General features: G+C 68.3%; 54 protein-coding genes and 1 pseudogene (2 of these 55 cut by a window edge). 28 read left to right on the top strand and 27 right to left on the bottom strand.

Translation table 11 applies throughout. The annotated features are described in order from the left end of the window. The 3 genes in view from hisD to ABS73_RS03690 are tightly spaced (at most 4 nt apart) and all read left to right on the top strand, a layout consistent with a single transcriptional unit that may run on beyond the window. Positions 1–1,220: the 3' portion of a histidinol dehydrogenase gene (gene hisD, locus ABS73_RS03700; RefSeq protein WP_277023116.1), read on the top strand. 94 nt of this gene lie to the left of the window's left edge; the window shows 1,220 of its 1,314 coding nt (coding positions 95–1,314); its start codon lies off the left edge, out of view; it ends in the stop codon at positions 1,218–1,220. Further along, a complete protein-coding gene (locus tag ABS73_RS03695) occupies positions 1,217–1,696 on the top strand; it encodes a UPF0262 family protein (protein WP_277023120.1) in 480 nt (159 codons plus the stop codon). Before hisD ends, ABS73_RS03695 begins: the two co-directional genes overlap by 4 nt. Before the next feature lie 4 nt (positions 1,697–1,700). Continuing rightward, positions 1,701–2,168, top strand: a complete 468-nt coding sequence (locus ABS73_RS03690; RefSeq protein ID WP_277023123.1) for an arsenate-mycothiol transferase ArsC — start codon at positions 1,701–1,703, stop codon at positions 2,166–2,168. Here ABS73_RS03690 and ABS73_RS03685 read toward each other — a convergent pair. After that, the gene (locus ABS73_RS03685; RefSeq protein ID WP_136856903.1) at positions 2,165–2,392 is read right to left on the bottom strand and encodes a DUF1127 domain-containing protein; all 228 of its coding nucleotides are present in this window, start codon (positions 2,390–2,392) and stop codon (positions 2,165–2,167) included. The genes ABS73_RS03690 and ABS73_RS03685 overlap by 4 nt on opposite strands. A gap of 145 nt (positions 2,393–2,537) precedes the next feature. Here ABS73_RS03685 and ABS73_RS03680 point away from each other — a divergent pair, with 145 nt between their 5' ends. Continuing rightward, positions 2,538–3,401, top strand: a complete 864-nt coding sequence (locus ABS73_RS03680) for a LysR family transcriptional regulator (RefSeq protein WP_277023125.1) — start codon at positions 2,538–2,540, stop codon at positions 3,399–3,401. A 175-nt stretch (positions 3,402–3,576) separates the two neighbouring features. Then, positions 3,577–4,980, top strand: a complete 1,404-nt coding sequence (locus ABS73_RS03675) for a class I SAM-dependent methyltransferase (protein ID WP_277023127.1) — start codon at positions 3,577–3,579, stop codon at positions 4,978–4,980. 2 nt (positions 4,981–4,982) lie between these two features. On the opposite strand, the gene edd is transcribed toward ABS73_RS03675, so the two are convergent. Continuing rightward, positions 4,983–6,785, bottom strand: coding sequence for a phosphogluconate dehydratase (gene edd, locus ABS73_RS03670; protein ID WP_277023130.1), 1,803 nt, complete (start codon positions 6,783–6,785; stop codon positions 4,983–4,985). Between the two features lie 120 nt (positions 6,786–6,905). Between edd and ABS73_RS03665 the strand changes: the two genes are divergently transcribed. The 6 genes from ABS73_RS03665 to ftsY all read left to right on the top strand — a co-directional run bounded on the left by ABS73_RS03665 (position 6,906) and on the right by ftsY (position 13,628). Next, a complete protein-coding gene (locus ABS73_RS03665) occupies positions 6,906–8,150 on the top strand; it encodes an RSP_2647 family RNA methyltransferase (protein WP_277023132.1) in 1,245 nt (414 codons plus the stop codon). Beyond that, positions 8,150–8,689: an RSP_2648 family PIN domain-containing protein gene (locus ABS73_RS03660; protein ID WP_277023135.1), complete on the top strand. Its 540-nt coding sequence runs from the start codon at positions 8,150–8,152 to the stop codon at positions 8,687–8,689. Before ABS73_RS03665 ends, ABS73_RS03660 begins: the two co-directional genes overlap by 1 nt. Positions 8,690–8,749: 60 nt before the next feature. Continuing rightward, on the top strand, positions 8,750–10,195 hold the full coding sequence (gene zwf / locus ABS73_RS03655; protein WP_277023137.1) for a glucose-6-phosphate dehydrogenase: 1,446 nt from the start codon (positions 8,750–8,752) through the stop codon (positions 10,193–10,195). After that, the gene (gene pgl, locus ABS73_RS03650) at positions 10,195–10,866 is read left to right on the top strand and encodes a 6-phosphogluconolactonase (protein ID WP_277023203.1); all 672 of its coding nucleotides are present in this window, start codon (positions 10,195–10,197) and stop codon (positions 10,864–10,866) included. Before zwf ends, pgl begins: the two co-directional genes overlap by 1 nt. A gap of 10 nt (positions 10,867–10,876) precedes the next feature. Next, complete coding sequence (gene pgi, locus ABS73_RS03645; protein ID WP_277023140.1) at positions 10,877–12,475, top strand: glucose-6-phosphate isomerase; 1,599 nt, start codon at positions 10,877–10,879, stop codon at positions 12,473–12,475. 103 nt (positions 12,476–12,578) lie between these two features. Then, a complete protein-coding gene (gene ftsY / locus ABS73_RS03640) occupies positions 12,579–13,628 on the top strand; it encodes a signal recognition particle-docking protein FtsY (protein ID WP_136856911.1) in 1,050 nt (349 codons plus the stop codon). Here the strand turns inward: ftsY and ABS73_RS03635 are convergent. Continuing rightward, on the bottom strand, positions 13,595–14,581 hold the full coding sequence (locus ABS73_RS03635) for a GlxA family transcriptional regulator (protein WP_277023144.1): 987 nt from the start codon (positions 14,579–14,581) through the stop codon (positions 13,595–13,597). The genes ftsY and ABS73_RS03635 overlap by 34 nt on opposite strands. A gap of 147 nt (positions 14,582–14,728) precedes the next feature. On the opposite strand from ABS73_RS03635, the gene ABS73_RS03630 reads away from it, so the two are divergent. Continuing rightward, entirely contained in the window at positions 14,729–16,135 is a 1,407-nt protein-coding gene (locus ABS73_RS03630) for a class II 3-deoxy-7-phosphoheptulonate synthase (RefSeq protein WP_277023147.1), read from the top strand. A gap of 31 nt (positions 16,136–16,166) precedes the next feature. On the opposite strand, the gene ABS73_RS03625 is transcribed toward ABS73_RS03630, so the two are convergent. The 7 genes from ABS73_RS03625 to ABS73_RS03595 all read right to left on the bottom strand — a co-directional run bounded on the left by ABS73_RS03625 (position 16,167) and on the right by ABS73_RS03595 (position 24,041). Continuing rightward, entirely contained in the window at positions 16,167–17,036 is an 870-nt protein-coding gene (locus ABS73_RS03625) for a lysophospholipid acyltransferase family protein (RefSeq protein WP_277023149.1), read from the bottom strand. Then, the gene (locus tag ABS73_RS03620) at positions 17,012–17,956 is read right to left on the bottom strand and encodes a DMT family transporter (RefSeq protein ID WP_277023151.1); all 945 of its coding nucleotides are present in this window, start codon (positions 17,954–17,956) and stop codon (positions 17,012–17,014) included. The genes ABS73_RS03625 and ABS73_RS03620 overlap by 25 nt, the downstream gene beginning before the upstream one ends. A 64-nt stretch (positions 17,957–18,020) precedes the next feature. Then, entirely contained in the window at positions 18,021–20,039 is a 2,019-nt protein-coding gene (gene tkt, locus ABS73_RS03615; RefSeq protein WP_277023154.1) for a transketolase, read from the bottom strand. Positions 20,040–20,124: 85 nt separating this feature from the next. Further along, complete coding sequence (locus tag ABS73_RS03610) at positions 20,125–21,447, bottom strand: HlyC/CorC family transporter (RefSeq protein WP_423805185.1); 1,323 nt, start codon at positions 21,445–21,447, stop codon at positions 20,125–20,127. Further along, positions 21,435–22,424, bottom strand: a complete 990-nt coding sequence (locus ABS73_RS03605) for a site-specific tyrosine recombinase XerD (RefSeq protein ID WP_277023156.1) — start codon at positions 22,422–22,424, stop codon at positions 21,435–21,437. The genes ABS73_RS03610 and ABS73_RS03605 overlap by 13 nt, the downstream gene beginning before the upstream one ends. Then, a complete protein-coding gene (locus ABS73_RS03600) occupies positions 22,421–23,884 on the bottom strand; it encodes a hypothetical protein (RefSeq protein WP_277023159.1) in 1,464 nt (487 codons plus the stop codon). Before ABS73_RS03600 ends, ABS73_RS03605 begins: the two co-directional genes overlap by 4 nt. Then, positions 23,874–24,041: a hypothetical protein gene (locus ABS73_RS03595; RefSeq protein WP_169306285.1), complete on the bottom strand. Its 168-nt coding sequence runs from the start codon at positions 24,039–24,041 to the stop codon at positions 23,874–23,876. The genes ABS73_RS03600 and ABS73_RS03595 overlap by 11 nt, the downstream gene beginning before the upstream one ends. A 140-nt stretch (positions 24,042–24,181) precedes the next feature. On the opposite strand from ABS73_RS03595, the gene ABS73_RS03590 reads away from it, so the two are divergent. Then, a complete protein-coding gene (locus ABS73_RS03590; protein ID WP_277023162.1) occupies positions 24,182–24,733 on the top strand; it encodes a shikimate kinase in 552 nt (183 codons plus the stop codon). Beyond that, on the top strand, positions 24,730–25,836 hold the full coding sequence (gene aroB / locus ABS73_RS03585; RefSeq protein ID WP_277023164.1) for a 3-dehydroquinate synthase: 1,107 nt from the start codon (positions 24,730–24,732) through the stop codon (positions 25,834–25,836). Before ABS73_RS03590 ends, aroB begins: the two co-directional genes overlap by 4 nt. 81 nt (positions 25,837–25,917) lie before the next feature. Here aroB and ABS73_RS03580 read toward each other — a convergent pair whose 3' ends face one another. Both ABS73_RS03580 and ssb read right to left on the bottom strand, forming a co-directional pair. Beyond that, the gene (locus ABS73_RS03580; protein ID WP_277023166.1) at positions 25,918–26,964 is read right to left on the bottom strand and encodes a Leu/Phe/Val dehydrogenase; all 1,047 of its coding nucleotides are present in this window, start codon (positions 26,962–26,964) and stop codon (positions 25,918–25,920) included. 230 nt (positions 26,965–27,194) lie between these two features. After that, positions 27,195–27,713, bottom strand: coding sequence for a single-stranded DNA-binding protein (gene ssb, locus ABS73_RS03575; protein WP_277023169.1), 519 nt, complete (start codon positions 27,711–27,713; stop codon positions 27,195–27,197). 215 nt (positions 27,714–27,928) lie between these two features. On the opposite strand from ssb, the gene ABS73_RS03570 reads away from it, so the two are divergent. Beyond that, entirely contained in the window at positions 27,929–28,549 is a 621-nt protein-coding gene (locus tag ABS73_RS03570; RefSeq protein ID WP_277023171.1) for a lytic transglycosylase domain-containing protein, read from the top strand. A 20-nt stretch (positions 28,550–28,569) separates the two neighbouring features. Here the strand turns inward: ABS73_RS03570 and ABS73_RS03565 are convergent, their stop codons facing one another. The 11 genes from ABS73_RS03565 to mdh all read right to left on the bottom strand — a co-directional run bounded on the left by ABS73_RS03565 (position 28,570) and on the right by mdh (position 40,785). Next, the gene (locus ABS73_RS03565) at positions 28,570–28,977 is read right to left on the bottom strand and encodes a lytic transglycosylase domain-containing protein (RefSeq protein WP_277023206.1); all 408 of its coding nucleotides are present in this window, start codon (positions 28,975–28,977) and stop codon (positions 28,570–28,572) included. Between the two features lie 118 nt (positions 28,978–29,095). Then, on the bottom strand, positions 29,096–30,484 hold the full coding sequence (gene lpdA, locus ABS73_RS03560; protein WP_277023172.1) for a dihydrolipoyl dehydrogenase: 1,389 nt from the start codon (positions 30,482–30,484) through the stop codon (positions 29,096–29,098). 66 nt (positions 30,485–30,550) lie between these two features. After that, positions 30,551–30,952, bottom strand: coding sequence for an MAPEG family protein (locus tag ABS73_RS03555; protein WP_136856923.1), 402 nt, complete (start codon positions 30,950–30,952; stop codon positions 30,551–30,553). Further along, a complete protein-coding gene (locus tag ABS73_RS03550) occupies positions 30,952–31,206 on the bottom strand; it encodes a hypothetical protein (RefSeq protein WP_136856924.1) in 255 nt (84 codons plus the stop codon). The genes ABS73_RS03555 and ABS73_RS03550 overlap by 1 nt, the downstream gene beginning before the upstream one ends. Positions 31,207–31,289: 83 nt before the next feature. Further along, positions 31,290–32,798, bottom strand: coding sequence for a 2-oxoglutarate dehydrogenase complex dihydrolipoyllysine-residue succinyltransferase (odhB, locus tag ABS73_RS03545; protein WP_277023176.1), 1,509 nt, complete (start codon positions 32,796–32,798; stop codon positions 31,290–31,292). Positions 32,799–32,802: 4 nt separating this feature from the next. Next, positions 32,803–35,769: a 2-oxoglutarate dehydrogenase E1 component gene (locus tag ABS73_RS03540; protein ID WP_277023177.1), complete on the bottom strand. Its 2,967-nt coding sequence runs from the start codon at positions 35,767–35,769 to the stop codon at positions 32,803–32,805. 34 nt (positions 35,770–35,803) lie between these two features. Then, the gene (locus ABS73_RS03535) at positions 35,804–36,172 is read right to left on the bottom strand and encodes a hypothetical protein (RefSeq protein ID WP_286693401.1); all 369 of its coding nucleotides are present in this window, start codon (positions 36,170–36,172) and stop codon (positions 35,804–35,806) included. A gap of 68 nt (positions 36,173–36,240) precedes the next feature. Further along, a complete protein-coding gene (sucD, locus tag ABS73_RS03530) occupies positions 36,241–37,125 on the bottom strand; it encodes a succinate--CoA ligase subunit alpha (RefSeq protein WP_277023181.1) in 885 nt (294 codons plus the stop codon). 80 nt (positions 37,126–37,205) lie between these two features. Further along, positions 37,206–38,399 (bottom strand): ADP-forming succinate--CoA ligase subunit beta, encoded by a 1,194-nt coding sequence (gene sucC / locus ABS73_RS03525; protein WP_277023184.1) that lies wholly within the window; start codon positions 38,397–38,399, stop codon positions 37,206–37,208. A gap of 187 nt (positions 38,400–38,586) precedes the next feature. Beyond that, positions 38,587–39,756 carry a hypothetical protein gene (locus tag ABS73_RS03520; protein WP_277023187.1) on the bottom strand — a complete coding sequence of 390 codons (1,170 nt, stop codon included), beginning with the start codon at positions 39,754–39,756 and terminating at the stop codon, positions 38,587–38,589. 66 nt (positions 39,757–39,822) lie between these two features. After that, positions 39,823–40,785, bottom strand: a complete 963-nt coding sequence (gene mdh / locus ABS73_RS03515; protein ID WP_277023190.1) for a malate dehydrogenase — start codon at positions 40,783–40,785, stop codon at positions 39,823–39,825. A gap of 158 nt (positions 40,786–40,943) precedes the next feature. Here mdh and ABS73_RS03510 point away from each other — a divergent pair, with 158 nt between their 5' ends. The 12 genes and pseudogenes from ABS73_RS03510 to ABS73_RS03455 all read left to right on the top strand — a co-directional run. Further along, complete coding sequence (locus ABS73_RS03510; RefSeq protein WP_277023193.1) at positions 40,944–41,693, top strand: sulfite exporter TauE/SafE family protein; 750 nt, start codon at positions 40,944–40,946, stop codon at positions 41,691–41,693. A gap of 83 nt (positions 41,694–41,776) precedes the next feature. Continuing rightward, positions 41,777–42,619 (top strand): HpcH/HpaI aldolase/citrate lyase family protein, encoded by an 843-nt coding sequence (locus tag ABS73_RS03505; protein WP_277023195.1) that lies wholly within the window; start codon positions 41,777–41,779, stop codon positions 42,617–42,619. Positions 42,620–42,661: 42 nt separating this feature from the next. Beyond that, a complete protein-coding gene (locus ABS73_RS03500) occupies positions 42,662–43,213 on the top strand; it encodes an NnrU family protein (protein ID WP_277023197.1) in 552 nt (183 codons plus the stop codon). A 1-nt stretch (position 43,214) separates the two neighbouring features. Then, on the top strand, positions 43,215–43,421 hold the full coding sequence (locus tag ABS73_RS03495; RefSeq protein WP_136856934.1) for a DUF1737 domain-containing protein: 207 nt from the start codon (positions 43,215–43,217) through the stop codon (positions 43,419–43,421). Next, the gene (locus tag ABS73_RS03490; RefSeq protein WP_277023198.1) at positions 43,418–44,452 is read left to right on the top strand and encodes a MaoC family dehydratase; all 1,035 of its coding nucleotides are present in this window, start codon (positions 43,418–43,420) and stop codon (positions 44,450–44,452) included. Before ABS73_RS03495 ends, ABS73_RS03490 begins: the two co-directional genes overlap by 4 nt. 304 nt (positions 44,453–44,756) lie before the next feature. Next, positions 44,757–45,149 carry a succinate dehydrogenase, cytochrome b556 subunit gene (gene sdhC / locus ABS73_RS03485; protein ID WP_136856936.1) on the top strand — a complete coding sequence of 131 codons (393 nt, stop codon included), beginning with the start codon at positions 44,757–44,759 and terminating at the stop codon, positions 45,147–45,149. A 7-nt stretch (positions 45,150–45,156) separates the two neighbouring features. Then, on the top strand, positions 45,157–45,546 hold the full coding sequence (locus tag ABS73_RS03480) for a succinate dehydrogenase, hydrophobic membrane anchor protein (RefSeq protein WP_136856937.1): 390 nt from the start codon (positions 45,157–45,159) through the stop codon (positions 45,544–45,546). Between the two features lie 7 nt (positions 45,547–45,553). Next, positions 45,554–47,356, top strand: coding sequence for a succinate dehydrogenase flavoprotein subunit (gene sdhA / locus ABS73_RS03475; RefSeq protein ID WP_286693400.1), 1,803 nt, complete (start codon positions 45,554–45,556; stop codon positions 47,354–47,356). After that, on the top strand, positions 47,356–47,727 hold the full coding sequence (locus ABS73_RS03470; protein ID WP_136856939.1) for a hypothetical protein: 372 nt from the start codon (positions 47,356–47,358) through the stop codon (positions 47,725–47,727). The genes sdhA and ABS73_RS03470 overlap by 1 nt, the downstream gene beginning before the upstream one ends. A gap of 4 nt (positions 47,728–47,731) precedes the next feature. Continuing rightward, a complete protein-coding gene (locus ABS73_RS03465; protein WP_286693399.1) occupies positions 47,732–48,055 on the top strand; it encodes a hypothetical protein in 324 nt (107 codons plus the stop codon). Further along, complete coding sequence (locus ABS73_RS03460) at positions 48,052–48,876, top strand: hypothetical protein (RefSeq protein WP_277019839.1); 825 nt, start codon at positions 48,052–48,054, stop codon at positions 48,874–48,876. Before ABS73_RS03465 ends, ABS73_RS03460 begins: the two co-directional genes overlap by 4 nt. A 13-nt stretch (positions 48,877–48,889) precedes the next feature. Further along, positions 48,890–49,636, top strand: a pseudogene (locus ABS73_RS03455) (succinate dehydrogenase iron-sulfur subunit); the annotation flags it as partial. Between the two features lie 117 nt (positions 49,637–49,753). On the opposite strand, the gene glyS reads toward ABS73_RS03455, so the two are convergent. Genes glyS through ABS73_RS03440 form a run of 3 tightly spaced genes read right to left on the bottom strand, consistent with a single transcriptional unit; the run spans position 49,754 to position 53,480 of the window. Further along, a complete protein-coding gene (gene glyS / locus ABS73_RS03450) occupies positions 49,754–52,093 on the bottom strand; it encodes a glycine--tRNA ligase subunit beta (RefSeq protein ID WP_277019842.1) in 2,340 nt (779 codons plus the stop codon). Then, positions 52,093–52,563, bottom strand: a complete 471-nt coding sequence (locus ABS73_RS03445) for a DUF6446 family protein (RefSeq protein WP_277019844.1) — start codon at positions 52,561–52,563, stop codon at positions 52,093–52,095. Before ABS73_RS03445 ends, glyS begins: the two co-directional genes overlap by 1 nt. After that, a complete protein-coding gene (locus ABS73_RS03440) occupies positions 52,560–53,480 on the bottom strand; it encodes a glycine--tRNA ligase subunit alpha (RefSeq protein WP_277019845.1) in 921 nt (306 codons plus the stop codon). Before ABS73_RS03440 ends, ABS73_RS03445 begins: the two co-directional genes overlap by 4 nt. Before the next feature lie 119 nt (positions 53,481–53,599). Here ABS73_RS03440 and ABS73_RS03435 point away from each other — a divergent pair, with 119 nt between their 5' ends. Then, entirely contained in the window at positions 53,600–54,892 is a 1,293-nt protein-coding gene (locus ABS73_RS03435) for a peptidoglycan-binding protein (RefSeq protein WP_277019847.1), read from the top strand. Here the strand turns inward: ABS73_RS03435 and ABS73_RS03430 are convergent. Further along, positions 54,889–55,289, bottom strand: partial view of a TrkH family potassium uptake protein gene (locus tag ABS73_RS03430; protein WP_277019848.1) — the 3' portion only. The gene runs 1,051 nt beyond the window's last position; the window shows 401 of its 1,452 coding nt (coding positions 1,052–1,452); its start codon lies beyond the right edge, outside the window; it ends in the stop codon at positions 54,889–54,891. The two genes, ABS73_RS03435 and ABS73_RS03430, sit on opposite strands and share 4 nt — an antisense overlap.

The following is a 55,289-nucleotide window of genomic DNA, read 5'->3' as shown; positions in this document are numbered from 1 at the left end:
ACGCGGTCACCGCCATCATCCGCGATGTGCGCGATCGGGGCGACGCGGCCCTGTGCGACCTCACGGCGCGGTTCGACCGGTTGCAGCTGACCCCCGCGACCCTGCGCTTTTCCCCCGAGGAGATCGCCGAGCAGGTGGCCCGCGTCACGCCTGAGGACCGCGCGGCCCTGGCCCTGGCGGCCGAGCGCATCCGCGCCTATCACGCCCGCCAGATGCCCGAGGATGCCAGATGGACCGACCCCGAGGGCGCGACCCTGGGCTGGCGCTGGTCGGCGGTGTCGGCGGCGGGCCTGTACGTTCCGGGCGGGCAGGCGGCCTATCCCTCCAGCGTGCTGATGAACGCGATCCCGGCGCGGGTGGCGGGGGTCGAGCGGCTGGTCATCTGCGTGCCGACGCCGGATGGGGTGATCAACCCGCTGGTCCTGCTGGCGGCGCAGCTGTCCGGCGTGGACGAGATCTATCGCATCGGCGGCGCGCAGGCGGTGGCGGCGATGGCTTACGGCACCGATACCATCGCGCCGGTGGACAAGATCACCGGGCCGGGCAACGCCTATGTCGCGGCGGCCAAGCGGCAGGTCTTTGGCCGCGTGGGCATCGACATGATCGCAGGCCCGTCCGAGGTTCTGGTGATCGCGGACGGCGACCAGAACCCCGACTGGCTGGCTTGGGACCTGCTGGCGCAGGCCGAACATGACGCCGATGCGCAGTCGATCCTGATCACGACGGACCCGGCCATGGCCCGCGCCGTGGCAGAGGCGGTCGAGCGGATCATCCCGACGCTGGACCGGGCGGCCATCGCGGGCGCCAGCTGGCGCGACTATGGCACGGTGATCGTGGTGGACGACCTGGATCAGGCAGCAGCCCTGTCGAACCGCATCGCGCCCGAGCATCTGGAGCTGTGCGTGGCCGACCCCGAGGGGCTGGCCGCCAGATGCATCCACGCCGGCGCGATCTTTCTGGGCGCGCATACGCCCGAGGCGGTGGGCGATTATGTCAGCGGGCCGAATCACGTCCTGCCCACGGCCCGCTCGGCACGGTTCAGCAGCGGCCTCTCGGTGATGGATTTCCTGAAACGCACGACCATGGCGCGGCTGACGCCGGGCGCTTTGGCCGCCATCGGGCCCGCCGCGGTGCGTCTGGCCGCATCCGAGGGCTTGCAGGCGCATGGCGCTTCGGTTCAGGCTCGGCTTGGGACCTTGAACGAAAGGCTGCCGGAATGAGCCGCATCACCCGGATCGAGATCGACGACAGCGCCATCGCCCCCGCCACCCCCGAGATGGAGCAGGAGCGGCGCGTCGCGATCTTTGATCTGATCGAGGATAACAGCTTTGCCGTGCCCGGCCGCGACGGGGGGGCGGCGCCCGACGGCCCCTTCGTGCTGGAGCTGTGCATCCGCGAAGGGCGGCTGGTCTTTGACGTCACCACCGAGGCCCAGGACAAGGTGGCCGAGTTCCACCTGTCGCTTGGCCCCTTCCGGCAGGTGGTCAAGGATTACTTCCAGATCTGCCAGAGCTATTTCGACGCCGTCAAGCGCCTGCCCCCCGCCCAGATCGAGGCGATCGACATGGCCCGGCGCGGTATCCACAACGAGGGCGCGCGCACCCTGCAAGAGCGGTTGGAGGGCAAGGCCAGCCTGGACATCGACACCGCGCGCCGCCTGTTCACGCTGATCTGTGCGCTGATCCCGCAGGGCTGATCCGATGGCGCAGGACAAGATCCCCTCATCGGTCCTGTTCTGCTGCGATCACAATGCCATCCGCTCTCCCATGGCGGAAGGCATGATGAAGCGGTTCTATGGCCGCGCGGCCTATGTCCAGTCCGCCGGGGTCAAGAACGACCTGGAGGTGGACGGGTTTGCCATCGCCGTCTGCGACGAGATCGGCGTGCCCATCGCCAACCACCGCAGCCGCAGCTTTGAAGAAATGCAGGACTGGGGCGACGATCTGAGCCAATTCGACCTTATCGTCGCCCTGTCGCCCGCCAGCCAGCGCATGGCGCTGGAGATGACGCGCCACGCGCATCTGGAGGTCGAATACTGGCCCATCATGGACCCGACCGGCCTGGCCGAGGGTCGCGAGGCGAGCCTGGCCGCCTATCGCCAGACCCGCGACCAGATCGAGGCCCGGATGCGCGACCGCTTTGGCCCGCCCCACGCGGACACGGCCTAGCGGCGCCAGTGGCGCGGCACGTCCCACAGGGGGCGGGCGATCTCGGCCTCGACATCGTCGCGGGTCAGGCCGATGTCGCGCAGATGATCATCCGACAGGCGCGACAGGTCGATGCGGGTGCGGCGGACGTCCAGCATGGTCAGCAGACGCTCCAGCCAGGGCTTGCGCGGGATGATCCCGTGGCCGGTGACGACGCGCAGAAGGGCGGTGGATCGGGCAGACATGGTTCAACTCCGCTGATGGAACGTATCACGAAATCAGATGTATCGGTTCTCGTTCATCTGATATCTTGATTGGTATCGCCTGACGAGGTATTTGTGAAACGAATGGTTTTGATGTGACCCATCACCGGAACTGAAGGATCGACCCATGCGCAACCTGGATATCGGCACGCTGCGATCGCTGCAGGCGGTAGCCGAATACGGCGCCGTCACCCGCGCCGCCGAGGCGCTGAACATGACCCAGAGCGCGCTGTCCATGCAGATGCGGCGGCTAGAGGACCTGTTCGGCCGCCCCATGCTGGACAAGGCCGGGCGCGGCGTCGTGCTGTCGGATTTCGCCCAGGATCTGCTGGGGGAAAGCCGTAAGATGGTGGCGCTGAACGACGCGATCCTGTCGCGCTTTACCGGGGCGCGGCCGGACATGCGGCTGCGGGTGGGGCTGACCAGCGACTGGCTGTTTACCAAGGTGGCCCAGACCGTGCGCGCCTTTCGCCGCGACCATCCCCAGGTCGAGCTGGTGATCAACGACGCCCGCAGCAAGGACCTGCGCGCCCAGATGAAGCGCGGAGAACATGACGTGATTCTGACGACCGAATTCGACGCGCCTCCCGGCGCGATCCACCTGGCCAAGGTCGATCTGGCTTGGTTCGGGGCCACCGGCGGGCAGGCCTGGTCGGAACGCCCGCTGCCCATCGCGAATTCGCCGCATTGCGCCTATTACCCGGTCGGCATGGCAGCGCTGGATCAGGCGGGCATCGAATGGGTTCAGGTCGTCGGAGAGGGCGGCAGCGACACCTGGCGCGTGCTGGCCGCCGCCGATCTGGGGGTGACGCTGCTGCCGCGCGGCATCCAGCAACCGGGGCTGGAGGTGCTGGATCACGGCGGCGCGCTGCCGCCGCTGCCGCCGACCTGGCTGAACGTCTATGTCGCCGAAGGGCCGGCCCGCCAGGTGGCCTCCGATTTCGCGGGCTATCTGCGCCAGGTCGTCTGCGAGGTCGCCGCCGCCGCCTGACGCCGACAATTCGAACAATGAGGCGGCTTGACGCCGCGCCCTTCGATCTGCGACCCAGAGGTGTCTCAGAAGGATGCGGCGCGATGGACGACCTGACCCGACTGGCCATCCGGCATGACACCGACAAGTTCGGGTTGCATGACTATACGCCGGTCTATGACGCCCTGTTCGGCCCGTGGCGCGACAGGCCGGTGCGGGTGTTGGAAATCGGCGTCGGCGCTATGGGCATGTTGATCGCGGCGGCGGGTCGCTGGCGATGTGGCGCGACTATTTTCCCCAGGGCCGGATCGTCGGGCTGGATCTGGCGCCCAAGCGGCTGGATCTGGGCCCGCGCGTCAGCATCCGCCAGGGCGCGCAGGCCGACCCCACGGTCATCGCCGCCGTGATCGCGGAGGAGGGGCCCTTCGACATCATCATCGACGATGGCAGCCACCGTCCCGATGACGTGCTGGCCTCGTGGCGGCTGCTGGGGCAGGCGCTGGTGCCCGGCGGGATCTATGTTGTCGAGGATGTGCAGACCGCGTTCATGACGGCGTTCGGCGGCTCGGTCGATCTGTCCGCGCCGAACCATCTGGCGGCGCTGCGCGATCTGGCCATCGACCTGGGCGCGGGCCGTCCGGTCGAACCGGCACTGCAACGGATCGAACGCCACCACAACCTGATCGTCCTGGTCGCGGCGGATGGACCCGCACCCGATCTGATGCAGGCGCCCGATGCGTTGCGGGCCGCCGCCGGGGGCCAGGGGGCGCTGTGGCAGGGCGGTGGCGGGACGGGCGCGCCGATCGTCGCGCTGCCCGTCGATCGTCTGAGCAGCGACGCGGCCCTGACCCAGGCCCTGGAGGGGCGTGCCGATGGCGAGGCGCTGGTCTTTGCCTGCCCCGAGGACACGGATCTTCTGCGCCGTCTCTTTGTCCAGATCGACCATCACGAAATCGCGGCCATCACGCCCGGCAGCCCGGTCCTGGCTGCGGCGGCGCGGGTGCTGTCGCTGGTGATCGTGCCGGGCGGCGTGATGGTCGTGCAGGGCCCCAACGATTTTCCGTCGATCCGCGCCTATTACCTGGGATCGCGGCGTGCCGTCCTGGCGCAGCGTTGGGTCCAGACCGTCCTGCTGGACCCGGACACGCAGCCCAGCCAAGCGCAGTTGCTGGGCCTGCTGGACCGGGCACTGCTCTATGCCCGGCCGGGCAGCAGCGGACCGATTCAACGCCGCCTGGCGGAGATCGGCTCCGATGACGCCGGAGGGCTGCAGCTGCAGATTCTGGCGGCGGGACGTGGCGGCGATTGGGGGCCGGTCGCGACTGTGGCGCTGGCCTGCGCGGCGCGCAGCACGGAGGCCGTCATGTCCGACGGCTATCGTCTGGTTGCGGCATGGGCCTGGGCGCGGGCCGGGTCATGGTCCGATCTGGCGACCTATCTGGGCAACGATGCCACCCCCGAGGAGCTGACCCTGATCCTGACCGCGCGTGCCCACGCGACCCCGACGCCCGGGGACGGACCCGAGGCCGAGGCGCTGACCGGAATGGTCCGCGCGGCCCGGCGCGACCTGCGCGAGGCGCGCAAGCCGCAGCCGGCCTGAGGTCAGACGACCACGCCGGCCCCTTCGGTTGCGGGGCCTGCGACGGCACGGAAGGCCGCGAACAGCTCGCGGCCCATGCCCTCTTGGCTGTCCGAGGCGTCGTGGACAGCCGGGGTGCGGCTGTCGAAATCCGCCTCCAGGCATTCCAGCGTGCCGTGGCCCGCATCCAGGCGCACCATGTCGCCGTCGCGCAGCCGCGCCAGGGGGCCGCCCATCGCGGCCTCAGGGGACACATGGATCGCGGCGGGCACCTTGCCCGAGGCGCCCGACATGCGCCCGTCGGTCACCAATGCGACCTTGAGGCCCCGATCCTGCAGCACGGCCAGCGTGGGCGTCAGCGAATGCAGCTCTGGCATGCCATTGGCGCGCGGCCCCTGGAACCGCACGACGACGATCGTGTCCTCGGTGAACTCACCGGCGCGGAAGGCGGTCTTGACCGATTCCTGGTCCTGGAACACGCGGGCGCGGGCCTCGATCAGATGGCGTTCGGGGGCGACGGCGCTGATCTTGATGACGCCACGGCCCAGATTGCCCTGCAGCTGCTTCAGACCGCCCGATGCGGCGAACGGGTCGCTGGCGGGGCGCAGAATGCGGTCGTTCAGCGTGGTCCGCGCGCCATCCTCCCACCGGATGGCGGTGCCGTCCAGCTTGGGTTCGCGGACATAGCTGTCCAGCCCCGACCCGGTGATCGTCTTGACGTCCGGGTGCAGCAGGCCCGCCTCCAGCAGCTGCCCAATCATATAGCCCAGGCCCCCCGCCGCGTGGAAATGGTTCACGTCGGCCAGGCCGTTGGGATAGACCCGCGCCATCAGCGGCACGTTTTCCGACAGGTCGTGGAAGTCGGCGATGTCGATGATGACCCCCGCCGCCCGCGCCATCGCGGGCAGGTGCAGGACCAGATTCGTGGACCCGCCCGTGGCCATCAGGCCCACGATGCCGTTCACGAAGGCGCGTTCGTCCAGCACCTGTCCGGCGGGGGTGTATTCGTTGCCCAGGTTGGTGATTTTCGCGGCGCGCTGGACCGCGGCCACTGTCAGCGCCTCGCGCAGCGGCGTGTTCGGGTTCACGAAGCTGGAGCCGGGCAGGTGCAGGCCCATGAACTCCATCAGCATCTGGTTGGTGTTCGCGGTGCCATAGAAGGTGCAGGTGCCCGCCGAATGATAGCTGGCCATCTCGGCCCGCATCAGCTCGTCGCGCCCGACCTCGCCGGTGGCGAACTGCTGGCGGACCTTGGATTTTTCGTCATTGGGCAGCCCGGACGGCATCGGACCGGCGGGCACGAACACCGCCGGGATATGCCCGAACGTGGCGGCGGCGATGATCAGCCCTGGCACGATCTTGTCACAGACGCCCAGATACAGCGCCGAATCGAAACAGTCATGCGACAGCGCCACCCCTGCCGCCAGCGCGATCACGTCGCGGGAAAACAGCGACAGCTCCATCCCCGGGCGCCCTTGGGTGACGCCGTCGCACATCGCCGGCACGCCGCCCGCGACCTGCACCGTGGCCCCCGCCGCGCGACCGGCAGCGCGGATCACGTCCGGGTAACTTTCGAACGGCTGATGCGCCGACAGCATGTCGTTATAGGCCGTCACGATCCCGATATTGGGCTTTCGCGTCGTGGCCATGTCGGTCTTGTCGTCCATCGCGGCGTAGGCATGGGCCTGGTTGCCGCAGGACAGATGCGCGCGGGCCGGTCCGTCCTGCGCCGCGCGGGCGATCTTGGCCAGATAGGCGCTGCGGCTGTCATGGGACCGTTCGCGGATGCGGTCGGTGACGCGGTCGATCATGGCGTGAAGGGTCATGGGGGCCTCCTCTGGCTTTGCGACACTATACGCCGTTAGCGTTAACGGTTCAACCATTGCCGGCACAGGCTTGTGCGCGGGGGTGGGGCGTGTCAGATCGACCGCAAAAGGAGTTTTGCCATGAGCGAACTGCACCCCGCCAACGACCATGCCGACCAGCCGGTCACCCATCCGAACGACCGCGCCGTGATCCGGTTGCGCCCGAAATCCAAACCGCAGGCGATCCGCCACGGCTTCCCCTGGGTCTTTGCCGATGAGGCCGTGCTGGACCGCCGCACCAAGGCCCTGCCCCCCGGCGGCCTGGCCGTGCTGGAGGATGCCGAGCGTCAGCCCCTGGGCCTGGTCACGGTGAACCCGGTCAGCAAGATCATCGCCCGCGTGATGGACACCGATCCTGGCGCGGTGATCGACGGCGCCTGGCTGCGCGCCCGCCTGACCCGCGCGCTGCAGATGCGCGCGCGGATCTATGATCAGCCGTTCTACCGCCTGGCCCATGCCGAGGCCGACGGCCTGCCGGGTCTGGTCATCGACCGCTTTGGCGATGCGGCGGTGATCCAGCCCAACGCGGCCTGGGCCGATGGGATGGTCGAGGAGATCGCCGACGCGCTGATCGACGTGACCGGCGTTACGACCGTCGTCGTGAACGGGCAGGGCCGGTCGCGCGGCCTGGAGGGGCTGGCCGAGCGGCTGGAGGTCATCCGCGGCACCGCCCCCGACGCGCCCGTGCAGGTGCACATGAACGGCGCGACCTATCTGGCCGATCTGATGGGCGGGCAAAAGACCGGCCTTTTCTTCGACCAGCGCCCGAACCACGCATTCACGCAGACCCTGGTCGATGGCGGCGAGGTTCTGGACGTGTTCAGCCATGTCGGCGGTTTCGGTCTGGCCGCGCTGGCGGCAGGTGCGGACCGCGCGCTGTGCATCGACGGCAGCGCCCCGGCGCTGGAACTGGCGCGCGGCGGGGCGGCGGCCATGGGGGCCACCGACCGGCTGGAGACACGACAGTCCGACGCCTTTGACGCGCTGGAGGCGCTGGCCGCCGAAGGGCGGAGCTTTGACGTGGTGGTCTGCGACCCGCCGGCCTTTGCGCCGTCCAAGCCCGCGCTGGAAAAGGGCCTGCGCGCGTACGAACGTGTGGCCAAGATGGCCGCGCCTTTGGTCGCGCCGGGCGGCTATCTGGTGCTGTGCAGCTGTTCGCATGCGGCCGATCTGACCGCGTTCCGCAATGCCAGCGCACGCGGCATCGGGCGCGGCGGGCGTCGCTCGGTCCTGATCCATACCGGTCAGGCCGGGCCCGACCATCCGACCCTGCCGCAGCTTGCCGAGACGGGTTATCTCAAGGCGCTGTTCTTTCGGCTGGACTGATGCGCGCGGTGCTGGACGCCAACGTCCTGTTCCCCACCATCCTGCGCGAGATCCTGACGGATCTAGCGCAGGCGGGCCTCTATGACGCGCTGTGGTCCGACCGCATCCTGGAGGAATCGGAACGCGCCGCCGCCCGCATCGGCCCCGATGCGGGCAGCGTTGCCGGGGCTGAAATCGCGCTGCTGCGCCTGCGGTTTCCGCAGGCCGTACAGGCGGATGACGGCCAGCGGGCGATCGACCTGGACTTTCCCGACCCCGCCGACCGCCATGTGGTCGAGGCCGCGCTGGCCGGCCGCGCCTGCCTGATCGTCACCGCCAATCTGCGCGATTTTCCGCAGCGGATGATGGCGGCCTTAGGCCTGCGCGCCATCCATCCCGACGCCTTCCTGCTGGATCTGCACCGTACCGACCCGCAGGCGGTCCTGCGCGCGCTTCACGCTGCCCGCGACAGGGCAGAGGCCGCGGGCGGTGCCATGAGCATGGCCGAAATGCTGAAACGCTGCCGCCTTCCGCGCCTTGCGCGCGCAGTGAAAGGTTGAACGGCATTGCTGTTATCGCTAACAAGGGGTAAGGCGGACGCCACCCAACAGGAGGACAGCATGGTCTCTCGTGTCATTCCGGTCGATGACTTCGACCTCGTGATCTTTGGCGCCACGGGCGATCTGGCGCATCGCAAGATCCTGCCCGGTCTGTTCCGGCGCTTCAAGTCCGGGCAGATCCCGGCCAGCGCCCAGATCATCGGCGCCGCGCGCACCGAACAGGACGATGACGGCTTTCGCGCCGAGGCCGAAAAGGCCATCTGCGAATTCGGCGGCGCGACCAAGGGCGACGCCGATCTGGCCGAGTTCCTGGCGCTGCTGGGCTATGTGGCCATCGACGCGCGGGGCGAGGGCGGCTGGCAGGCGCTCAAGGATCGGATGCGCAAGGGTGCGGTCCATGCGTTCTATTTCTCGGTCGCGCCGGCGCTGTTCGGCGATATCGCGGAACGGCTGGCGGGCCACGGCATCGCCGATGATGACAGCCGCATCGTGGTGGAAAAGCCGTTCGGCCGCGATCTGGCCAGCGCGCGTGCGCTGAACGCCACGCTGGCGCAGCATTTCACCGAACAGCAGATCTATCGCATCGACCATTATCTGGGCAAGGAGACCGTCCAGAACCTGATGGCCGTGCGCTTCGCGAATGTCCTGTTCGAGCCGCTGTGGAACGCGCAATATGTCGACCACGTCCAGATCACCGTCGCGGAGACCGTGGGCGTGGCCGGGCGCGGCAGCTATTACGATAAATCCGGGGCGATCCGGGACATGGTCCAGAACCACATGATGCAGCTTCTGTGCCTGATCGCGATGGAGCCGCCCTATCACTTCGACCCCGATGCCGTGCGCGACGAAAAGCTCAAGGTGATCCGCGCGCTGGAGCCGCTGGAGCCTGCCGACATTGTCCGCGGCCAGTATCAGGGCGAGGGAAGCGACTATCTGACCGATGCCGAGGACCGCGATTCGCGCACCGAGAGCTATGTCGCGATGAAGGTGCGGATTTCCAACTGGCGCTGGCAGGGCACGCCCTTCTACCTGCGCACCGGGAAAAAGCTGCGCGCCCGCACCAGTGAGATCGCGATCACCTTCAAGGAACCGCCGCATTCGATCTTTGACGACAGCGGCGTGCCCAAGGCCAACGAGCTGGTCATCCGCCTGCAGCCGAACGAGGGCATGAACCTCAAGGTGATGATCAAGGAGCCGGGGCCGGGCGGCATGCGCCTGGTGCAGGTGCCGCTGGACATGTCCTTTGCCGATGCCCTGGGGCCGGAGGGCGCGGACATGCCCGACGCCTATGAACGGCTGATCATGGACGTGATCCGCGGCAACCAGACCCTGTTCATGCGCGGCGACGAGGTCGAGGCGGCCTGGGCCTGGACTGACCCGATCATCAAGTCCTGGGAGGAGGGCAAGCGCCGTCCCGAACCCTATGACAGCGGATCTTCGGGCCCCGAGGAGGCGTTGCGCCTGATGCACCGCGACAACCGCCGGTGGAGGGAGATCAGGGCATGATGGATTTCAAGGAATACCCCGACCGCGAGATGCTGGCCTTGTCGCTGGCCGACCGCATCGCGTCCCAGCTGGCGCAGCACCTGCGCGGCAATGACCGCGCGACGCTGTGCGTGCCGGGCGGCACGTCGCCCGCGCCGGTCTTCGAGACGCTGTCGGGCACGGACCTGGACTGGTCCCGCGTGACCGTGGTCCTGGGCGATGAGCGGTGGGTGGACGGCGATCACAAACGCTCGAACTCGCGGCTGTTGCGGCGGCATCTGCTCAAGGACAAGGCGGCGGCGGCGGATTACATCGACCTCTATACCGGCGATGCCTCGCCCGATCTGGCGACCGAGGGGCTGGCTGCGCGTCTGGCGCCGCATCTGCCGCTGACGGTGGTGCTGCTGGGCATGGGTAACGACATGCATACCGCCAGCCTGTTCCCCGGCGCCGACCATCTGGAGGCCGCGATGGCCCCGGACGCGGCCCCCGTCATGGCGATCCGCGCCGAGGGCGCCGAGGAAACGCGCATCACCCTGACGCGCCCCGTGCTGGCCGATGCGCTGAACATCCACGTCCTGATCATGGGCCCCGAAAAGCGCGAGGCGCTGGACCGCGCGCAGAAATCGGACCCGATGGACGCGCCGATCCGCGCCTTTCTTGACCAAGCCACCGTCCATTGGGCGGAATGAGGGACTGACCATGACCGAACTCTGGACCCGCCTTCAGGATCACCGCAAGGCCCAAGGGTCGGCCCGGATCGAGGATCTGTTCGACGCCGACCGCGCCACCGATTACCGGGTGCAGGCGGACGGCCTGACCTTTGATTACTCCAAGACGATGATCGACGCGAGCGCGCGCGATCTGCTGCTGCAGCTGGCCGCCCCCGTGGCCGCTCGTCGCGACGCCATGTTCGCGGGCGAGAGGATCAACGAGACCGAGGGCCGCGCCGTCCTGCACACCGCGCTGCGCAACCTGCAAGGCAGCGTGACCGTCGATGGCCAGGACGTGATGCCCGCCGTCCGCGACACCCATGCGCGCATGTCGGCCTTTGCCGCCAGCATCCGCGACGGCAGCATTGCGGGGCAGGGCGGTCGCTTTACCGATGTGGTCAATATCGGCATCGGCGGATCGGACCTGGGACCGGCGATGGCCGTGCTGGCGCTGGCGCCCTATCACAACGGGCCGCGCACGCATTTCGTCAGCAATGTCGACGGCGCGGATATCGCCGACACGCTGAAGGGGCTGGACCCGGCGACGACGCTGGTGATCGTCGCCTCCAAGACCTTCACCACCATCGAGACGATGACCAACGCCCAGACCGCCCGCGACTGGATGGCCAAGGCGGTCGCCGATCCGGGTGCGCAGTTCGTGGCCCTGTCCTCGGCCAAGGCCAAGGCCGGCGATTTCGGCATCGACGAGGCGCGCGTCTTTGGCTTTGAGGATTGGGTCGGCGGGCGCTATTCGGTCTGGGGCCCGATCGGGCTGTCGCTGATGCTGGCGGTCGGCCCGCAGGCCTTCGATCAGTTCCTGGCCGGGGCCGCCGCGATGGACGCGCATTTCCGCGATGCCCCTCCGGCGCAGAACCTGCCGGTGATGCTGGCCCTGACCGGAATCTGGCACCACCAGATCTGCGGCTATCCGACCCGCGCGGTGCTGCCCTATGACAATCGCCTGATGCGGCTGCCCGCCTATCTACAGCAGCTGGAGATGGAGTCGAACGGCAAGCGCGTCGCAATGGACGGCAGCGACCTGTCGGTCGTCTCGGGCCCCGTGGTCTGGGGCGAACCCGGCACGAACGGCCAGCACGCCTTCTATCAGCTGATCCACCAGGGCACGATGCCGGTGCCCTGCGAGTTCATCCTGGCCGCGCGCGGGCACGAGCCCGATCTGGCCCATCACCACATCCTGCTGGCCGCGAACTGCCTGGCGCAATCCGAGGCGCTGATGCGCGGCCGCAGCTTGGACGAGGCGCGCGCCCTGATGGCCGCCAAGGGGCTGGAGGGGGCCGAGCTGGACCGCCAGGCCCGCCACCGCGTGTTCCCCGGCAACCGCCCCTCCACCACGCTGTTGATGGAGCAGCTGACGCCCTTTGCCCTTGGCCAGATCGTGGCGCTGTACGAACACCGGGTGTTCGTGGAGGGCGTGATCCTGGGCATCAACAGCTTTGACCAATGGGGGGTCGAGCTGGGCAAGGAACTGGCGCTCAAGGTCGAGCCGCTGCTGAAGGGCGAGGACGCGCCGGGGCATGACGCCTCGACCGAGGCGCTGGCCGCGCTGATCCGGCAGATGCGCGGCTGAACCCGCCGCCGCGACACCCGAAGGCCGCCCCTGTGCATCGGGGCGGCTTTTCCTTTTCGCCCTGAGCGGCTAGGGTCCGCGCGGCACAGCGAAAGGTCGGATCATGGCGTTCTTTACCAAATTGCGAGAGCGGCTGACGCGGTCCTCCTCCAAGATCGGGGCGGGGCTGGACGATATCGTCGCAGAGAGCCCGGCCCCCGCCGGCGATCCTGTCGTGGCCCCGGCTGCCGCGCCCGAACCCTCGGGCCTGGTGGGTCGGCTGTTCGGTCGCGCCACGGCCCAGCCCGAAGAGCCGCGCCGCGCGCTGGACGACGCCATGCTGGAGGAGCTGGAGGACATGCTGGTCCAGGCCGATCTGGGGGTCGAGACCGCGCTGCGCGTCACCGCCAACATCGCCGAGGGTCGGATGGGGCGGCGCGTCTCCTCGACCGAGCTGAAGGAACTGCTTGCCGCCGAGATCGCGCGCATCATGGCCCCCGTGGCGCGTCCCCTGCCGATCTATCCGAAAAAGCCGCAGGTCGTGCTGGTCGTCGGCGTCAACGGCGCGGGCAAGACCACCACCATCGGCAAGCTGGCCAGCCAGTTCCGCGCCGCGGGCAAATCGGTGGTGATCGCCGCGGGTGACACCTTCCGCGCGGCCGCCGTGGAACAGCTGCAGGTCTGGGGCCAGCGGGCGGGCGTGCCGGTCATGGTCGCGCCGCAGGGCAGCGACCCGGCAAGCCTCGCCTATGACGCGATGGTGCGGGCCGAGGCCGAGGGCGCGGACCTTTTGATGATCGACACCGCCGGCCGGTTGCAGAACCGCCAGGACCTGATGGAGGAGCTGGCCAAGATCGTCCGCGTCATCCGCAAGAAGGACCCCGAGGCCCCGCACAACACCCTGCTGGTGCTGGACGCCACCACCGGCCAGAACGCCCTGAGCCAGGTCGAGACCTTCCGCAAGCTGGCCGATATCTCGGGGCTGGTGATGACCAAGCTGGACGGCACGGCGCGGGGCGGTGTGCTGGTGGCGCTGGCCGACCGGTTCGGCCTGCCCATCCACGCGATCGGCGTGGGCGAGCAGATCGACGATCTGGACGCCTTTGACGCCGAGGAATTCGCCCGCGCGCTTGTCGGCCTTCAGGCCCCCGACGAGGTGCCGCGCTCCCGATAGGGGGTGCTGCCATACTGCGCCCGATAGCATTTCGAGAAATGCGACGGGCTGGAAAACCCCGATGCCAGCGCGATCTCGATGATCGACATCTCGGTCTGCATCAACAGGTTGCGGGCCCGCGACAGCCGCGTCTCCATGTAATAACGTTTCGGGCTGCGGTTCAGATAGCGGCGGAACAGACGCTCCAGCTGGCGGGTGGACATGCCCGCGTCCAGGGCCAGCTGGGCGGGGCTGATCGGGTCCTCAAGGTTCGCCTCCATCCGCGCGATCACGGCGGCCAGGCGCGGGTGGCGCACGCCGATGCGCGTCGGGATGGACAGGCGCTGGCTGTCCTGATCGGTGCGGATCGCGGTGTGCAGCATCTGATCGGCCACGTCGGCGGCCAGCGCGTCGCCATGCGCCAGCGCGATCAGGTGCAGCATCAGATCGATCGAACTGGTGCCCCCCGCCGCCGTCAGCCGGTTGCCGTCATGGACAAAGACCGACCGGAACAGGTCGACCTCGGGGAAGGCCTCGGCCAGGCCGTCATGGTTCTCCCAGTGGATCGTGGCCTTGCGCCCGTCCAAGAGCCCCGCCTCGGCCAGGACCCAAGTGCCAGTGCAGACCGCGCCCATCGCCGCGCCGCCGCGCGCCTGTCGGCGCAGCCAGGCCAGCACGGGGCGCGTCGCCTCGCGCGCGATGTCGGTGCCGCCACAGACGATCACGACCTCGTCCCGGCCCGGCGGGGGGGCGTCGGGGTCCAGGCCCGCATCGACCATCACCCGCGTGCCGTTCGAACAGGTCGCGCCGTCGGGCCGTGTGCCCACCAGCCGCCAGTCGAACAACACCCGCCCCGAGGCCCGGTTGGCCAGGCGCAACGGCTCGATCGCCGCCGTGAAGGGCAGCATGGTGAAACGGTCCAGCAACAGGAAGGTGAAGCGGCGCGGTTTGTCTGCAGGCGTTTGCGATGGCATGGGGGCTGTCTTTGCGTGCGGTTCCGCCCGGCACCCAAACAGCCTTTTGACGCCACGGCAAGGGGCATGCGCCACGCGGTCCGGCAGGCCTTTTCCTGCCCGGTGTTAGCGTTTATACCGGCGCTGCATTTTCAAGGAGCGCAGGACATGACGCAGCAGATCCGCAAGACCGCCACCCAGACTTGGGACAAGGCCGGCTGGCGCGCCTATCCGCGCGTCCAGATGCCCGATTATACCGACGCGGCGGCGCTGAACGCGGTCGAGGATCAGTTGCGCCGCTATCCGCCTCTGGTCTTTGCCGGAGAGGCGCGGCGCCTCAAGGCGCAGCTAGCCGATGTGGCCGCGGGGCGCGGCTTCCTGCTGCAGGGCGGCGATTGCGCCGAGAGCTTTGGCGAATTCAGCGCCGACAACCTGCGCGACACGTTCAAGGTGCTGCTGCAGATGGCCGTGGTGCTGACCTGGGGCGCGCAGATGCCGGTGGTCAAGGTCGGCCGCATGGCAGGCCAGTTCGCCAAGCCGCGCAGCGCGCCCACCGAGGTCCTGGACGGGGTCGAGCTGCCCAGCTATCGCGGCGACATTATCAACGGCTTTGATTTCACGGCGCAATCGCGCATCCCCGATCCGCAGCGGATGCTGGCGGCCTATACGCAGGCGGCGGCCTCGCTGAACCTGCTGCGCGCGTTTTCCACGGGCGGTTTCGCCGACATGCACCGCGTCCAAAGCTGGATCGCCGATTTCGTCGACGGCCCCGAGGCCGCGAAATATCGCGACATCGCGGGGCGCATCGGGGATGCGATGGCCTTCATGCAGGCGGCAGGCGTCAATTCCGACACCGCGCATCAGCTGTCCAAGGTTGATTTCTACACCAGCCACGAGGCCCTGCTGCTGGAATACGAAGAGGCGCTGGCCCGCATCGATTCGACCACCGGCCTGCCGGTGGCGGGGTCGGGGCACATGCTGTGGATCGGCGACCGCACGCGTCAGCCCGACGGCGCCCATGTCGAATTCTGCCGCGGCGTGCAGAACCCCATCGGCCTGAAATGCGGCCCGACCACCACGGCGGACGACCTCAAGGTGCTGATGGCCAAGCTGAACCCCGAGAACGAGGCGGGCCGCCTGACGCTGATCGCACGGTTCGGCGCGGGCAAGGTGGGCGATCACCTGCCGCGCCTGATCGAGGCGGTCCGGGCCGAGGGCGCGAATGTCGTCTGGTCCTGCGATCCGATGCACGGCAACGTCATCAAGTCGTCGACCGGCTACAAGACGCGCGCCTTTGATTCGATCCTGCGCGAGGTCCGCGAGTTCTTCGCGATCCACAAGGCCGAGGGCACGATCCCCGGCGGCGTGCATTTCGAGATGACCGGCAAGGATGTGACCGAATGCACCGGCGGCGTCCGCGCCGTGACCGACGAGGATCTGTCCGACCGCTATCACACCGCCTGCGATCCGCGCCTGAACGCCAGCCAGTCGCTGGAATTGGCCTTTCTGGTGGCCGAGGAGCTGCGCGCCCGGCGCGAGGATGCGGCCCCGGCGCGCACCGCCGCCGCCGTCTGATACCGAAAGGCCCCGCATCGGCGGGGCCTTTTCATTTCCAGCGCCGATGGACCCAGAACCACTGGTCCATGTGCCGCCGGATCAGCATCTCCAGATCGTCGTTCAGCGCCTGCATCATCACCCGCGGCTCGTCCGGGGCGACGGGTGCTCCCACATGCACGCGAAACGACAGCCCGTCCGGCTGGCGGATGCCGCAGATCGGCACCAGCAGCGCGTCATAGCGGCGCGCCAGTTCGGCGGGCGTCAGCACGGTGCGCGTGGGCAGGTCGAAGAACCGCAGCTCGGCCCCCTCGCGGTCGAACTGGTCGAACCCCAGGGCCAGCCAGCCGCCGCCCTTGAGGAACCGCAGCATCGCCGACAGGCCCGACCGGCCGCGCGGGAACAGCGGCTCGGCGATGGCGGTGATGGCGGGGACATAATGGCGGTTGAACGCCTCGTTGTTCATGGGCCGGTAAAGCGCGCCCACCGGCCAGCCGCGCGCCGACAGCGCGGCGCGCATCGCGTCGTAATTGCCGAAATGCGCGCAGGCCAGGATGACGGGTCGGTGGCTGTCAAGCGCCGCCTCCAGTGCGGCAAGGCCCGGCCCCTCCAGCGGGTCGTCGCGGCGGATGCGGTCGGTGAATGCGTCGCCCGAATAGATCTCGGCCAGGGAGCGGCCCGCATTGTCGGGGACGGCGCGCACCAACGCCTCGACCTCGGCGGCTGGCAGGTCGGGGAGGGCCAGCGCAAGGTTGTCGCGGATGCGCCGCCGCCAGCCCGCGACCGGCGCGATCACATGCGCAAAGACCCAGCCCATCGCCGGGATGCGCCGATGATAGGGCAGCAGGCGGGCCAGCCCCATGATCGCCAGAAAGGCGCCGTTCGCCAGGCGATCGGTCAGCGTGGATCGGTCGTCGCGCATGATGCCTCCTTGGCGGCTCGGGCCTCTCGGGACCAGACATAAAGGCCCGCGGCCACGATGATCGCGGCCCCCGCGACGGTCCACAGATCGGGAAGCTGGCCAAAGAACACGTAGCCCCACAGCCCAGCCCAGATCAGCCCGGTATAGCCGAAGGGCGCCAAGGCGCCCGCCTCGGCCGCGCTGAAGGCCTTGACCAGCAGATACTGGCTGATGGTGCCAAAGATGGCCAGCGCCGCAAAGGCCCACAGATCGCCCACAGCCACCGGCTGCCAGAACATCGGCACCACCGCGCTGGAGGCGATGGAGCCCACCACCGCCGACCACAGGACCGATGTGGCCACCGAATCGGCCCGCACGATCCGCGTCAGCAGCGCGCCCGCCGCATAGGTGAAGGCCCCCGCCAGCGGCAGCAGGGCGGCGGGCTGGAATACGCCCAGGCCGGGGCGGATGATCAGCATCGCGCCGACCAGCGCGACTGCGATGCCCGCCAGACGGCGCACACCGATCCGTTCGCCCAGAAACAGCGCCGCACCCAGGGTGATCAGGACCGGGTTCAGGTCCATGATCGCCGTGGCCTCGGCCAGGCCGATATATTGCAGCGAGGTGAAGAACAGCGTGACCGACCCCAGCTGCATAATCGCGCGCGCGAATTGCGTGCCCGGCTGGCGGGTGCGCAGCAAGGGCAGCATCGCGCCGCGAAAGATCAGCGCAAAGATCAGCAGGTTGCCCACAAACCGCGCCCAGATGACCTGGGCGGGGTGATAGGTCTGGGTCAGGTGCTTGGCCGTGGCATCCATCAGCGTAAAGCCCAGGATCGCCGCCAGCAGCAGCGCGATGCCCCGCGCCTGGTCCGATCCGGGGCGGCGCAACCCGTCCCGTTCGCGGCCCATCAGGGCAAAGGCCCGCGCCAGCACCCGCATCAGCGCGCGGCCTGGCGATCACCGGGGCAGGCCGCCCCGGTCGCACCGCATGCGGCGGCTGGCGTCACAAAAGCGCCTTGGCGCGCTCCACCACGGCTTCGGCGGTGATGCCGAAATCCCTGTACAGCGCGGGGGCGGGGCCGGATGCGCCGAACCCCTCCATGCCGACAAAGGCCGAGCGGTCCTCGTTGCCACGCTCGCCCAGCAGCAGCCAGTCCCAGGGCTGGCGGATGGCAGCCTCGATGGCGATGCGGACCGTGTTTGCGGGCAGGACCGACTGGCGATAGTCGCGCGGCTGGTCGCGGAACAGCTCCATCGACGGGACCGACACGACGCGTGTTGCGATGCCCTGGGCCTCCAGCGCGTCGCGGGCGGCGACGGCGATCTCGACCTCAGAGCCGGTGGCCATCAGCACGACCTTGGCCTCCGCGCTGGCCTCGCGCAGGACATAGGCGCCCTTGGCGGTCAGGTTCTCGCCCGTCGCCTCTCGCAGCAGCCGCAGGTTCTGGCGCGACAGGGCCAGGACCGAGGGCGTGGCGTCCTGCGACAGGGCGATCTCCCAGGCCTCGGCGGTCTCGATCTGGTCGCAGGGGCGGAAGGTCAGCGTGTTGGGCGTCGCCCGGCAGATCGCCAGATGCTCGACCGGCTGGTGGGTCGGGCCGTCCTCGCCCAGGCCGATGCTGTCATGGGTCATGACATAGACGACCGGCAGCCCCATCAGCGACGACAGGCGCATCGCGCCGCGCGCATAGTCGGTAAAGGTCAGGAACGTCCCGCCATAGGGCCGGAAGCCGCCATGCAGCCAGATGCCGTTCATCGCCGCCGCCATGCCGTGTTCGCGGATGCCGTAATGGATGTAGCGGCCCATGCGGTTCTCGGGAGAGAACACACCCTGACCGCCGGTCTTGGTGTTGTTGGACCCGGTCAGGTCGGCCGATCCGCCGAAATTCTCGGGCATCTCGGCATTCAGCACCTCCAGCACGTTCTCACTGGCCTTGCGGGTGGCGACCTCGGGCTTGGCCTCCAGGGTCTGCACCTTGAAGGCGTCGATGATCGCGTTCAGGCGCGGGTTCGCCTCGGTGCCGATGCGGCGGGCAAAGTCGTTGCGGGCCGCGTCGTCCAGCGCGTCCACGCGGTCGTTCCAGGCGGCGCGGGCGGTGGCGCCGCGCTGGCCGATGGCGCGCCAGTCGGCGACCACCTGGTTCGGGATGTGGAACGGCTCGTGGCTCCAGCCATAGGCCTCGCGGGTGGCCGCGATCTCGTCCTTGCCCAGTGGCGATCCGTGGGCCTTGCTGCTGTCGGCCTTGTTGGGCGCGCCAAAGCCGATGATCGTCTTGCAATCGACCAGCGTCGGGCGGCCGTCATCCTGCGCGGCCTCGGACAGGGCGCGGTCGATGTCGGCGGCGTCATGGCCGTCGCAGGACAGCACGCGCCACCCGGCGGCGGCAAAGCGGGCGTGCTGGTCGGTGCGGTCCGACAGGCTGACGCGGCCGTCGATGGTGATGTCGTTGTTGTCCCATAGCACGATCAGGCGGCCCAGCTGCTGGTGGCCGGCCAGGGCGATGGCCTCGTGGCTGATGCCCTCCATCAGGCACCCGTCGCCGGCGATGACCCAGGTGCGGTGGTCGCACAGATCCGCGCCGAACTCCGCACGCATCGCCTCCTCGGCGATGGCAAAGCCCACGGCGGTGGCCAGGCCCTGGCCCAGGGGGCCGGTGGTGGTCTCGACCCCCTCGACATGGCCGTATTCCGGGTGGCCCGCGGTGATCGCGCCCAGCTGGCGGAAATTGCGGACCTGATCCAGGGTCATCTGCTCATAGCCGCTCAGGTGCAGCAGCGAATAAATCAGCATCGAGCCGTGGCCCGCCGACAGGATAAAGCGGTCGCGGTCGAACCAGTGCGGGGCGCTGGCGTCGAATTTCAGGTGGTTGCGGAACAGGACCGTGGCGACATCGGCCATGCCCATCGGCATGCCTGGATGGCCGGAATTGGCGGCCTCGACCGCGTCCATGGACAGCACGCGGATCGCGCTGGCCAGGGTCCAGTGGTCGGGGTCGGCGGAGCGGCGCGCGGCGATATCCATGGCGAAATCCTTGCGGGACTGGGGGACATGTGAATGCGGTTACGCGGCGTTGTTAGGGGCTTGGCCGCGCGGTTGCAAGACGCGCTCAGCCCTGGGGCTTGGGGGTCAGGGGGCGCACTCGCAGGCGACTGATGCGGTTCTCGCGCCGCGTCACCACCTCGAACCGATAGCCCGCGAAACTGAACACCTGCCCCTGTTCGGGGATCGACTGCGCCATGTGGATGACCAGACCCGCGATGGTGTTGGCCTCGTCATCGGGCAGGTCCCAGTCCAGCTGGCGGTTCAGGTCGCGGATCGTCATGCCGCCCTCGACCAGATAGTCGCCGCTTGCATTGGGCTTCAGCGTCTGGTCCTCTTCGGTGTCATGCTCGTCGGCGATCTCTCCGACGATCTCCTCCAGGATGTCCTCCAGCGTGATCAGACCGCGCAAGGACCCGTATTCGTCCACCACCAGTGCGAAATGCGTGCGCCGCTTCAGGAATTCGCGCATCTGTTCGTCCAGGGCGCTGGTTTCGGGCACGAAATAGGGCGGCATGACCACGGTCATCAGGTCGAACTGACGGGCGGCTGCGGCATCGTCGGCATTGCGCACGGCGCGGTTCACGGCGCGCAGCAGGTCCTTGGCATGGACCACGCCCACGATGTTCTCGCGCTCCTCGCGATAGACGGGCAGGCGGGTGTGGGGGCTGGCCAGGACCGTCTCCAGGATCTTGGCGGGGGGCAGGTCGGCGTCAATCATCTGGATCTCGGAGCGGTGGCGCATGATCTCCTCGACGGTGCGGTTGCCCAGATCCAGCGCGCCCAGCAGGCGGTCGCGATCCTCCTTGTTGACGGCGCCTTGCGCGTGACCCAGGGACAGCGCGCCCTCGATCTCCTCCTCAAGGGAGAACATGTGCTTGCCCGGATCGGTCTTGAGGCCCGCCACCGCCAGCATGACGTTCACGATGGCGCGCACCACGCTGACGATGGGGGCCAGCACGATGAGCAGGATGCGGATCGGGCGCGCCACGCGGCTGGCCACGGTCTCGGGCGCCGAGATGGCATAGGTCTTGGGCATCACCTCGGAAAAGATCAGCACCAGCACGGTCATGACCAGCGTGGCGATGGCCACGCCGCTGGCGCCCAACAGGCGCGTGAACAGCGCGGTGGCCAGGCTGGCGGCCAGGATGTTGACCACGTTGTTGCCCAGCAGGATCGCGCCGATCAGGCGCTCGCTGTCGGCGGTGACCCTGACGGCGGCCTCGGCCCCGGTATCGCCCTTGTCGGCGCGGGCGCGCAGCTTGGCCTTGCTGGCGGCGGTCAGCGCGGTCTCGGACCCCGAGAAAAAGGCCGACAGCAGCAGGCAGATCAGGATCGCCCCCGCCGTCATGAGGGTTGCGAAATCCAGCGTGGTCATCAGGTCGTCCATGGGGTCCTGTTCGGGTCAAGGGGGTGATCATCCACCGCCACGGGGCGCGCCAGCGGATGATGGTTCAGAACGAGATCGCGCATGCGGTGGTTCAATACATGCGTATAGATTTCAGTAGAGCCCAGATCGGCATGGCCCAGCAGCATCTGGATGCTGCGCAGATCGGCGCCGCCCTCCAGCAGATGCGTGGCAAAGGCGTGGCGGATCACGTGCGGCGTGACCTGGGCGGGGTCGATGCCAGCGGCCATCGCCATCTGTCCCAGCAGCCGCGAAAAGCTCTGCCGCGGCAGGTGGCCCGCGGCACCCGGCGCAGGGAACAGCCAGCGCGCGCCCTTTCCCGCCAGCAGGCGCGCCATCGCGCTGCCCTGCGGGGCCGCGTCGCGCACCGCCAGCCAGTCGCGCAGCGCGGCCCGCGCGGCCTGGCCCAGGGGGACCATGCGTTCCTTGCCGCCCTTGCCGCGGATCACCAGCACCGCCGGATCGCCCCGGCACCCCGAGACCGGCAGGCTGACCAGTTCGCTGACGCGCATGCCGGTGGCATACAGCATCTCGATCAGGCACAGGTTGCGGCTGCGGTCTGCGGGCGTGCGCCCGATGCCGGGGGCGGCGTCCAGCAGCGCCTGGATCTGGTCCTGCGTCAGCGTGCGCGGGATGCGCTGCGACCGGCCGGGGCCCGCGATGCGGATGGCGGGGTCGTCCTCGCGCCAGCCCTCCTCCAGGGCAAAGCGGGTGAACTGGCGGATGGCCGACAGGCGGCGCGCGCGGGTGGCCCGCGACAGGCCCTGCGCGTCGCAATGGGACAGGTAATCCTCGACCTGCTCGCGTGTCAACGTGGCCAGCGTCAGCCCGCGCGGCCCCAGCCAGTCCGACAGGTCGCGCAGGTCGCGACCGTAAGCCAGCAGCGTGTTGCGCGCGGCCCCGGCCTCGGCGGCCTGGGCATCCAGAAAAGCGCCGATGGCCTGATGATCGCGGCTCATTGCGGGGCCTGGATCTGGGGCAGCAGCGCGATCTGGGTCTGGGCGCGGTCGGCGTCATGGCCCAACCCAAGGGCGCGCAGCATGGCGATGCCGCGCCCGGCACGCGCCAGATCGCCCTCAAGCGCCGCATCGATATCGGCCATCGCGGTCAGCAGCGCCTCGCCGCGCTGTGCGGCGGGGGGCGTTGGGACGGGGGCCGACATCTCGGGGGCGGGGTCGGGCAGGGGTGCGTCGCGCAGGCCCGCCCAGGCCCGCAGCAGGTCGGCCACCTCGCGCGCGCGCGCGTCTGGAATGTCGGCGGGCAGATCGCCCGCGACCATCCCCGCCAGCAGATCGGCCATGCCCGCGCGGCGGAATTCGTCAAAGGCGCGGGGCAGGGCCTGCGCCAGATCGCCGCCGGTCAGCGCGGCCTCCAGCGTGCGCATGACGCCCGCGCGTTCCCAGACCCCGCCCGATGCGGCGGGGCGCTGTTCGCCATAGATTTGGCGCAGGGTCGGGGCAGGCAGGGCGCCGGTGCGGGCCAGACGCTCGGCCGCCTCCAGGCGGGCCTTGAAGCCGCTGTTCAGCCGCAGGTCCGATTGCGCAAAAGCCACCGGCAGCGACAGCGTCGGCAGCGGCTGGCCCACAGCCTCGTGGATGCGGAAATCCAGGGGGGTCATCCGCTCGGCCGGTTCCAGCAGCTCGGCCGTATCGACGAAGGCATCGTCCAGGAAATGCGTCAGCAGGATCGCCTGGCGTTCGTCGATCAGGCCAAGCGCCTCGGCGCCGTGCAGGCTGACCGCGGCGGCGGCCCAGTCCCCGGTCTGCGCCAGACAGAAGATGCGCGCCGCAAAGCTGGGCGCGATGCCGGGGGTGCCGTTCATGATGGCGCAGGCGCGGCCCTCATCGCCCTCCAGCAGGGCGATGTCGAACATCCGGCGAAAGATCTCGGGCTGGCCGGGGCCTGCGGCGACCAGCAGGGCCTGCGCCTCCTCCAGCGCGCCCATGTCCAGCAGGCGATCAGCGCGGGCCAGGAACAGCTGGCCGCGCGTCTCTCCGTTTCCGGTGGGCGGGGCCAGCTGCGCGGTCAGCAGGCGGCGCATCAGCGCCTGCATGGATTGCAGCCGCGCGGGCGTGGCCAGCACCATGCGCGACAGCACCTGCGGATCGCTGCCCGACCACAGATCGACGGGCAGGCCCGCGCGGCGCGGGCTTTGCGTGCCGGTCTGGTCGGGGTCGCCCTGATCCAGGCGCGTGACCTGCACGGGACCGACCGCGCCGCTGGTCGCGACCGCTTGCGGGCGCGCGCCGGGACGAGGGGGCGGGATATCGCCCGGACGCCAGGCCGAGCTTTCGCGCGCGGGGCCGCGCACGCTGCCCGACAGCCAGTCGCTGGCCGACAGCGGCTGCTGCTGCGCGCCGCCCAGGGCGGGCAGCAGCGCCAGTCCCAGGGCCAGAACGGGTCGGATGTCAGTTGCCATCGGTCGCGGGGGCCGGTTCTGCGGCGGTGGGGGCGTTCAGTTGCAGGGGGCTGCGCACTTCCTGACGGGTGGGGGCCATGTCGCCGAAATAGGCATAGCCCGCCAAGCCGATCAGGCCCGCCAGAATCAGCACCACCAGCAGTTTCAACATCCGCATTGCATTCGCCTTTTGCTCGACCGTGTTCGTTGGTTCATTGCCGGTCTTGGGCCGGCTGCTGGCGAATATATATGGCAATTTCCGAAAGATCACGTCATTCAGTCACCCGATTGACGGCGGTCGACCGCCGGGGAGGCCGAATGACCAGGGTGCTGACGCGCCATATCGTGCTGATCGGGATGATGGGGGCCGGAAAGACCGCCATCGGCCTGGACCTGGCCCGCCGCCTGCGCGTGCCGTTCAAGGATTCCGACGCCGAGATCGAGGCCGCCGCCGCGATGTCCATCACCGAGATCTTCGCCCGCGACGGCGAGGCGTTCTTTCGCGCCCGTGAATCCCAGGTCCTGGGCCGCCTCTTGGCCGGGCCGCCGGGCGTCATCTCGACGGGCGGGGGCGCCTGGATGCGCCCCGAGAACCGGCAGATCGTCGGGGCGCGCGGGCTCTCCGTCTGGCTGAACTGTTCGCCCGAGACGCTGTGGATGCGCGTCCGCCAGCGCCCCACCCGGCCGCTGCTGCAGACCGCCGACCCCAAGGGCACGCTGCTGCGCCTGCTGGAGGAGCGGGGCCCCGTCTATGCGCTGGCCGATGCGGAATTCGTGTCGCAGGCGGGCGACAGCATCGAGGCGACCTCGGGCGGGCTGCTGACGCAGCTGCGCGCCGCCCATCCCGACTTGATCCAGGAGATCCCATGACCGATCCCGTCACCGTCCATGTTCCCTTGGGCGCGCGCGCCTATGACGTGCGCATCGGCCAGGGCCTGCTGACCCGCGCGGGCGCCGAGATCGCGCCGCTGCTGGCGCGGCCGCGCGTGGCGATCGTGACGGATGCGACGGTGGCGGGGCTGCATCTGGCGGCTTTGCAGGCGGCGCTGCGGGACGCGGGGATCGCCAGCGAGGCGCTGGTCCTGCCTGCCGGAGAGGGCACCAAAAGCTGGCCGCATCTGACCGCCTGCGTCGAATGGCTGCTGGAGCAGCAGGTCGAGCGGCGCGACGTGGTGTTGGCCCTGGGCGGCGGCGTGATCGGCGATCTGGTGGGGTTCGCGGCGGCGATCCTGCGGCGCGGCGTGCGGTTCGTGCAGCTGCCCACCACGCTTTTGTCGCAGGTGGACAGCAGCGTGGGCGGCAAGACCGGCATCAACAGCCCGCGCGGCAAGAACCTGATCGGCGCGTTCCATCAGCCCTCGCTGGTGCTGGCCGATATCGACGTTCTGGACACACTGAGTGCCCGCGATTTCCTGTCGGGCTATGGCGAGGTGGCCAAATACGGGCTGCTGGGGGATGCGGATTTCTTTGCCTGGCTGGAGGCGCATGCGCCCGACCTGCGCGGCGATCCGGCGCTGCGCCAGCAGGCGGTGGCGCGGTCGGTCGCGATGAAGGCCGGCATCGTCACCCGCGACGAGACCGAGCAGGGCGAGCGCGCGCTGCTGAATCTGGGCCACACCTTCGGGCATGCGCTGGAGGCGGCGACGGGCTATTCCGACCGGCTGCTGCATGGCGAGGGGGTGGCGATCGGCTGTGCGCTGGCCTTTGATCTGTCGGCGCGGATGGGCCTGTGTTCGCAGGAGGCGCCGAGCCGCGTTCTGGCGCATCTGCGCGCGATGGGCATGCCCGCGCGGCTGTCCGAGATTGCGGGCGATCTGCCGGATGATGCGGGCCTGATCGCGCTGATGGGGCAGGACAAGAAGGTCGTGGACGGGCAGCTGCGGTTCGTTCTGGCGCGCGGGATCGGCGAGGCCTTTGTCAGCGACGCGGTCGAGGGCGGCGTCCTGGCCTCGGTGCTGCGCGATGCCCGCTGAGGGCGCATTCCGTCCCGGCCCGGAAAGCCGCGCAGGCCCCCATCGAGGGGGCCTGCGCGGCTGGCTGTCGCCGGAGCCTGCTCAGGCGGCGCGGCGGGGAGAGAGCATCGCCTCGACCATCTCATCGGCGACCTGCGCGGGCAGGCGGCCCGTGTCGCGGGCGCGGGCCAGCATCTGATCCACGCGGCCCGCGATGGCGGTCAGGCGGTCCAGCCGCCAGGCGTCCGGTTGGCCGTGGATCTCGCTGGCGACGCTGATGATGCCGCCTGCATTGACCACATAGTCGGGCAGGTAGGTGATGCCCCGCGCAGCCAGCGCATCGGCCACGCCGTCATGGGCCAGTTGGTTGTTCGCGGCCCCGCAGACCAGCCGCGCGGTCAGCGCCTGCGCGCTGTCATCGGTCAGCACGCCGCCCAGGGCGCAGGGGGCCAGGATGTCGATCTGCTGGTCGAACACCTGATCCGGGGCGCAGGTCTGGGCGCCGAGGCGCGTCGCGGCATCCTGCAGCGCGGGCTGGTTGATATCGGTCAGTATCAGCCGCGCGCCCGCCGCCGCCAGCTTTTCGGCCAGCGACAGGCCGACATGGCCCAGGCCCTGCACCAGCACCCGCCGCCCCGTCAGGTCGTCGCTGCCGAAAACGTGGCGCGCGCCCACGCGCAGGCAGCGGAACACGCCCTCGGCAGTCCAGGGCGATGGGTCGCCCGACGCGCCCGACAGGCCTACGGCAAAGCGCGTCGCTTCGGCCGCATGGGCCATGTCGGCGGGCGAGATGCCCACATCCTCGGCCGTCCAGTAGGTGCCGCCAAGCGCATCGACCGCCACCCCGAAGGCGCGCATCATCGCCGGCGTCTTGTCGGTGCGCGCATCGCCAATGATCACCGCCTTGCCGCCGCCCAGGCCAAGACCCGCCATCGCGTTCTTGTAGGTCATGCCGCGCGCCAGCCGCGTCACGTCATGGATCGCGGCCTCGTCATCGGGATAGGCCCACATTCGGCAGCCGCCGGCCGCCGGGCCAAGCGCGGTCGAATGCAGGCAGATCAGCGCCCGCAGCCCGGCCTGCGGGTCCTGCGCCAGCACCAGACGCTGGAACCCCTGCGGGGCGGTCAGATCGGTCAAAGTGAGTGCCATGTGCATGTCTTCCTGTGGCAAGGGGCGCGGGCGTGCCGCGCCTGGATCGCCTCAGAAAGCGCCCCGTGGGACGCATTGCAAGCGCAGGATCATTCGCAAAGTCCAACCGGTGCGGCGCGCAACTTGCGGCAAGACAAGGCGGGCGCGCGGCAAGATCGCATCGCGGCCGTGCGCATGAAAAAGGGGCGGNGGGGCGGCCACCGGCCGCCCCTTGGGTGATTCGCGTCGGATCAGAACGGGATCTCGTCGTCGTAATCGGCCCGTCCGCCACTGGGGGCACCGCCGCCGCTGCCGCCGCCGCGCGCGGGCGATCCGCCGCCCTGATTGTAATCCTCATAGCCGCCGCTGTCGCGACCGCCACCCGTGCCGCCACCGCCCATGCCGCCGCCACCGCCGCTGGCACCGTCCAGCATGGTCAGCGTGCCGCCGATGCCGCGCAACACGACCTCGGTGGAATAGCGGTCCTGGCCGGACTGGTCCTGCCACTTGCGGGTCTCCAGCGCGCCCTCGACATAGACCTTGCTGCCCTTTTTCAGATAGCGCTCGACCACGCCCACCAGGCCCTCGTTGAAGATGGCAACGGTGTGCCACTCGGTCCGCTCCTTGCGCTCGCCGGTGGTGCGGTCCTTCCAGGTTTCGGAGGTGGCGATGCGCAGGTTGGCGACCTTGCCGCCGTTCTGAAAGCTGCGGATTTCCGGATCGCGGCCCAGATTGCCGATCAGGATGACCTTGTTGACGCTGCCTGCCATGTGACGATTCCTTGGATCATGTGTGTTCGGGGGTTCATGTGCCTGCCCGGATCGAGCCGGTTTGCACGGGTCTAACCCGGTCCGACGGGGCGGGGCAAGGGCGCGCGCGGGTTCTTGCCCAGCCCGACGCCGTGGCTGGCAGCAGGTCCGATTTGATGTATAGTCCCTTCAAAAGCGGCGTCAGGCCGATGCGGACAAGGACGAGGGCGGACAAGATGCGGTTAGGCCAGACCCTGAAGGCGACGTTTTGCGTGGCGCTGATCTCGACGCTGGCGCTGCCGGTGGAGGCGCAGGGGCTGCGCCTGTCGGGCAGCTCGTCGAAATCGCGGGCTGAACAGTTCGCGCGCCAGACCCGACTGATGGATTCGCGTCTGTCGACGCAATACCAGTCCTCGGCCCGGCTGCAGCCCGGCACCCGCGAACGGGAGGTCGTGCTGGACACGGCCCCCAACATACCCCGCTATACCGGGCGGCGCAGCGAATACCTGCCCCATGCCCGTCAGGCCGCCCAACGCCACGGCATCCCGGAGGATCTGTTCCTGCGTCTGGTCCAGCAGGAATCGGGCTGGAACCCCAATGCACGCTCGCACAAGGGGGCGATGGGGCTGGCGCAGCTGATGCCGGGGACGGCGGCGAAACTGGGCGTGAACCCGACCGATCCGGTGCAGAACCTGAATGGCGGCGCGCGCTATCTGCGGATGATGTACAACCAGTTCGGCAACTGGACGCTGGCGCTGGCCGCCTATAACGCCGGGCCGGGCGCGGTTCAGAAATATGGCGGCATCCCCCCCTATCGCGAGACGCGGAACTATGTCCGCATCATCGCGGGGGGCTGATCGCCCGCGTTTGGCGTGGTTCAGCCCCGCAGGCCGGTGACACGCAGCAGGCCGCGACGGCGCGCCTCGTAGTAATAGCCCCGCGAATACCAGCTGATCGCACCGTCCGGGTCGCCGTCAGCGACGATCCACGCCCCGCGAAGGTATTTCACGCCATAGCGCAGGTTCGTGTCCGCATCCAGCAGCGCCGCGGGTGACCCGCGATGGCCCATCGTCCGCGCGGTCGTCGGATTGATCTGCATCAGCCCGTAATAGGACCCGTTGCGCGCCTCCGGCCGATGGCTGGATTCGCGCAGGATCACGCGCTGGACCAGGCTGCTGGGCACATCGTAATGGCGCGACCAGTAGTTGATGCGCTGGCGCAGTTCGGGCGTCTCGTTCGGATAGAGGCCGGAACCGCCGATCCGGCCGTTCCCGCCCGAGCGCATGGTGTTGCCGCCACACGCCGCAAGCGCCAGGACCGAGATCAGCAGCCCGCGCCGCCCGATCGTCCGTGCCGGACCGTGCTGGTGGTGCGGGGGCAGGGCCCCCGCCTCCGCGCGCATCTTACGCATGGATCGCCCCGCCGCCGCAGGCCAGCGCCGCCTCGCGCACGGCCTCGGACACGGTCGGATGCGCGTGGCAGGTCAGGGCCAGATCCTCGGCCGAGGCGCCGAACTCCATCGCCACGCAGACCTCGTGGATCAGGTCGCCCGCCGACGGGCCGATGATGTGGCAGCCCAGGATGCGGTCGGTCTCGGCATCCGCGATCAGCTTGACAAAGCCCTCGCCCTGGAACTGCGCCTTGGCACGGGCATTGCCCATGAAGGGGAACTTGCCGATCTTGACCTTGCGCCCGCCCTCCTTGGCCTGTTCCTCGGTCAGGCCGACATTGGCGACCTCGGGGGTGGTGTAGATGACGCCAGGGATGACGCCATAGTTCACATGACCATGCTTGCTCGCGATGACCTCGGCGACGGCCATGCCCTCATCCTCGGCCTTGTGGGCCAGCATCGGGCCGGGGACCGCGTCACCGATGGCATAGACGCCCTTGACGCTGGTGGCCCAGTGGTCGTCGACCTTGACGAAGCCGCGATCGGTCATGGCGACGCCCAGAGCGTCCAGGCCCAGCCCGTCCAGATGCGGACGGCGGCCGGTCGCCACCAGCACCACATCCGCTGTGATCTGATGTTCGCTGTCGTCCTTTTTCAGGGCATAGGTGACGGTGGCCTGGCCGTCCTGGGCCTCGGCCGATTTCACGGCGGCACCCATGACGAATTTCAGGCCCTGCTTGGCCAGCACCTTCTGGAACTGCTTTTGCACCTCGCCGTCCATGCCGGGGGTGATGACGTCCAGATATTCGACCACGGTCACCTCGGCGCCAAGGCGGGCATAGACCGAGCCCAGCTCCAGCCCGATGACGCCCGCGCCGATCACGACCATGGATTTCGGGATCTTGGGCAGGGCCAGGCCGCCGGTCGAATCGACGATGACGCCGGCATCGTTGTCCACGGTGACGCCCTTCAGCGCGGCAGGGGACGATCCGGTGGCGATGACGATGGTCTTGGTTTCGTGGACGGTGTCGCCGACCTGGACCTTGCCCGCGCCGGGGATCGAGGCCCAGCCCTTGATCCAGTCGATCTTGTTCTTCTTGAACAGGAACTCGATGCCCTTGGTGTTGCCCGCGACGGTGTCGGCCTTGTAGGCCTGCATCTTGTCCCAATCGACATCGACATGGGCGTTCATCAGGCCCATTTTTTCAAAGTTCTCATGCGCCTCGTGCAGCATGTGGCTGGCATGCAGAAGCGCCTTGGAGGGGATGCAGCCCACGTTCAGGCAGGTCCCGCCCAGGGTCTCGCGGCCCTCGACCACGCCGACCTTCAGGCCCAGCTGGGCCGCGCGGATGGCACAGACATAGCCGCCGGGGCCGGCGCCGATCACGATGAGATCATACATGGCAGTTCCTTTAGGTCAGGCCGCAGAGGCGGGGGCTTCGCGCCCCCGCACCCCCGCGGGATATTTTCATGAAGAAGAAATCAGGGCGGAAAGGATCATCAGCACCGTCGCGGCAAAGCCCGTGATCCAGATGATCGAGCGGCCCGGCACCCAGCCCAGCAGATAGGCCGGGATGTAGAGGATGCGCGCCGCGAGGTAGATCCAGGCACAGATGGCGGTCAGCGTGGACCCGGCCTGGCCAAGCGTGACCACGACCACCGCGAGGGTGAACATGATCAGACCCTCGAAATGGTTGTTGAAGGCGCGCTGCAGTCGGCCTGCCATGCCGGTCAGCTGGACCTGCCCGCCGTCGCGGGGGCTCATGGCCGCGCGGCGACCGACCTGGCGTTGGGCCATGATCGAATAGGCGGCGAACTGGCCGGTTTGCAACAGTCCCGCAAGGGCCAGGGCGGTCAGTTCGGGGGTCATCAGACAGTTTCCACGAAATGCGCGTCGGTCGCGCTGACGCCGGCCTGGGCGTGAAAGACCGCCGCGGCCCCGTCCAGATAGTCGCGGGCGGCGCGGGGGTTGCCGACCTGGAACAGCGCCCAGGAATGGCCGTCATCTTCGCGCCACAGCTGCAGCAGCGTCATGCCGTTGCGGCCCCGATCCTCGGCATCGGCGTCGAAGGCCGTGCGGAAGGTGGCGGGATCGGCATGGGTGTAGCGGATGATGAGCTGCATGGGAAACGGCCTTGGGGTGGGGGACCGGCTGCCCGGTCGGGTCCTGGCGCGGGGGATGGCGGCACCCCCCGCGCCCATGCGGATCAGAGATCCATCAGCAGGCGGCGCGGGTCTTCCAGCGCCTCCTTGACGCGGACCAGGAAGGTCACGGCGCCCTTGCCGTCCACGACGCGGTGGTCGTAGGACAGCGCCAGATACATCATCGGACGGATGACGATCTGGCCGCCGACGACGACGGGACGCTCCTGGATCTTGTGCATGCCCAGGATACCCGATTGCGGGGGGTTCAGGATCGGCGAGGACATCAGCGAGCCGTAGACGCCGCCGTTCGAGATGGTGAAGGTGCCGCCCTGCATCTCGGCCATGGACAGCTTGCCGTCGCGGCCCTTGATGCCCAGTGCGCCGATCTCCTTCTCGATCTCGGCAAAGCTCTTCTGGTCGGCGTCGCGCACGACGGGGACGACCAGGCCGGTGGGGGTGCCCACGGCGACGCCCATATGGACGAAGTTCTTGTAGACCACGTCGGTGCCGTCGATCTCGGCATTGACCTCGGGGACCTCTTTCAGCGCGTGGCAGCAGGCCTTCACGAAGAAGGACATGAAGCCCAGCTTGACCTTGTGCTTCTTCTCGAAGGCGTCCTTGTACTCGTTGCGCAGACCCATGACGCCGGACATGTCGGCCTCGTTATAGGTGGTCAGCATCGCGGCGGTGTTCTGGGCGTCCTTCAGGCGGCGCGCGATGGTCTGGCGCAGGCGGGTCATCTTGACCCGCTCCTCGCGGCCCGCATCGTCGGCGCTGGAGGGCGCGCGGGGGGCGGCGGGCTTCGGCGCGGGCGCCTGCGCCTTGGCGACGTCCTCCTTCATCACGCGGCCGTCGCGGCCCGACCCTTGGACGTCGTCGCGGCTGACGCCCTTTTCCGCCATGGCCTTCTTGGCCGAGGGCGCGTCCTCGACGTCGCGCAGGCGGGTCTCCTCGGGGCCTGCGTTCTTCAGCACGGTCTCCTGGGCATCCGACGCCTTGGGGGCCGCGGAACCGGCGGCGCCTTCGGTGATGATCGCCAGACGGGCCTTGGCATCGACGGTCGCGCCTTCCTCGGCCAGGATCTCGGCCAGGACGCCCGCGGCGGGGGCCGGGACCTCGACCGAGACCTTGTCGGTCTCCAGCTCGCACAGCATCTCGTCGGCCTCGACGCGGTCGCCGGGCTTCTTGAACCAGGTGGCCACGGTGGCCTCGGTCACGCTCTCGCCCAGGGACGGGACCATCACGTCCACGGAATTGCCGGTCATTGTCGTCTGTTCCTCGGTCTTTTCGGCCTTTTCCTCGGCCTTTGCGGGTTTCGGGGCGGCGGCTTCGCCACCCTCGCTGATCTGCGCCAGCAGCGCATCGGGGCCGACCGTCTCGCCTTCGGCGGCGACGATCTCGGCCAAGGTGCCGGCAACGGGGCTGGGCACCTCGACGGTGACCTTGTCGGTCTCCAGCTCGCACAGCATCTCGTCGACCTCGACGCGGTCCCCGGGCTTCTTGAACCAGGTGGCGATCGTGGCCTCGGTGACGGATTCGCCCAGGGCGGGCACGCGGACTTCGGTGGTCATCGGATCATCCTTCGAGGTTCAGAGCGGTGGCGACCAGCGCCTCTTGTTCGGCCTTGTGGCGCGAGGCCAGGCCCGTCGCGACCGAGGCCGCCGCGTTCCGGCCCGCATAGCGCGGCCGCGTGTGCTTGGCACCCAGCCGTTCCAGCACCCATTCCAGATAGGGCTCGACAAAGGTCCAGCCACCCTGGTTCTTGGGCTCCTCCTGGCACCAGACGATCTCGGCCTGCTTGAAGCGGCCCAGCTCCTTGACCATCGACTGTGCCGGGAAGGGATAGAACTGCTCCAGGCGCAGCAGATAGGTGTCGGTGATCCCGGCCTCGTCGCGGGCCTTCAGCAGGTCGTAATAGACCTTGCCCGAACAGACCACGACGCGCTTGATCTGGTCGTCCGCCACCAGCTTGGTGGCCGAGCGACCGCGCTGCGCATCGTCCCAAAGCACGCGGTGGAAGGTGCTGCCCGCCTGGAACTCCTCGGCATTGCTGATCGCCAGCGGGTGGCGCAGCAACGATTTCGGCGTCATCAGCACCAGCGGCTTGCGGAAGCCGCGATGGATCTGCCGGCGCAGGATGTGGAAATAGTTCGCGGGCGTGGTGCAGTTCGCGACGATCCAGTTGTCCTCGGCGCATTGCTGCAGGAACCGCTCCAGACGGGCCGAGCTGTGCTCGGGGCCCTGACCCTCGAAGCCGTGCGGCAGCAGCATCACCAGGCCGGACATGCGCAGCCATTTCTTCTCGCCGGACGAGATGAACTGGTCGAACATGATCTGCGCGCCGTTGGCAAAATCGCCGAACTGCGCCTCCCACAGGGTCAGCGTGTTGGGCTCGGCCAGCGAATAGCCGTATTCAAAGCCCAGCACCGCGTATTCCGACAGCATGCTGTCGATGACCTCATAGCGGGCCTGACCCTCGGCGATGTTGTTCAGCGGGTAATAGCGGTCCTCGGACTTCTGGTCGATGAAGGCCGAATGCCGCTGGCTGAACGTGCCGCGGGTGCTGTCCTGACCCGACAGACGCACGCCATGCCCCTCGGCCACCAGCGAACCAAAGGCCAGCGCCTCGGCGGTGGCCCAATCAAAGCCCTCGCCGGTCTCGAACATCTGCTTCTTCGCCTCCAGCAGACGTCCGACCGTCTTGTGCAGCGTCAAACCGTCGGGCGCCTGCGTCAGCGCGCGACCGACCTGGGTCATCACCTCGGGGGCGATGCCGGTCTCGCCGGCGACGTAGTCCGTGCCCTCGCGGTTCATGCCCGACCACTTGCCATCCAACCAGTCGGCCTTGTTCGGCTTGTAGTTCTTGCCGATCTCGAACTCTTCGTTCAGATGCGCCTGGAAGGCGGCCTTCATGTCCTCGATCTCGCCCTCGGGGATCAGCCCGTCGGCGACCAGACGCTCGGTATACAGCTGCAGCGTGGTCTTCTGCGCCTTGATCTTGGTGTACATGGCCGGGTTGGTGAACATCGGCTCGTCGCCTTCGTTGTGACCAAAGCGGCGATAGCAGATGATGTCCAGAACCACGTCCTTGCGGAACTTCTGGCGGAACTCGATCGCCACGCGGGCGGCATGGACGACTGCCTCGGGGTCATCGCCGTTCACGTGGAAGATCGGCGCCTCGACCATCAGCGCGATATCGGTCGGATAGGGCGAGGTGCGGCTGAAATGCGGCGCGGTGGTGAAACCGATCTGGTTGTTCACCACAATATGGATGCAACCGCCGGTGCGGTGACCGCGAATGCCCGACAGCTGCAGGCATTCGGCCACGACGCCCTGACCCGCAAAGGCCGCGTCGCCATGCAGCAGGATCGGCAGGACCGAGCTGCGGTCGGTGGTGTCGCCCAGTTGGTCGCTCTTGGCGCGCGCCTTGCCCAGCACGACCGGGTTGACGGCCTCCAGGTGGCTGGGGTTGGCGGTCAGCGACAGGTGGACGGTGTTGCCGTCGAACTCGCGGTCGGCACTGGCGCCCAGGTGATATTTCACGTCGCCCGACCCGTCGACATCCTCAGGCTTGAAGCTGCCACCCTGGAATTCGTGGAAGATGGCGCGATAAGGTTTCGACAGCACGTTGGCCAGCACCGACAGGCGACCGCGATGCGGCATGCCGAACACGATCTCCTTCACGCCAAGCGCGCCGCCGCGCTTGATGATCTGTTCCATCGCGGGGATCAGCGCCTCGCCGCCGTCCAGGCCGAAACGCTTGGTCCCCATGTATTTCACATGCAGGAACTTCTCAAAGCCCTCGGCCTCGACCAGCTTGTTCAGGATGGCGCGGCGCCCTTCGCGGGTGAACGCGATCTCCTTGCCATAGCCCTCGATCCGCTCCTTCAGCCAAGCGGCTTCCTCGGGGTTCGAGATATGCATGTATTGCAGCGCAAAGGTGCCGCAATAGGTGCGGGTCATCAGCTCGGTGATCTGGCGGATCGACGCGACCTCAAGGCCCAGCACGTTGTCGATGAAGATCGGGCGGTCCATGTCGGCGGGGCCGAACCCGTAGGTCGCGGGGTTCAGCTCTCCGTGATCGGGCACGTCGCGCAGGCCAAGCGGGTCCAGATTCGCGTGCAGGTGACCCCGGATGCGGAAGGCGCGGATCAGCATCAGCGCGCGGATGCTGTCCAGCACCGCCTGACGCATCTGGCCCTCGTTCAGGGGCACGCCCTTTTCCTCGGCCTTGGCGGCGATCTTCTTCATCGCGGCGGCGCCATCGCCCTTGGCGGCACTGGGCCATTCGCCGGTCAGCGCGGCGGTGGTGTCGTCGGTGGCCGCGGGCGGCCAGTCGGCGCGCTTCCAGCTGGCACCCTCGGCCGCGGCGGTCGCATCGGCGCTGTCATCGCCCAAGGCGCGGAAGAACGCGTCCCAGGCCTGATCGACCGCGCCTGCGTCCTTGGCCCACTGGCCATACAGCTGTTCGACATAGGCCGCGTTATGGCCCTGCAGGAACGAGGAATCGTGGAATTCGGTGTTTTTCGGCTGTTCGGTCATGGCTGGTCCCCGTTCAGGGCAAGGATGGGTTAAATCAGGCGCAGTAGATGTCGAAGATGCGGGCGCCGGGATCGGCGAAGGGGTCGAGGCGGGGCTGCTGCACGATGCGCAGGGGTGCGCGCCGCTCCAGCCCGCACAGGGCGACGGCGGCGCGGCTCTCGGCATGATAGATGCCCCGCCAGCCGAAATCCCGGCGCGCGACCGTGCGGACCGAGGCGGGCGGCAGCCCGCTGGCCTGATGCAGGTCGGTGCGGGCCGGGATGCCGCCGGGCAGGATGTCGTCCGTCATGCGGCTGCCGCATGCCGTCAGCGACAGAAGGGCCACCAGCGACAGCGGGACACCCCGCCGGGCCGCAAGGCGCGTCCGGCAAGGCTGCGGCTCGGGGGCGCGCTGAGCGGTCACTGTGGCTGGTCCTCCGTCACGGTATCGCATCCCCGATACATAAGCATCGGGGACGCGGGTTCAAATCATCAACCCTTGATCGCCTTCAGAACGGCCTCGCCCAGGCCCGCGGGGCTGTCCGCGACGATGATGCCGGCCTTCTTCATGGCCTCGATCTTGGATTCCGCATCGCCCTTGCCGCCCGACACGATCGCGCCGGCATGGCCCATGCGACGGCCCGGAGGTGCGGTGCGACCCGCGATGAAGCCAGCGGTGGGCTTCCAGATCCCCTTGCGCTTCTGCTCGGCCAGGAACTCGGCGGCCTCTTCCTCGGCGGAACCGCCGATCTCGCCGATCATGATGATCGATTCGGTCTCGGGGTCCTCCAGGAACAGGCGCAGCACGTCGATATGCTCCATCCCCTTGATCGGGTCGCCGCCGATGCCGACCGCGCTGGACTGGCCCAGACCCACATCGGACGTCTGCTTGACGGCCTCATAGGTCAGGGTGCCCGAACGCGACACGACGCCGACCGATCCGCGACGGAAGATGCTGCCCGGCATGATGCCGATCTTGCATTCGTCGGGGGTCATGATGCCGGGGCAGTTCGGCCCGATCAGGCGCGACTGCGACCCGGCCAGGGCGCGCTTGACGCGCATCATGTCCAGCACCGGGATGCCCTCGGTGATGCAGACGATCAGCGGAACCTCGGCGTCGATGGCCTCCAGGATCGAATCCGCCGCGAACGGGGGCGGAACATAGATCACGGACGCATTCGCGCCGGTCACGGCCACGGCCTCGTGGACCGAGTTGAAGACGGGCATGCCCAGGTGATCCGTGCCACCCTTGCCCGGCGTCACGCCACCGACCATCCGCGTGCCATAGGCGATCGCCTGTTCGGTGTGGAAGGTGCCCTGGGATCCGGTGATCCCCTGGCAGATGACTTTGGTATTCTTGTCAACGAGAACGGCCATCATGGCCTCCTTGCGTAAGCGGCGCCCATGCACCGCGATGTTCCAGAGGAGGGCGCGCGTGTCCCGCGCGCCCGGATGGATCAGCCCTTGACCGCTTTCACGATCTTCTCGGCGCCGTCCTTGAGGTCGTCGGCCGCGATCACATTCAGGCCGCTGTTGGCGATGATCTCTTTGCCCAGCTCGACGTTGGTGCCTTCCAGTCGCACGACCAGTGGGACCTGCAGGCCGACCTCTTTCACGGCGGCGATGATGCCTTCCGCGATGATGTCGCAGCGCATGATGCCGCCGAAGATGTTGACCAGGATGCCTTTGACGTTCGGGTCGCTGGTGATGATCTTGAACGCCTCGGTGACCTTCTCGGTCGTGGCGCCGCCGCCGACATCCAGGAAGTTGGCGGGCTCGGCGCCGAACAGCTTGATGATGTCCATCGTGGCCATCGCCAGACCGGCGCCGTTGACCATGCAGCCGATCTCGCCGTCCAGCGCGATGTAGTTCAGGTCGAACTTGGAGGCGGCCAGCTCCTTGCTGTCCTCCTCGGTTTCGTCGCGCAGGGCCATGATGTCGGGCTGGCGATACAGCGCGTTGTTGTCAAAGCCCATCTTGGCGTCCAGGCACTTGATTTGGCCTTCGGGCGTGACGATCAGCGGGTTGATCTCCAGCATCTCCATGTCTTTGTCGATGAACATGCGATACAGGTTCTTGACCAGGGCCACGCATTGCTTGACCTGCGCGCCTTCCAGGCCCAGGGCAAAGGCCACGCGGCGGCCGTGGAAGTCCGACAGGCCGGACGCCGGATCGACGCTGAAGCTGACGATCTTTTCGGGGGTGTGCTCGGCCACTTCCTCGATGTCCATGCCGCCCTCGGTCGAGGCGACAAAGCTGACGCGCGAGGTCTGGCGGTCGACCAGCAGCGCCAGGTACAGCTCGCGCGCGATGTCGCTGCCATCCTCGATATAGATGCGATTGACCTGCTTGCCGGCCGGTCCGGTCTGGTGCGTGACCAGCGTGCGGCCCAGCATCTGGCGGGTCAGCTCCTCGGCCTCTTCGACGGACTTGGCCAGGCGGACGCCGCCCTTCTCGCCGGCCGCAGCCTCGGTGAAGTGGCCCTTGCCACGGCCACCGGCATGGATCTGCGCCTTGACGACCCACAGCGGGCCGTCCATCTCGCTGGCGCAGGTCTTGGCCTCGTCGGCCTTCATCACGATGCGGCCCTCGCTGACCGGTGCGCCGTATTGACGCAGCAGCGCCTTGGCCTGGTATTCGTGAATGTTCATCGCGACCCCCTCGTTCGGTTCGACAGATTTGGGGGCCTTGTGACATGATGCAGCAGCACACAGAAACGAAATCCCTTTAAAATGCCCAAAACCGGCGGGAAGACGCCGAATGTGATCACGCCCTGATTTCCTGTGATCACAAACCCCGCGGGCGATAGCGCAAGCAGGTTGATTCGCCGCCCCGACCCTAGTTCAACAGCAGCATGTAAAGCCCCGCGCGCCCGCCAAGGCTGTCCACGAACCGGTCCCAATTGTCGCGCCCGACCGTGAGGCCAGGGCGTGCATAGGGCAGGGCGGCGCTGCCCTGCAGCCAGTCGATCACATCGACCGGACGCGGATCGTCCAGCCACATCGCCAGATCGACGCCATGCCCGGGCGCCATGCGCCAATGCGGGATCAGCATGCGCCCCTCCAGCGCCTGATCGACCTCCTCCAGGATCGACAGCCACAGCGGCCCGGTGCCGGGCGGCAGATCGAACCCCAGGGCCGCGTCCTGGGCCTCGTTCGGGATCCATTCGCGGTCGTTGTCGGTCTCCTGCGCGACCTCGGCCCAGAACAGGCGGTTGGCGGCGACCATCGCGCGCAGGTGATCGCCCGCCGCCCGCGTCAGGGCGGGGTCGGGCTGCTGGCGCAGGGTCTGCAGGACCACGGCGATGCGGTCCAGCACCGGGCCAAAGGCCTGCGCCTGACTGTCGAAAGTCGGCGCACGGGCCATCTGGCCGGGCGGTTGGGCGAATTGGTCGGCCAGCGCTGCGTCCAACGCGATGCGCCCCGCCAGTGCCGGTTCGGGATCAAAGGCCAGGATCAGCGTCGCGACCCCCTCGATCAGGTGGGTATAGGCGCGCAGCCAGTGGATGTCGGCGCCGTCAAAGCGGATCTGGGCGCCGCCCTCGGGCGGGGGCAGGGCGGCCAGCGCGATCAGATCCTCGCCCGCGCCGCGCGTGCCGTCGCCATCCACGTCCAGCCACAGGTCGCGCAGGTCCAGGATCAGCGTGGCGGGCGCGTCGGGCAGGGCGTCGCGCGTGTCCTGCATGGCGACCGACAGATCGCGCATCATCGCGGTGATGAAATCGGCAGTCATCGGCTGCGGGTCGGGGTTCGGCGGCAGGCTTGCCCCCAGCAGCGGCAGCGGCACCAGCGGATCGGTCGCGCCGATGCGGTGGCGGGCATGGAACGCGGCCTCGATTCCGCCCAGAAACCGCGTGGTGGCCAGCGCCAGGTCGCGATCCGGGGCAGGGACCTGCGCCTCCAGCGCGGCGCGGGCGCCCGACAGGCCGTCACGGGCGATCAGATCTGACACCTCCTGCGCCCCGGCGGGGCAGGCGGTCAGCAGCAGGGCGGCAAGCAGGCGACGCATGGGAACCCCGAAATGGAAACGGCGCGCCGATCATGGCGCGCCGTCCCCGGCTTCGGCAAGCGGCGATCAGGCCAGCGAGGGGTCGATGCCCTTGCACGCCTCGACCAGGCCCTTCACGGCCTCGACCGATTTGTCCATCATCGCCTGTTCGGCGTTGTCCAGCTTGATGTCGATGATCTTTTCCACGCCACCGGCGCCGATCACGGTCGGCACGCCGACATACATCCCCTTGAGGCCATAGGCGCCGTCCACATGCGCCGCGCAGGGCAGGACGCGCTTCTGGTCCTTCAGATAGGCCTCGGCCATCTCGATCGCGCTGGTCGCGGGGGCGTAGAAGGCCGACCCGGTCTTCAGCAGGCCGACGATCTCGGCGCCGCCGTCGCGGGTGCGCTGAACGATGGCGTCCAGCTTCTCCTGCGTGGTCCAGCCCATCTTGACCAGGTCGGGCAGCGGGATGCCCGCCACGGTCGAATAGCGGGTCAGCGGCACCATGGTGTCGCCATGCCCGCCCAGCACAAAGGCCGTCACGTCGCGCATCGACACGTTGAACTCCAGCGACAGGAAATGGCGGAAGCGTGCCGAATCCAGCACGCCGGCCATGCCGCAGACCTTGTTGTGGGGCAGGCCGCTGAACTCGCGCAGTGCCCAGACCATCGCGTCCAGCGGGTTGGTGATGCAGATCACGAAGGCATCGGGGGCGTGCTTGGCAATGCCCTCGCCCACGGATTTCATGACCTTGAGGTTGATGCCCAGCAGGTCGTCGCGGCTCATCCCCGGCTTGCGCGGGACGCCTGCGGTGACGATGCAGACATCGGCGCCGGCGATGTCGGCGTAATCGTTGGCGCCCTTCATGCGGGCGTCGAACCCTTCGGACGGGCCCGATTGCGCGATGTCCAGCGCCTTGCCCTGCGGCGTGCCTTCCGAGATGTCGAACAGGACGACGTCGCCCAGTTCCTTCATCGCGGCCAGATGCGCCAGCGTGCCGCCGATCTGCCCCGCACCGATCAGTGCGATTTTGGGTCGGGCCATGGATAACCTCCGATTGGGTGGTGAAAAGTTGCGGCAGGGGTAAGCGGTCGCGCAAGGAATCGCAAGATGGTCCCACAGCCGCAGAGGCATGGTTGTGCTAACACTTGTCTTCATCGCCCGCCCGCGCCACAGATTGCACGTCGTGCAGGGAGGGGCCCATGCTGGAATTGTCGCAGGCGGGATGGGCGCTGGCCGTGCTGTCGGCCTTTGCGGTGGGCCTGTCCAAGGGCGGTCTGGCGATGGTGGGCATCATCAGCGTGCCGCTGATGTCGCTGGTCATGTCGCCGGTGCAGGCGGCGGGGCTGCTGCTGCCGATCTATGTGGTCTCGGACATGGGCGGGCTGATGGCGTTCCGACGCAATCTGGACCGGCGCGTGCTGATGCTGGCGCTGCCCGGTGCGATGGCGGGGATCGCGGTGGGCTGGGCCACGGCCAGCATCGTGCCGGTCTGGGGCGTCACGCTGATCGTGGGGGTGATCGGGCTGGGATTCGCGCTGAACGCGCTGATCCGCCCGGCGCTGGATGCGGCACCCCGCCCGCCGCGGGGCAGGGCCGCGACGATCTGGGGCGGGCTTGCGGGCTATACCAGTTTCGTCAGCCATTCCGGCGCGCCCTTGTGGCAGGTCTATGCCCAACCCTTGCGCCTGTCGCCGCTGGTCTATGCGGGCACGACGACCTGGTTCTTTGCCATCGGCAACCTGGTCAAGCTGGTGCCCTATGCAGCGCTTGGCCAGCTGTCGCCGGCCAATCTGGCGACGGCGGCGGTGCTGATGCCGGTCTCGCTGGCCGCGGTCTGGATCGGGCTGCGGCTGGTGCGGATCATCCCCGCTGCACTGTTCTATCGGCTGATCACCTGGGGGCTGCTGGCAGTGTCGCTGCGCCTGATCTGGCAGGGGCTGCGCGGCTGATTTCTGCGGCGCGGCATTTTGCACTTGCCATATGTGGCGCGGCGCGGCACCAAGGCGCAAGATTGTTGCCCGGAGGTTTCCCCATGGCCCGCCCCTACCGCTCGGTCCTGTATATTCCCGCCGCCAATGCCCGCGCGATGGACAAGGCGCGCGGCCTGCCCGCCGACGCGATCATCTTTGATCTGGAGGATGCCGTGGCCCCCGACGCCAAGGCCGCCGCGCGCGACGCGCTGGCCCAGGCCCTGACGCAGGATTACGGCCCGCGCGCCCGGATCGTGCGCATCAACGCGCTGTCCACGGAATGGGGCGCCGATGACGCCCGCGCCTGCGCCGGGCTGGACATCGACGCGGTGCTGATCCCCAAGGTGGACGGCCCCGGCGACCTGGGCCGTGTGGCCGCGCTGATCCCCGACACGCCGCTCTGGGCGATGATGGAGACGCCCCTGGGCATGCTGAACGCCGCCGCCATTGCCGCCCATCCGCGGCTGGCGGGGATGGTAATGGGCACCAACGACCTGGCCAAGGATCTGGGCAGCCGCTTTCGCGCGGATCGCCTGCCGATGATGGCCGGGTTGGGGCTGTGCCTGCTGGCGGCCAAGGCGCATGGGGTGGTGATCGTGGACGGCGTCTTCAACGCGTTCAAGGATGAGGACGGTCTGCGCGCCGAATGCGGACAGGGCCGCGACATGGGGTTCGACGGCAAGACCCTGATCCATCCTGCCCAGCTGGAGATCACCAACGCCGCCTTTGCGCCCACCGAGGAGGAGGTCGCCCTGGCCCGCCGGCAGATCGAGGCCTTTGACGCCGCCACCGCCGAGGGAAAGGGCGTGGCCGTGGTCGACGGCCGCATCGTCGAGAACCTGCATGTCGCCACCGCGCGCCAGACGCTGGACCGCGCGCAGGCGATTGCGGCCATGGCGCAATAAGGGCAGTCTGCGCGCCACAAGCTCCAGCGAGAGGAAAGCCAGATGCTGATCCTGATCCTAGGCGTGGCCCTGTGGTGGGCTGCGCATCTCTACAAGCGGATGGCCCCGGCCAGCCGCGCCTCGATGGGCGAACGCGGCAAGGGGATGGTCACCGGCCTGCTGGTCTTGTCGATCATCCTGATGGTCATCGGCTATCGCGGCGCAGAGGGCGCGTTCTTCTGGGGGCCCAACGCGGCCCTGGTGGGCATCAACAACCTGTTGGTCCTGGTCGGCATCTACCTGTTCGCGGCCAGCGGCATGAAGACCCGCGTGACCGCCCATACCCGCCACCCGATGCTGTGGGGCTTTGCCCTGTGGGCGGGCGCGCATCTGCTGGTCAATGGCGACACGCCGTCGATCATCCTGTTCGGCGGCCTGTTGGCCTGGGCCTTTGTCGAGATGGTGGCGATCAATCGCGCCAGCCCCTGGGTCCGCCCGACCGGGCCTTTTCCCGCCCGCAAGGAGGCGATGGCCGTCTTTGGCGCCATCATCGTCATGGGCGTCATCGGCCTGATCCACGGCTGGATCGGCCCCTGGCCCTTTGGAGGAGCCTGACATGCCCCTGATCTATCGCTGCATCACCGATGACGACACGTCGCAGTTCTGCCACCGCGTCAGCGAGGCCCTGTCCAAGGGCTGGTCGCTGCATGGCAGCCCGTCCATGGCCCATGACCCGGCCAAGGGCGTCATGCGCATGGCCCAGGCCGTTACCAAGGAAATCGAGGCCGATTATCACCCCGACATGAAGCTGGGACAGCAATGACCAAGACGAACCCCGGACGGTTCTTTGAGGATTACACGGTCGGCCAGACCATCCGTCACGCGGTGCCGCGCACCGTCGCGGAGGGGGAACGCGCGCTGTATCACGCGCTGTACCCCGCACGGCATGCGCTGTATTCGTCGGATGATTTCGCGATCTCCTGCGGGCTGGACGGATCGCCGCTGGACGATCTGCTGGCCTTTCACACCGTCTTTGGAAAGACCGTCCCCGATGTCAGCCTGAACGCGGTGGCCAATCTGGGCTATGCGCAGGGACGCTGGCTGCGCCCGGTCTGGCCGGGCGACACGCTGCGCGCCGAAAGCCAGGTGATCGGCCTGCGCCAGAATTCTAACGGCCAGTCGGGCGTGGTCTGGGTGCGCACCCAAGGGTTGAACCAGTCGGATGAGGTCGTGCTGGACTATGTCCGGTGGGTGATGGTCAGGAAGCGCGACGCGGCCTCGGCGGCGCCCGAGCCTGTGGTGCCGGACGTGGCATCAGTGGTCGATCCGGCCGACCTGATCGTGCCCGAGGGGTTGAATTTTGTCGACTATGACTTTGATTTGGCAGGGGAACCGCATCGGTGGGGCGATTATGCCGCGGGCGAGATCATCGACCATGTCGACGCCGTCACCATCGAGGAGGCCGAGCATATGCTGGCCACCCGCCTGTGGCAGAACACCGCCAAGGTGCATTTCGACGCCACCCATCGTCCCGACGGGCGGCGGCTGATCTATGGCGGTCATGTCATCAGCCTGGCCCGCGCGCTGTCCTTCAACGGACTGGCCAATGCGCAGATGATCGTGGCGCTGAACGGCGGCGCGCATGCCAATCCGTGCTTTGCGGGCGACACCGTCCGCGCCTGGTCCGAGGTTCTGGACCGCGCACCGACCAGCGCACCGGGCATCGGCGCGATCCGCCTGCGGCTGGTCGCCATGCGCGACGGCGGCACGGCGGGCACCCTGCGCAGCGCCGACGGCAAATACAGCCCCGAGGTGCTGCTGGATCTGGATTACTGGGCGCTGATGCCGGTCTGACCGCCCTGTGATCGCGGCCCCGAGTCGCGGCGCGGGCCTGCCTTGTCCGGCGCATGACGGGCTTTTGCGCTAACAGGTCAAGGGCATGCGGGACGGGAATGGTTACTTGTGATCACAGCTGCGGCAAGTGTGATCACAAAGCGCCAATTCCGCGGCATTTCGGCGCGCGGGGTGGTATCTGCGGATGACAGATGGCATCTAACGGGTCAAGAACGGCACCAATCGCCAGCCCTCGCGGCAAGCCCGGCCTTCGGTCCAGGGAACCTGCGACGGGACACTGAGAACCGACAAAGGAGGGCCGCCGATGGCCGACGTGAACCGGGGTAACCGGCCCCTTTCCCCCCATCTTCAGGTCTATCGCCTGCCGCTGCCGGCGATCACCTCGATCCTGACGCGCATCACCGGACATGCGCTGTCCGCGGGCATCCTGCTGCTGGTCTGGTGGCTGGTCGCCGCCGTCACCAGCCCCGGCGCCTTCGCGACCGCCGATTGGGTGCTGCGGTCGTGGCTGGGCTTCCTGATCATGACCGCCTCGACCTGGGCACTGTGGTTCCATGCGCTGTCCGGCGTGCGCCACCTGTTCTACGACAACGGCATGGGCCTGGAGATCGAGGACGCCAAGCGCGCCTCCTGGGGCATCATCATCGGTTCGGTCGCGCTGACCGTGCTGAGCCTGATCATCTTCTTCATCGGCTGAGGGCATCATGCGTTACATCACCCCCCGCAAGGCCGCCCAAGGGCTGGGCTCGGCCCGCGCCGGCACCGCGCATCACTGGAACATCACGATGAGCAGCTATGCGCTGATCGTGCTGACGCCGCTGTTCCTGATCGCCGTGGGCGGCGCCATCGGCCTACCCCAGGATCAGGTCGTGGCCCATTTCGGCAGGCCCTTTCCCGGCATCATCACCGCGCTGTTCATCATCGTGGGCATGATCCATTTCATCAAGGGATCGCAGGGCGGCGCGATTGCCGACTATGTTCACGGCACCGCCCAGCAGCTGACCATGGTCGCCATCGCGATCTTTGGCTGGGGCGTGATCGCGGCCGCCGTCTTTGCGCTGGCCAAGATGGCCTTCACCCTTCCCGCGATCTGAGGACGACATGGCAGCTTACCAAACAACCGTTCATGACTATGATGTGGTCGTTGTCGGGGCCGGTGGCGCAGGTCTGCGCGCGACGCTCGGCATGGCCGAACAGGGGCTGCGCACCGCCTGCGTGACCAAGGTGTTCCCGACCCGCTCGCACACCGTCGCAGCCCAGGGTGGCATCGCCGCTTCGCTGTCCAACATGGGCCCCGACAGCTGGCAGTGGCACATGTACGACACCGTCAAGGGGTCGGACTGGCTGGGCGACACCGACGCCATGGAATACCTGGCGCGCGAGGCCCCCAAGGCCGTCTATGAGCTGGAGCATTACGGCGTGCCGTTCTCGCGCACCGAGGATGGCCGCATCTATCAGCGCCCCTTCGGCGGCCACACCACCGAATATGGCGAAGGTCCCCCGGTCCAGCGCACCTGCGCCGCGGCCGACCGCACCGGCCACGCCATCCTGCACACGCTGTATGGGCAGTCGCTGAAGAACAACGCGGAGTTCTTCATTGAATATTTCGCGCTGGACCTGATCATCACCGATGGCCGCTGCACCGGCGTCGTCTGCTGGAAGCTGGACGACGGCACGATGCACGTCTTCAACGCCAAGATGGTGGTGCTGGCGACGGGCGGCTATGGCCGCGCCTATTTCAGCGCGACCAGCGCCCATACCTGCACCGGCGACGGCGGCGGCATGGTCGCCCGCGCGGGCCTGCCCCTGCAGGACATGGAGTTCGTGCAGTTCCACCCGACCGGCATCTATGGCTCGGGCTGCCTGATCACCGAAGGTGCGCGGGGCGAGGGCGGTTATCTGACCAACTCCGAGGGCGAGCGCTTCATGGAGCGGTACGCGCCGACCTACAAGGATCTGGCCAGCCGCGACGTGGTTTCGCGCTGCATGACGCTGGAGATCCGTGAGGGTCGCGGCGTGGGCGGTGACAAGGACCACATCTTCCTGAACCTGATGCACCTGCCGCCCGAAACGCTGCATGAGCGCCTGCCAGGCATCTCCGAATCCGCCAAGATCTTTGCGGGCGTCGACGTGACCCGTGCGCCCATCCCGGTCATCCCGACCGTGCATTACAACATGGGTGGAATTCCGACGAACTATTGGGGCGAAGTGCTTGCTCCGACGCCGGAAAACCCCGATGCGATCTTCCCGGGCCTGATGGCCGTGGGCGAGGCGGGCTGCGCCTCGGTGCATGGCGCGAACCGTCTGGGGTCGAACAGCCTGATCGACCTGGTGGTCTTTGGCCGCGCCGCTGCGATCCGCGCCGGCGAGGTCGTGGACCGTGCGGGTGCCGTGCCCTCGACCAACCAGGCCGAGGTGGACCGCGCGCTGGACCGGTTCGACGGTCTGCGCCACGCCAACGGCACCACCGGCACGGCCGAGCTGCGCAACGAGATGCAGCGCACCATGCAGCTGGACGCCGCGGTCTTCCGCACCGACAAGACCTTGGCCGAGGGCATGGCCAAGATGGAGTCCATTGCCGGCAAGATGGACGACATAAAAGTGACCGATCGTGGTTTGATCTGGAACACCGACCTGATGGAAACGTTGGAGCTGACGAACCTGATGCCCAACGCCCTGACCACCATCGTGGCGGCCGAAGCGCGCAAGGAAAGCCGCGGCGCGCATGCGCACGAGGATTACCCTGAGCGGGATGACGCCAACTGGCGCAAGCATTCGCTTGCCTGGGTCGACGGGAACAAGGTTAAACTGGCCTATCGCCCCGTCCACCTGGAGCCCCTTACCACGGCCGAGGAAGGCGGGATCGACCTGCAAAAGATCGCTCCGAAGAAAAGGGTTTATTGATGCGCTTCAACCTCATCGCCGCTTTCGGCCTGTCCGCCGTCACCCTGGCGGGCTGCGTGGCCCCGGTCCCCATGACCGGGCCTGCCGTGCCCTCCGCCCCCGTGGCCACCGCGCCCACACCGACCATCCTTGACGCCGCCTCGCGTCAGGTCGCGCGCAATGTCGTCGACGGAGAGATGAGCCGCCGCCTGCCGGGCGTCAACGTGTCGCCCTATACCGACTGCGTGGTCAACAACGCCACGACGGCCGAGCTGATCGACATCGCCCAGATGTCGCGGTCGGGCGCGTCGGGCACCGCCGACAGCGTGGCGGCCATCGTCTCGCGGCCGGCCACGACGCAGTGCATCGCCGCTGCGGCGCGCACGGCCTGACGCCATGATCGCGCGGATGCTTCGCATGGGCCTGCTGCCGCTGATTGCGGTGCTGGCGGCCTGCGGTCCGGTCCCGGTGGACCAGGCCGAGCGGAGCTGTCTGCGTGACGCCGAACTGGCCGAGCGCCCGCGCGGCAGCGTCGCGATGGGCATCGGCTCTGGCTCGGGGGGGACGCGCGGCTATGGCAGCGTCAACCTCGAGATCGGCGGCGATTATCTGCGCGGGCGCGACCCGTCTGACGTGTTCAGCAGCTGTGTCCAGCGCCGGTCCGGTCAGGCCCCGACCCGCGTCCTGGCCGAACAGCCCGGCTGGCGGGGCACCCGATGAGCCGCCCGCTGCTTTTGCATGTCGGCGTCCAGAAGACCGGGACGACCAGCCTGCAACGCTTTCTGCGCCGGTCGGAACGGGATCTGTCCGACCTGCTGGTGGTCCGCACGCCCGAGGAGGGCACGCCGATGCGGCCCCTGGGACGCGCGGCCATCGCCTTCAGCCTGACGCCGGATGACGCGCATCGCGACCGCCTGTTCGCAGCGTTTGACGCCGTTCTGGACACGCTGCCCGACGACGGGCGGGGCGTGATCATCAGCCACGAGAACCTGGCCGGCGCCATGCCCGGCAATGGCGGCGAGACGCGGCTGTTTCCGGCGCTGCCGCAGATGCTGTCGCTGATCGTCGCGCGGGCCGAGGCGCGGGGTTACGCCCCCCATGTCGCGGTCTATACGCGGCGGATGACGGCCTGGCTGCCCTCGGTCTGGGCGCAGGCGGTCCGCACCGACGGCTATGCCGAGACGCTGGCGCAGTTTCGCGACAGCACCGCCGCGCTGCCGGGCTGGGGCGACCTGATGCGCCGCCTGTCGGCGGAGCTGGGCGCGGCCCGGGTAAGCCGCCTGCGTCTGGAGGACGAATCCGATGCGGATCGGCCCGGACGCCAGCTGCTGGCCCTGGCCGGTGTGCCCAAGGCGCGTCTTGACGCATTGCCTTTGCTGGACAGCCGCGCGATGGAGCGTCTGAGCCCCGGCGCGACCGAATTTCTGCGCCGCCTGAACGGGCTGGCGCTGAACCCGCATGCCCGCGACCGGGTGGCCGATTTGGTGGCCCGCTCGCAACCCCTGTTCACGGCGCATTTGCCGTCCGAAGGCACTCTCTGAAAGGAGCTACCCCATGGTCCAGTTCACCCTGCCCAAGAACAGCCAGATCCGGGTCGGCAAGACCTGGCCCAAGCCCGAGGGCGCAACCAACGTCAAGAAGTTCAAGATCTATCGGTGGGACCCCGAGACCGGAGAGAACCCGCGTCTGGACACCTATTTCGTCGATCTGGACAAATGCGGCCCGATGATGCTGGACGCGCTGATCAAGATCAAGTCCGAGATTGACCCGACCCTGGCCTTCCGCCGGTCCTGCCGCGAGGGGATCTGCGGGTCCTGCGCGATGGTGATCGACGGCGGCAACAAGCTGGCCTGCATCTTCGGCATCGACGAGGTCAAGGGCGACGTGTCGATCTATCCGCTGCCGCATATGCCGGTGGTAAAGGATCTGGTGCCGGACCTGACGCATTTCTATGCGCAGCACGCGTCCGTTAACCCCTATCTGCAGACCAAGTCGCCGACCCCCGGCAAGGAGTGGAAGCAGTCGATCGAGGATCGCAAGAAGCTGGACGGTTTGTATGAATGCATCCTGTGCGCGTCGTGTTCGACCTCTTGCCCGAGCTACTGGTGGAACGGCGACCGCTATCTGGGGCCGGCCGCACTGCTGCACGCCTATCGTTGGATCATCGACAGCCGCGACGAGGCCACGGGTGAGCGTCTGGACGAGCTGGAGGACCCCTTCAAGCTGTATCGCTGCCACACGATCATGAACTGCACCAACACCTGCCCCAAGGGGTTGAACCCCGCCAAGGCGATCGCGTCGACCCCCCGCACCCCCCGCCGAGGGGACGTATCGTCCCCTCGGGCTCCCCTGAGGGCGGCGATCATGGAAAAGGGCCCGGAGAGTGTTCTCCGGGCCCTTTTCCGTCGGTTCGGGTGCTCAGCCCTCGATGCGGGTGAAGTCGGCGATCTGGCGGCCGGCCTCGCGGATGCGCGACAGCAGGTTCAGGCGGTTGCGCCGGACGATCTGATGGTCGGTGTTGACCTGGACCGCGTCGAAGAAGGCGTCGATGGGGGTGCGCAGGGCAGCGATGGCGGTCATGGCGGCCGGGAAGTCCTGCGCGGCCATGGCGCGCTTGATCGCGGGTTCGGCGGTATCCAGCGCGGAGAAGAGGGCGCGTTCCTGGTCCGTCTCGGCAAACTTGACGTCGGCGCCGAAGCTGTATTCGACGCCGTCCTGCGCCTCGGCCTGGGCCAGGATATTGCCGGCGCGCTTTAGGCCCTGCGTCAGGTTGCGGCCGTCCTCGGTCGCCAGCATCGCGTTTAGCGCGGTGGCGCGGCTGACCACCTGCACGAGGTCGTCATTCCCGTCCTGCGCCAGAACGGCGTCGATGATGTCGTGGCGGATGCCCTGGTCGCGCAGGTAGACCTTGAGGCGGTCGTGGATGAAGGAGAGGAGATCGGAACGGAGCGGGTCGAGTCGCGCCTCTGCGGTCAGCACCCGTTCGTCGCCAAGCTGAGGATCAGCATCCACGTCCTCAAACCAGACTTCCGCGGCCTCGGTGGTGCGGTGGTTCAACAGAGCCTGAGTAAACGTAGTGCGGTCTATATTATAGCTAACGCTCTCCGACTCCGGATGGATATGACAAACGCCGACCCAATTCTTTGCCTCAGGCGAGTATCCTTCCGGCAGTATGTAGATGCTACTCGCGGTCGCTGGTTCATACCAAACGCCAGCCGCGGCGTGAGCCAGCGTATTACTAAGAGCCAATCGTAGGTTGTTCGTGATAATCAGCCTTATCACCCCTAACGCCGCCCGACGCAGCGCGAACGGGTCCTTGGACCCCGTTGGCTTTTCATCAATCGCCCAGAACCCCGTCAACGTGTCGATCTTGTCGGCCAGCGCCACGGCGACCGAGACCGGCGCTGTGGGAACCTCGTCCGAGGGGCCGAGGGGTTTGTAATGGTCGCGGGCGGCGTCGGCAATTGCGGACGCATGCTCCTCCTCAATGTCTTCGCTTTTCAGCATCTCCAGCGCGTAGTAGCGGCCCATCGTGCCCTGCAGTTCGGGGAACTCTCCGACCATGGCGGAGCGCAGGTCCAGCTTGGCCAGGCGGGCGGCGCGTTCGGCCTGAGCCTCGTCTGCGCCGACCAGCGGCGCGATTTCGCGGGCCAGGGCGGCGATGCGTTCGACCCGGTCGGCCTGGGAGCCGAGCTTGTTGTGGAAGGTGACCGCAGACAGCCCTTCGGCCCAGGCTGTCATGCCCGATTTCGCCTCGCGCAGGTCGTTCTGCCAGAAGAAGGCGGCGTCCGACAGGCGGGCGGCCAGGACGCGCTGGTTGCCCGACAGGATCGTCGCGCCGTCATCGGGCGTCTCGATATTGGCGACGGTCACGAAACCCTCGATCCGCCCGGTGGACGGGTTGCGGGCCGAGAAGAACTTCTGATGCTCTTTCATCGAGGTCTGCAGGACCTCGGGGGGCAGGGCCAGGAAACGCTCCTCGATCACGCCCATCAGGGGGACGGGCCATTCGACAAGCCCCGCGACCTCGGCCAGCAGGGCGTCGTCGGGGACGATCTGCCAGCCCCGGGCAAAGGCCAGGTTGTCGGCCTGCGCGCGGATCTCGGACGCGCGTTCCTCGGCGTCCAGCATCACCCGGGCGCGGCGCAGTTTGGCGGCATAGTCGTCGAAACCGTTGACCGCAAAGGCAGCGGGCGCCATGAAGCGGTGGCCGCGGGTGGTGTTGCCCGCGGTGATGCCGTCCACGGTCAGCGGCACGACCGAGGCGCCGGCCTCATCCGACAGGATGCACAGGATGGAATGCAGCGGGCGCACCCACCGCAGGCTGCCCGACCCCCACCGCATGGATTTGGGCCAGGGGAAGGTGCGGATGGTCGTCTCCAGCACCTCGGCCACGATGTCGGCGGCGGGGCGGCCGGGCTGGGTGATCGTGGCGAACCAGACCTGGCCCTTCTTGTCGTCGCGCGCCTCCAGCTGATCGCGGGTCAGGCCTGTCGAACGCAGAAACCCCTCTAGCGCCTTTTCGGGGGCGTCGGTGCGCGGGCCCTTGCGTTCCTCTCGCGTGGTGGGGCTGTGGGCGGTCAGACCCTCGATGGTCAGGGCCAGGCGGCGGGGCGTCGAGAACGCACCGGCGCTGGCATAGGTCAGGCCGGCCGCGACCAGGCCGTCGGTGACCAGGCGTTTCAGGTCCTCACGCGCGCGGGTTTGCATGCGGGCGGGGATTTCCTCGGAAAACAGTTCGATCAGCAGGTCGGGCATCAGTCCATCACTCCGCGTTCCGGGGTCTTGTCGAGATATTGGTGCCAGCCATAGGCGCGGCCGTCGGGATAGATCGCCAGCACGCGGTCCACGTCGGGACGGATGTCCTCGACCGACAGGACGGCGCGGGCGGCGCCGCTTTCCAGATCGGCGCCGATCCGGCGGGCATCGAAGCAGTCGAACCAGCGCGGGCCGATCAGGGGCGTCGCGTCGGGAAAGGGAATGGCGTCGGCGGGCAGGTCGGTGACCGTCGCGCAGGCGCGCCAGCGCAGCGGGCTGCTGCCCGCGTCGATGGCCTGGACATCGGCGATCGTAAGCGGCTGCGGGCCAGCAGGTGTGGCGACCTCCAGCGTGACGGTGGCCGGGTCGATGCTGTCATAATAGCCGTATTCCTGCGCATACCACATGCCCCCGCCCGCCGCGACGGTGGCAACCAGCAGTCCGACCGCGGCGATCTTGCCGCCGTTCATGCCGCGCCCGCCGCGTCGGTAGTCAGGAACAGGTCGGCGCAGCCCTTGGACAGCGCGCGGACGCGACCGATATAGGCCTGGCGTTCGGTCACGCTGATGACGCCGCGCGCGTCCAGCAGGTTGAAGATGTGGCTGGCCTTGATCGCCTGATCATAGGCCGGATGCGCCATCGGAATGGTGCGGCCCGCGCTGTCGGTCGGATCGGCCGACAGGATGCGGGCACATTCGGCCTCGGCGTCCTTGAAGTGTTGGAACAGCGTGTCCGTATCGGCCTGATCGAAGTTCCAGCGCGAATATTCCTGCTCGGTCTGGCGGAAGATGTCGCCATAGCTCAGCGGAATGGGCGCGTCGGGCGCGTTGAAGGGCATGTCCATCACATGTTCGACGCCCAGGACGTACATGGCCAGACGCTCCAGGCCATAGGTCAGCTCTCCGCTGACGGGTTTGCAGTCATGCCCGCCGACCTGCTGGAAATAGGTGAACTGGCTGACCTCCATCCCGTCGCACCAGACCTCCCAGCCCAGGCCCCATGCGCCCAGGGTGGGGGATTCCCAGTCATCCTCGACAAAGCGGACGTCATGGACCATCGGGTCCAGCCCGATCGCGCGCAGGCTGCCCAGATACAGCTCCTGCAGGTCGGGCGGGGACGGTTTGATGATGACCTGAAACTGATAGTAATGCTGCAGGCGGTTCGGGTTCTCGCCGTACCGCCCGTCGGTGGGGCGGCGCGAGGGCTGGACATAGGCCGCGGCCCAGGACCGCCCGCCCAGGGCGCGCAGCGTGGTGGCCGGGTGGAACGTGCCCGCGCCGACCTCCATGTCATAGGGTTGCAGCACCGCGCAGCCCTGTGCGGCCCAGTAATTCTGCAGGCGCAGGATAATCTCCTGAAAGCTGCGGGGTCGGTTGGGGCTGGTCATCGGGCCATCCTTTTGGGTAGATCGGGCGCAAGGTTCCGCGTCTTCTAGGCGCGCGGCGGAACAGGGTCAATAAAGGCCCGGCGGCGGGTGGGCGCCCGCGACAGGATGGCAGGATCAGGATGACGGCAAAGATGACCCGGATGCGGCACGCGGCGGTGGTGGTTCTGGCCCTGATGCCCGGCGTGGCGGGGGCCGAGGGTGCGGTGATCCGGCTGGAGGCGAAACGCTCTCCTGAGGCGGCAGCACAGGCGGCGCAGGGATGGGCGGACCGGTTCGACGGGGTGGTGACGCTGCCGCTGCCGGGGGGCTGGACGGGCATCGCCATAGGTCCGCTGCCTGCGGACCGCGCCGGGCCGCTGCTGGAGCAGCTGAAACAGGCGGGCAAGGTGCCGCAGGACGCGTTCGTCAGCACCCCGGCCGAGGGGACCGCCCTGACCCCCGCAGGCGCGCTGGCCGTGCCCGCCGCGTTGCCCGATGAGGCACCGCCGTCGCCCGACCGCTATCTGCGCCTGGAATCCGCCCCGACCGAGGCCGAGGGCCGCGCCGCGCTGGAGCGGCTGCGCGCGACCTTCCCCGAGGCCGGGCTGTGGGCGCTGTCCGATGGCTGGTTTGCGGTGACGCTTGGGCCCGTGCCCGAGGAGGCGGGGCGGGCCTGGCTGCCGGTGCTGACCAAGGCCGGGCTGATCCCCGAGGATGCCATCCTGGCCCGCGCCGCCGATCTGGGCCAAGCGGTCGAGGAGGGGGCCGCGCCCGATCTGGCCGCCCCCGGTGCGCCCGAGCCGCTGCCGCCGCTGGACCGGGTGCAGCGCGCCTTGCGGTGGGCGGGGCATTACGCGGGCGCCATCGACGGCAAGGACGGCCCCATGACCCGCGCCGGCATCGCGGCCGAGATCGCGACCGCCCGCGCCTCGACCGATCCGGGCACCGCGCTGCGCCTGCTGGAGGAGCGGCGCGCGGCCTGGGCCGATGCGCAGGGGCTGGCGCCGCTGGTCGATCAGGCCACCGGGCTGACCGTCACCGCGCCGATGCGGGCGCTGACCTTTGACCGGGCGGAACGCGCACTGTCGATCTATGGCCCGCGTGACGGGTCGGGGGCGGCGCTGATCCTGTTCAGCCAGCCGGGCGGCCAGCAGGAGCTGCTGGACCTGGCGGGGCTGGTCACGGCGCTTGGCTGGGTGCCCCAACCCGAACGGACCGTCCGGCAGGGGCATGTCACCCTGCAGGGCCGGAACGACGCCCATCTGGGCGCCGCCGAAGGCTGGGTCCGGGACGGCCGGGCCGAGGGTTACGTGCTGATCTGGCCCGCGGGCGACGAGGCCACCCACACCCGCCTGCTGGCCGAGATCAGCGACAGCCTGACCCGCCACGGCGCCGGCACGAACGAAGGGGCCGCGCCCTCGACCCTGCCTTAACCCCGCCAGAATCGCGGCAGCAGCAGGACCAGCACCGAGACCAGCTCCAGCCGGCCCAGGAACATGCCAAGCGTCATCAGCCACTTGGCCGAGGTCGGGAAATCGGCGACCGATCCGTTGGCGCTGATGCCTGGGCCCCAGACCGGGCCGATATTGGCGATCGCCGTCCAGGCGGCGGTCAGCGCGGTGCGCGGGTGCAGCCCGGTCAGCGACAGGCCCACGATCAGCAGGCCAAAGGTCAGAAAGAACAGCGTAAAGAACGCCATGACCGAATCGACCACGTCCTGATCCAGCGGCTGTCCGTCATAGCGCAGCGGATAGATGCGGCGCGGCGATTGCATGCGGCGGATCTGGGCGCGCACGGCCTCGAACAGCACCAGGTATCGGAACACCTTGA

The organism is Paracoccus sp. SCN 68-21 (genome assembly GCF_001724535.1).
In the GTDB taxonomy this organism is placed as follows: domain Bacteria; phylum Pseudomonadota; class Alphaproteobacteria; order Rhodobacterales; family Rhodobacteraceae; genus Paracoccus; species Paracoccus hibiscisoli.
Note: the sequence above shows the minus strand (reverse complement) of the source record. Positions and strands in the feature narration are given on the sequence as shown.

Excerpts from the sequence above, each read along its gene's own strand:
- ABS73_RS03695 (WP_277023120.1), top strand. The coding sequence starts at position 1,217 with ATGAGCCGCATCACCCGGATCGAGATCGACGACAGCGCCATCGCCCCC.
- ABS73_RS03690 (WP_277023123.1), top strand. The coding sequence starts at position 1,701 with ATGGCGCAGGACAAGATCCCCTCATCGGTCCTGTTCTGCTGCGATCAC.
- ABS73_RS03685 (WP_136856903.1), bottom strand. The coding sequence starts at position 2,392 with ATGTCTGCCCGATCCACCGCCCTTCTGCGCGTCGTCACCGGCCACGGG.
- ABS73_RS03680 (WP_277023125.1), top strand. The coding sequence starts at position 2,538 with ATGCGCAACCTGGATATCGGCACGCTGCGATCGCTGCAGGCGGTAGCC.
- edd (WP_277023130.1), bottom strand. The coding sequence starts at position 6,785 with ATGACCCTTCACGCCATGATCGACCGCGTCACCGACCGCATCCGCGAA.
- ABS73_RS03665 (WP_277023132.1), top strand. The coding sequence starts at position 6,906 with ATGAGCGAACTGCACCCCGCCAACGACCATGCCGACCAGCCGGTCACC.
- ABS73_RS03660 (WP_277023135.1), top strand. The coding sequence starts at position 8,150 with ATGCGCGCGGTGCTGGACGCCAACGTCCTGTTCCCCACCATCCTGCGC.
- zwf (WP_277023137.1), top strand. The coding sequence starts at position 8,750 with ATGGTCTCTCGTGTCATTCCGGTCGATGACTTCGACCTCGTGATCTTT.
- pgl (WP_277023203.1), top strand. The coding sequence starts at position 10,195 with ATGGATTTCAAGGAATACCCCGACCGCGAGATGCTGGCCTTGTCGCTG.
- pgi (WP_277023140.1), top strand. The coding sequence starts at position 10,877 with ATGACCGAACTCTGGACCCGCCTTCAGGATCACCGCAAGGCCCAAGGG.
- ftsY (WP_136856911.1), top strand. The coding sequence starts at position 12,579 with ATGGCGTTCTTTACCAAATTGCGAGAGCGGCTGACGCGGTCCTCCTCC.
- ABS73_RS03635 (WP_277023144.1), bottom strand. The coding sequence starts at position 14,581 with ATGCCATCGCAAACGCCTGCAGACAAACCGCGCCGCTTCACCTTCCTG.
- ABS73_RS03630 (WP_277023147.1), top strand. The coding sequence starts at position 14,729 with ATGACGCAGCAGATCCGCAAGACCGCCACCCAGACTTGGGACAAGGCC.
- ABS73_RS03625 (WP_277023149.1), bottom strand. The coding sequence starts at position 17,036 with ATGCGCGACGACCGATCCACGCTGACCGATCGCCTGGCGAACGGCGCC.
- ABS73_RS03620 (WP_277023151.1), bottom strand. The coding sequence starts at position 17,956 with ATGCGGGTGCTGGCGCGGGCCTTTGCCCTGATGGGCCGCGAACGGGAC.
- tkt (WP_277023154.1), bottom strand. The coding sequence starts at position 20,039 with ATGGATATCGCCGCGCGCCGCTCCGCCGACCCCGACCACTGGACCCTG.
- ABS73_RS03610 (WP_423805185.1), bottom strand. The coding sequence starts at position 21,447 with ATGGACGACCTGATGACCACGCTGGATTTCGCAACCCTCATGACGGCG.
- ABS73_RS03605 (WP_277023156.1), bottom strand. The coding sequence starts at position 22,424 with ATGAGCCGCGATCATCAGGCCATCGGCGCTTTTCTGGATGCCCAGGCC.
- ABS73_RS03600 (WP_277023159.1), bottom strand. The coding sequence starts at position 23,884 with ATGGCAACTGACATCCGACCCGTTCTGGCCCTGGGACTGGCGCTGCTG.
- ABS73_RS03595 (WP_169306285.1), bottom strand. The coding sequence starts at position 24,041 with ATGCGGATGTTGAAACTGCTGGTGGTGCTGATTCTGGCGGGCCTGATC.
- ABS73_RS03590 (WP_277023162.1), top strand. The coding sequence starts at position 24,182 with ATGACCAGGGTGCTGACGCGCCATATCGTGCTGATCGGGATGATGGGG.
- aroB (WP_277023164.1), top strand. The coding sequence starts at position 24,730 with ATGACCGATCCCGTCACCGTCCATGTTCCCTTGGGCGCGCGCGCCTAT.
- ABS73_RS03580 (WP_277023166.1), bottom strand. The coding sequence starts at position 26,964 with ATGGCACTCACTTTGACCGATCTGACCGCCCCGCAGGGGTTCCAGCGT.
- ssb (WP_277023169.1), bottom strand. The coding sequence starts at position 27,713 with ATGGCAGGCAGCGTCAACAAGGTCATCCTGATCGGCAATCTGGGCCGC.
- ABS73_RS03570 (WP_277023171.1), top strand. The coding sequence starts at position 27,929 with ATGCGGTTAGGCCAGACCCTGAAGGCGACGTTTTGCGTGGCGCTGATC.
- ABS73_RS03565 (WP_277023206.1), bottom strand. The coding sequence starts at position 28,977 with ATGCGCTCGGGCGGGAACGGCCGGATCGGCGGTTCCGGCCTCTATCCG.
- lpdA (WP_277023172.1), bottom strand. The coding sequence starts at position 30,484 with ATGTATGATCTCATCGTGATCGGCGCCGGCCCCGGCGGCTATGTCTGT.
- ABS73_RS03555 (WP_136856923.1), bottom strand. The coding sequence starts at position 30,952 with ATGACCCCCGAACTGACCGCCCTGGCCCTTGCGGGACTGTTGCAAACC.
- ABS73_RS03550 (WP_136856924.1), bottom strand. The coding sequence starts at position 31,206 with ATGCAGCTCATCATCCGCTACACCCATGCCGATCCCGCCACCTTCCGC.
- odhB (WP_277023176.1), bottom strand. The coding sequence starts at position 32,798 with ATGACCACCGAAGTCCGCGTGCCCGCCCTGGGCGAATCCGTCACCGAG.
- ABS73_RS03540 (WP_277023177.1), bottom strand. The coding sequence starts at position 35,769 with ATGACCGAACAGCCGAAAAACACCGAATTCCACGATTCCTCGTTCCTG.
- sucD (WP_277023181.1), bottom strand. The coding sequence starts at position 37,125 with ATGGCCGTTCTCGTTGACAAGAATACCAAAGTCATCTGCCAGGGGATC.
- sucC (WP_277023184.1), bottom strand. The coding sequence starts at position 38,399 with ATGAACATTCACGAATACCAGGCCAAGGCGCTGCTGCGTCAATACGGC.
- ABS73_RS03520 (WP_277023187.1), bottom strand. The coding sequence starts at position 39,756 with ATGCGTCGCCTGCTTGCCGCCCTGCTGCTGACCGCCTGCCCCGCCGGG.
- mdh (WP_277023190.1), bottom strand. The coding sequence starts at position 40,785 with ATGGCCCGACCCAAAATCGCACTGATCGGTGCGGGGCAGATCGGCGGC.
- ABS73_RS03510 (WP_277023193.1), top strand. The coding sequence starts at position 40,944 with ATGCTGGAATTGTCGCAGGCGGGATGGGCGCTGGCCGTGCTGTCGGCC.
- ABS73_RS03505 (WP_277023195.1), top strand. The coding sequence starts at position 41,777 with ATGGCCCGCCCCTACCGCTCGGTCCTGTATATTCCCGCCGCCAATGCC.
- ABS73_RS03500 (WP_277023197.1), top strand. The coding sequence starts at position 42,662 with ATGCTGATCCTGATCCTAGGCGTGGCCCTGTGGTGGGCTGCGCATCTC.
- ABS73_RS03495 (WP_136856934.1), top strand. The coding sequence starts at position 43,215 with ATGCCCCTGATCTATCGCTGCATCACCGATGACGACACGTCGCAGTTC.
- ABS73_RS03490 (WP_277023198.1), top strand. The coding sequence starts at position 43,418 with ATGACCAAGACGAACCCCGGACGGTTCTTTGAGGATTACACGGTCGGC.
- sdhC (WP_136856936.1), top strand. The coding sequence starts at position 44,757 with ATGGCCGACGTGAACCGGGGTAACCGGCCCCTTTCCCCCCATCTTCAG.
- ABS73_RS03480 (WP_136856937.1), top strand. The coding sequence starts at position 45,157 with ATGCGTTACATCACCCCCCGCAAGGCCGCCCAAGGGCTGGGCTCGGCC.
- sdhA (WP_286693400.1), top strand. The coding sequence starts at position 45,554 with ATGGCAGCTTACCAAACAACCGTTCATGACTATGATGTGGTCGTTGTC.
- ABS73_RS03470 (WP_136856939.1), top strand. The coding sequence starts at position 47,356 with ATGCGCTTCAACCTCATCGCCGCTTTCGGCCTGTCCGCCGTCACCCTG.
- ABS73_RS03465 (WP_286693399.1), top strand. The coding sequence starts at position 47,732 with ATGATCGCGCGGATGCTTCGCATGGGCCTGCTGCCGCTGATTGCGGTG.
- ABS73_RS03460 (WP_277019839.1), top strand. The coding sequence starts at position 48,052 with ATGAGCCGCCCGCTGCTTTTGCATGTCGGCGTCCAGAAGACCGGGACG.
- glyS (WP_277019842.1), bottom strand. The coding sequence starts at position 52,093 with ATGCCCGACCTGCTGATCGAACTGTTTTCCGAGGAAATCCCCGCCCGC.
- ABS73_RS03445 (WP_277019844.1), bottom strand. The coding sequence starts at position 52,563 with ATGAACGGCGGCAAGATCGCCGCGGTCGGACTGCTGGTTGCCACCGTC.
- ABS73_RS03440 (WP_277019845.1), bottom strand. The coding sequence starts at position 53,480 with ATGACCAGCCCCAACCGACCCCGCAGCTTTCAGGAGATTATCCTGCGC.
- ABS73_RS03435 (WP_277019847.1), top strand. The coding sequence starts at position 53,600 with ATGACGGCAAAGATGACCCGGATGCGGCACGCGGCGGTGGTGGTTCTG.